General features: G+C 64.3%; 50 protein-coding genes and 2 tRNA genes (1 of these 52 cut by a window edge). 32 read left to right on the top strand and 20 right to left on the bottom strand.

Annotated elements, in window-relative coordinates; translation table 11 throughout:
- Positions 1 to 1,872, top strand: partial view of an ATP-binding protein gene (locus E8F12_RS24315; protein ID WP_280327759.1) — the 3' portion only. Its footprint begins 1,047 nt before the window's first position; the window shows 1,872 of its 2,919 coding nt (coding positions 1,048-2,919); its start codon lies beyond the left edge, outside the window; its stop codon occupies positions 1,870 to 1,872.
- Positions 1,873 to 1,886: 14 nt separating this feature from the next.
- On the opposite strand, the gene E8F12_RS24310 is transcribed toward E8F12_RS24315, so the two are convergent.
- From E8F12_RS24310 to E8F12_RS24290, 5 genes are all read right to left on the bottom strand, one after another.
- Positions 1,887 to 2,132 (bottom strand): hypothetical protein, encoded by a 246-nt coding sequence (locus E8F12_RS24310; protein WP_280327757.1) that lies wholly within the window; start codon positions 2,130 to 2,132, stop codon positions 1,887 to 1,889.
- A 164-nt stretch (positions 2,133 to 2,296) separates the two neighbouring features.
- Positions 2,297 to 2,575: a hypothetical protein gene (locus E8F12_RS24305; protein WP_280327756.1), complete on the bottom strand. Its 279-nt coding sequence runs from the start codon at positions 2,573 to 2,575 to the stop codon at positions 2,297 to 2,299.
- Between the two features lie 263 nt (positions 2,576 to 2,838).
- Positions 2,839 to 5,652: an FAD-binding and (Fe-S)-binding domain-containing protein gene (locus E8F12_RS24300; protein ID WP_280327755.1), complete on the bottom strand. Its 2,814-nt coding sequence runs from the start codon at positions 5,650 to 5,652 to the stop codon at positions 2,839 to 2,841.
- 58 nt (positions 5,653 to 5,710) lie between these two features.
- A complete protein-coding gene (gene lldD, locus E8F12_RS24295; protein WP_280327753.1) occupies positions 5,711 to 6,856 on the bottom strand; it encodes an FMN-dependent L-lactate dehydrogenase LldD in 1,146 nt (381 codons plus the stop codon).
- 75 nt (positions 6,857 to 6,931) lie between these two features.
- Positions 6,932 to 8,617 (bottom strand): lactate permease LctP family transporter, encoded by a 1,686-nt coding sequence (locus E8F12_RS24290; protein ID WP_280327752.1) that lies wholly within the window; start codon positions 8,615 to 8,617, stop codon positions 6,932 to 6,934.
- A gap of 323 nt (positions 8,618 to 8,940) precedes the next feature.
- On the opposite strand from E8F12_RS24290, the gene E8F12_RS24285 reads away from it, so the two are divergent.
- Positions 8,941 to 9,708 (top strand): FCD domain-containing protein, encoded by a 768-nt coding sequence (locus E8F12_RS24285; RefSeq protein WP_280327751.1) that lies wholly within the window; start codon positions 8,941 to 8,943, stop codon positions 9,706 to 9,708.
- A 40-nt stretch (positions 9,709 to 9,748) separates the two neighbouring features.
- Here the strand turns inward: E8F12_RS24285 and smpB are convergent, their stop codons facing one another.
- The gene (smpB, locus tag E8F12_RS24280) at positions 9,749 to 10,228 is read right to left on the bottom strand and encodes an SsrA-binding protein SmpB (protein WP_280288761.1); all 480 of its coding nucleotides are present in this window, start codon (positions 10,226 to 10,228) and stop codon (positions 9,749 to 9,751) included.
- 153 nt (positions 10,229 to 10,381) lie between these two features.
- Between smpB and E8F12_RS24275 the strand changes: the two genes are divergently transcribed.
- Positions 10,382 to 10,816, top strand: coding sequence for a type II toxin-antitoxin system RatA family toxin (locus E8F12_RS24275; RefSeq protein ID WP_280327750.1), 435 nt, complete (start codon positions 10,382 to 10,384; stop codon positions 10,814 to 10,816).
- On the top strand, positions 10,809 to 11,129 hold the full coding sequence (locus E8F12_RS24270; RefSeq protein ID WP_280327749.1) for an RnfH family protein: 321 nt from the start codon (positions 10,809 to 10,811) through the stop codon (positions 11,127 to 11,129). Before E8F12_RS24275 ends, E8F12_RS24270 begins: the two co-directional genes overlap by 8 nt.
- A 54-nt stretch (positions 11,130 to 11,183) precedes the next feature.
- Here the strand turns inward: E8F12_RS24270 and E8F12_RS24265 are convergent, their stop codons facing one another.
- Entirely contained in the window at positions 11,184 to 11,711 is a 528-nt protein-coding gene (locus tag E8F12_RS24265; RefSeq protein ID WP_280327748.1) for an outer membrane protein assembly factor BamE, read from the bottom strand.
- Between the two features lie 98 nt (positions 11,712 to 11,809).
- On the opposite strand from E8F12_RS24265, the gene fur reads away from it, so the two are divergent.
- The gene (gene fur, locus E8F12_RS24260; RefSeq protein WP_028629993.1) at positions 11,810 to 12,214 is read left to right on the top strand and encodes a ferric iron uptake transcriptional regulator; all 405 of its coding nucleotides are present in this window, start codon (positions 11,810 to 11,812) and stop codon (positions 12,212 to 12,214) included.
- Positions 12,215 to 12,272: 58 nt separating this feature from the next.
- Here fur and recN read toward each other — a convergent pair whose 3' ends face one another.
- A complete protein-coding gene (gene recN, locus E8F12_RS24255; RefSeq protein ID WP_280327747.1) occupies positions 12,273 to 13,946 on the bottom strand; it encodes a DNA repair protein RecN in 1,674 nt (557 codons plus the stop codon).
- Between the two features lie 155 nt (positions 13,947 to 14,101).
- On the opposite strand from recN, the gene grpE reads away from it, so the two are divergent.
- The 8 genes from grpE (at position 14,102) to E8F12_RS24215 (ending at position 24,306) form a co-directional block, all read left to right on the top strand.
- Entirely contained in the window at positions 14,102 to 14,671 is a 570-nt protein-coding gene (gene grpE, locus E8F12_RS24250; RefSeq protein WP_280327746.1) for a nucleotide exchange factor GrpE, read from the top strand.
- Positions 14,672 to 14,771: 100 nt separating this feature from the next.
- Positions 14,772 to 16,685, top strand: coding sequence for a molecular chaperone DnaK (gene dnaK, locus E8F12_RS24245; RefSeq protein WP_280327744.1), 1,914 nt, complete (start codon positions 14,772 to 14,774; stop codon positions 16,683 to 16,685).
- 123 nt (positions 16,686 to 16,808) lie between these two features.
- The gene (gene dnaJ, locus E8F12_RS24240; protein ID WP_280327742.1) at positions 16,809 to 17,936 is read left to right on the top strand and encodes a molecular chaperone DnaJ; all 1,128 of its coding nucleotides are present in this window, start codon (positions 16,809 to 16,811) and stop codon (positions 17,934 to 17,936) included.
- Between the two features lie 87 nt (positions 17,937 to 18,023).
- Positions 18,024 to 18,827, top strand: a complete 804-nt coding sequence (gene dapB / locus E8F12_RS24235) for a 4-hydroxy-tetrahydrodipicolinate reductase (protein ID WP_280327741.1) — start codon at positions 18,024 to 18,026, stop codon at positions 18,825 to 18,827.
- Positions 18,828 to 19,010: 183 nt separating this feature from the next.
- A complete protein-coding gene (carA, locus tag E8F12_RS24230) occupies positions 19,011 to 20,147 on the top strand; it encodes a glutamine-hydrolyzing carbamoyl-phosphate synthase small subunit (RefSeq protein ID WP_280327739.1) in 1,137 nt (378 codons plus the stop codon).
- A 40-nt stretch (positions 20,148 to 20,187) separates the two neighbouring features.
- Positions 20,188 to 23,409 (top strand): carbamoyl-phosphate synthase large subunit, encoded by a 3,222-nt coding sequence (carB, locus tag E8F12_RS24225; protein WP_280327738.1) that lies wholly within the window; start codon positions 20,188 to 20,190, stop codon positions 23,407 to 23,409.
- Positions 23,406 to 23,882, top strand: coding sequence for a transcription elongation factor GreA (greA, locus tag E8F12_RS24220; RefSeq protein WP_280327736.1), 477 nt, complete (start codon positions 23,406 to 23,408; stop codon positions 23,880 to 23,882). Before carB ends, greA begins: the two co-directional genes overlap by 4 nt.
- Positions 23,860 to 24,306 carry a DUF4149 domain-containing protein gene (locus E8F12_RS24215; protein ID WP_280327735.1) on the top strand — a complete coding sequence of 149 codons (447 nt, stop codon included), beginning with the start codon at positions 23,860 to 23,862 and terminating at the stop codon, positions 24,304 to 24,306. The genes greA and E8F12_RS24215 overlap by 23 nt, the downstream gene beginning before the upstream one ends.
- A 22-nt stretch (positions 24,307 to 24,328) precedes the next feature.
- Here E8F12_RS24215 and E8F12_RS24210 read toward each other — a convergent pair whose 3' ends face one another.
- A complete protein-coding gene (locus tag E8F12_RS24210; RefSeq protein WP_280288748.1) occupies positions 24,329 to 24,643 on the bottom strand; it encodes a YhbY family RNA-binding protein in 315 nt (104 codons plus the stop codon).
- A gap of 76 nt (positions 24,644 to 24,719) precedes the next feature.
- On the opposite strand from E8F12_RS24210, the gene rlmE reads away from it, so the two are divergent.
- The 18 genes from rlmE (at position 24,720) to E8F12_RS24120 (ending at position 42,224) form a co-directional block, all read left to right on the top strand.
- Positions 24,720 to 25,343, top strand: coding sequence for a 23S rRNA (uridine(2552)-2'-O)-methyltransferase RlmE (gene rlmE, locus E8F12_RS24205; protein WP_280327734.1), 624 nt, complete (start codon positions 24,720 to 24,722; stop codon positions 25,341 to 25,343).
- Positions 25,344 to 25,542: 199 nt separating this feature from the next.
- Positions 25,543 to 27,456, top strand: coding sequence for an ATP-dependent zinc metalloprotease FtsH (gene ftsH / locus E8F12_RS24200; RefSeq protein ID WP_280327733.1), 1,914 nt, complete (start codon positions 25,543 to 25,545; stop codon positions 27,454 to 27,456).
- 9 nt (positions 27,457 to 27,465) lie between these two features.
- Positions 27,466 to 28,317: a dihydropteroate synthase gene (gene folP, locus E8F12_RS24195; RefSeq protein WP_280327732.1), complete on the top strand. Its 852-nt coding sequence runs from the start codon at positions 27,466 to 27,468 to the stop codon at positions 28,315 to 28,317.
- A 19-nt stretch (positions 28,318 to 28,336) separates the two neighbouring features.
- Positions 28,337 to 29,677, top strand: a complete 1,341-nt coding sequence (gene glmM, locus E8F12_RS24190) for a phosphoglucosamine mutase (protein ID WP_280327731.1) — start codon at positions 28,337 to 28,339, stop codon at positions 29,675 to 29,677.
- Between the two features lie 65 nt (positions 29,678 to 29,742).
- Positions 29,743 to 30,498 (top strand): triose-phosphate isomerase, encoded by a 756-nt coding sequence (gene tpiA, locus E8F12_RS24185; protein ID WP_280327730.1) that lies wholly within the window; start codon positions 29,743 to 29,745, stop codon positions 30,496 to 30,498.
- Positions 30,499 to 30,502: 4 nt separating this feature from the next.
- Positions 30,503 to 30,886: a preprotein translocase subunit SecG gene (gene secG / locus E8F12_RS24180; RefSeq protein ID WP_280327729.1), complete on the top strand. Its 384-nt coding sequence runs from the start codon at positions 30,503 to 30,505 to the stop codon at positions 30,884 to 30,886.
- Positions 30,887 to 30,896: 10 nt separating this feature from the next.
- Positions 30,897 to 30,982 (top strand) — tRNA-Leu (locus E8F12_RS24175).
- A 98-nt stretch (positions 30,983 to 31,080) separates the two neighbouring features.
- Positions 31,081 to 31,157 (top strand) — tRNA-Met (locus E8F12_RS24170).
- A gap of 131 nt (positions 31,158 to 31,288) precedes the next feature.
- On the top strand, positions 31,289 to 31,747 hold the full coding sequence (rimP, locus tag E8F12_RS24165; protein ID WP_280288741.1) for a ribosome maturation factor RimP: 459 nt from the start codon (positions 31,289 to 31,291) through the stop codon (positions 31,745 to 31,747).
- Positions 31,748 to 31,794: 47 nt separating this feature from the next.
- A complete protein-coding gene (nusA, locus tag E8F12_RS24160; RefSeq protein ID WP_280327728.1) occupies positions 31,795 to 33,276 on the top strand; it encodes a transcription termination factor NusA in 1,482 nt (493 codons plus the stop codon).
- A gap of 26 nt (positions 33,277 to 33,302) precedes the next feature.
- Positions 33,303 to 35,849, top strand: coding sequence for a translation initiation factor IF-2 (gene infB / locus E8F12_RS24155; RefSeq protein ID WP_280327727.1), 2,547 nt, complete (start codon positions 33,303 to 33,305; stop codon positions 35,847 to 35,849).
- Between the two features lie 93 nt (positions 35,850 to 35,942).
- On the top strand, positions 35,943 to 36,332 hold the full coding sequence (gene rbfA, locus E8F12_RS24150) for a 30S ribosome-binding factor RbfA (protein ID WP_280327726.1): 390 nt from the start codon (positions 35,943 to 35,945) through the stop codon (positions 36,330 to 36,332).
- Positions 36,333 to 36,336: 4 nt separating this feature from the next.
- On the top strand, positions 36,337 to 37,254 hold the full coding sequence (gene truB, locus E8F12_RS24145) for a tRNA pseudouridine(55) synthase TruB (RefSeq protein WP_280327725.1): 918 nt from the start codon (positions 36,337 to 36,339) through the stop codon (positions 37,252 to 37,254).
- Positions 37,255 to 37,347: 93 nt separating this feature from the next.
- Entirely contained in the window at positions 37,348 to 37,617 is a 270-nt protein-coding gene (gene rpsO / locus E8F12_RS24140; RefSeq protein ID WP_044874075.1) for a 30S ribosomal protein S15, read from the top strand.
- Positions 37,618 to 37,769: 152 nt separating this feature from the next.
- The gene (gene pnp, locus E8F12_RS24135) at positions 37,770 to 39,878 is read left to right on the top strand and encodes a polyribonucleotide nucleotidyltransferase (RefSeq protein WP_280327724.1); all 2,109 of its coding nucleotides are present in this window, start codon (positions 37,770 to 37,772) and stop codon (positions 39,876 to 39,878) included.
- A gap of 103 nt (positions 39,879 to 39,981) precedes the next feature.
- Positions 39,982 to 41,400, top strand: coding sequence for a hypothetical protein (locus E8F12_RS24130; RefSeq protein WP_280327723.1), 1,419 nt, complete (start codon positions 39,982 to 39,984; stop codon positions 41,398 to 41,400).
- 206 nt (positions 41,401 to 41,606) lie between these two features.
- Entirely contained in the window at positions 41,607 to 41,966 is a 360-nt protein-coding gene (locus E8F12_RS24125; RefSeq protein WP_280328093.1) for a BON domain-containing protein, read from the top strand.
- A 60-nt stretch (positions 41,967 to 42,026) separates the two neighbouring features.
- On the top strand, positions 42,027 to 42,224 hold the full coding sequence (locus E8F12_RS24120) for a CsbD family protein (RefSeq protein WP_280327722.1): 198 nt from the start codon (positions 42,027 to 42,029) through the stop codon (positions 42,222 to 42,224).
- A gap of 45 nt (positions 42,225 to 42,269) precedes the next feature.
- Here the strand turns inward: E8F12_RS24120 and E8F12_RS24115 are convergent, their stop codons facing one another.
- The 10 genes from E8F12_RS24115 to E8F12_RS24070 form a co-directional block, all read right to left on the bottom strand.
- Entirely contained in the window at positions 42,270 to 43,724 is a 1,455-nt protein-coding gene (locus E8F12_RS24115) for a rhomboid family intramembrane serine protease (RefSeq protein WP_280327721.1), read from the bottom strand.
- A 10-nt stretch (positions 43,725 to 43,734) separates the two neighbouring features.
- The gene (locus E8F12_RS24110; RefSeq protein ID WP_280327720.1) at positions 43,735 to 43,935 is read right to left on the bottom strand and encodes a DUF2845 domain-containing protein; all 201 of its coding nucleotides are present in this window, start codon (positions 43,933 to 43,935) and stop codon (positions 43,735 to 43,737) included.
- Between the two features lie 66 nt (positions 43,936 to 44,001).
- A complete protein-coding gene (locus E8F12_RS24105; protein WP_280327719.1) occupies positions 44,002 to 44,307 on the bottom strand; it encodes a DUF2845 domain-containing protein in 306 nt (101 codons plus the stop codon).
- Positions 44,308 to 44,362: 55 nt separating this feature from the next.
- A complete protein-coding gene (locus tag E8F12_RS24100; protein ID WP_280327718.1) occupies positions 44,363 to 44,653 on the bottom strand; it encodes a DUF2845 domain-containing protein in 291 nt (96 codons plus the stop codon).
- A gap of 8 nt (positions 44,654 to 44,661) precedes the next feature.
- Positions 44,662 to 47,592 carry a DUF748 domain-containing protein gene (locus tag E8F12_RS24095; RefSeq protein ID WP_280327717.1) on the bottom strand — a complete coding sequence of 977 codons (2,931 nt, stop codon included), beginning with the start codon at positions 47,590 to 47,592 and terminating at the stop codon, positions 44,662 to 44,664.
- Between the two features lie 90 nt (positions 47,593 to 47,682).
- Positions 47,683 to 48,702 carry a class I SAM-dependent methyltransferase gene (locus E8F12_RS24090; protein ID WP_280327716.1) on the bottom strand — a complete coding sequence of 340 codons (1,020 nt, stop codon included), beginning with the start codon at positions 48,700 to 48,702 and terminating at the stop codon, positions 47,683 to 47,685.
- Between the two features lie 185 nt (positions 48,703 to 48,887).
- On the bottom strand, positions 48,888 to 50,066 hold the full coding sequence (locus E8F12_RS24085; protein ID WP_280327715.1) for an acetyl-CoA C-acetyltransferase: 1,179 nt from the start codon (positions 50,064 to 50,066) through the stop codon (positions 48,888 to 48,890).
- Positions 50,067 to 50,153: 87 nt separating this feature from the next.
- The gene (locus E8F12_RS24080) at positions 50,154 to 51,029 is read right to left on the bottom strand and encodes an oxygenase MpaB family protein (RefSeq protein WP_280327714.1); all 876 of its coding nucleotides are present in this window, start codon (positions 51,027 to 51,029) and stop codon (positions 50,154 to 50,156) included.
- 67 nt (positions 51,030 to 51,096) lie between these two features.
- Positions 51,097 to 53,034: an acetate--CoA ligase gene (gene acs / locus E8F12_RS24075; protein ID WP_280327713.1), complete on the bottom strand. Its 1,938-nt coding sequence runs from the start codon at positions 53,032 to 53,034 to the stop codon at positions 51,097 to 51,099.
- A gap of 110 nt (positions 53,035 to 53,144) precedes the next feature.
- Positions 53,145 to 54,218: a DJ-1/PfpI family protein gene (locus E8F12_RS24070; RefSeq protein ID WP_280327712.1), complete on the bottom strand. Its 1,074-nt coding sequence runs from the start codon at positions 54,216 to 54,218 to the stop codon at positions 53,145 to 53,147.
- Between the two features lie 105 nt (positions 54,219 to 54,323).
- On the opposite strand from E8F12_RS24070, the gene E8F12_RS24065 reads away from it, so the two are divergent.
- Entirely contained in the window at positions 54,324 to 55,298 is a 975-nt protein-coding gene (locus E8F12_RS24065) for a GlxA family transcriptional regulator (RefSeq protein WP_280327711.1), read from the top strand.
- A 191-nt stretch (positions 55,299 to 55,489) separates the two neighbouring features.
- On the opposite strand, the gene pgi is transcribed toward E8F12_RS24065, so the two are convergent.
- The coding region (pgi, locus tag E8F12_RS24060; protein WP_280327710.1) for a glucose-6-phosphate isomerase at positions 55,490 to 57,070 on the bottom strand (1,581 nt) is incomplete at its 5' end.

Genomic DNA, 57,070 nt, shown 5'->3' with positions numbered 1-57,070 from the left:
ATCCCGCAGACCGGCTGGCGGCTGATGATGGTGGTGGACGAGGCCAATATCTTCAAGGAAACCAACCGTCTCGCCTCGCGCTACCAGCAGATCGGTTATCTGCTGATCGCTGGTCTGGGCTTCTTCTATGCACTGTTCTTCGCCTGGATGTGGTCCCGCTCGCGGCGTCTCAGCGGCGAGCTGGCCACGCCCATGGCCGGCATCATGGGCATGATGAAACGCATCGGCCAGGGCGACTTCCGCCCGCCGGCACCGAGCAGCCGCATCGCCGAACTCCAGGCCCTGGCCGAGGCGGTGCAGCTCAGCGGCGCGCAATTGCAGGCCAGTGAGGAAGAGCGCCTGGAAGCCCGGCGCAATCTCGACCTGGTGCTGGAAAGCACCACGGAAAGCCTCTGGGAAGTCGATGCCATCACCCTGTCGATCAAGATGAGCGGGCGCTTCGTCAAACGCTTCGGGCTGCGCAGCGACAACATCACCTTCTCCGAATTCATCGAGCGCGTGCACCCGGACGACGTGGAGCGCGTGCGCCGCCTGCGCATGCTGTTCTCGGTCAGCGACCAGGACAATTTCGACGCCGAGTATCGCTTCGCCGATGTCGAAGGTCGTTACGCCTGGCTGCTCAGCCGCGGCAAGGTGCTGGAGCGCGACTCCGACGGGCGCGCCCTGCGGGTGGCCGGTACCCATGTGGATATCACCCGGCTCAAGCAGGTGGAAGAAGAGCTGCGCGTCGCCAGCCGCGAGGCCCAGGCAGCGAGCCAGGCCAAGAGCCGCTTCCTCTCCAGCATGAGCCACGAACTGCGCACGCCGCTCAACGCGATCAACGGCTTCGCCCAGCTGATCGCCCTGGAGGCTGAAGGGCAGGAAGAGCGCAAGGTGGAGGGCGATTACGCCCAGGAGATCGTCAACGCCAGCCGCCACCTTACCTCGCTGGTGGACGACATCCTCGACCTGTCGAGCATCGAGAACCGCCGTCAGAAGTTGCAGCTCAAGCCTGTGGATATCGGCCCGCTGCTGGCCAGCTGCGGTGAACTGATCCAGCCGGAACTGCAGGCGCGCCAATTGCAGCTGCAGCAGATGCCGCCACCGTCGCCGCCGTTGCTGGTGATGGCCGACGCCCGACGCCTGCGCCAGGTGGTCCTGAACCTTCTGTCCAACGCGGTGAAGTACAACAGTCCGCAAGGCATGGTCAGCATGGGGTACGAGGTGCGGCCTGCCGCGGTGCGGCTCTGGGTGGCCGATAGCGGCCCGGGCCTCAGTCGGGAGCAGCAGGCCATGCTGTTCCAGCCCTTCCAGCGCCTGGGCCGGGAGAATTCCACCATTCCCGGCACCGGTATCGGCCTGGTGCTATGCCGCGAACTGGCGGAACTGATGGGCGGCGAGATGGGCTTCAGCAGTGCGCCGGATATCGGTAGCCGCTTCTGGATCGACTTGCCCAGCGTCACCGTGTCCGAGGACTTCGAGCCGCCCAAGCCGGTCAAACCCGAGACGGAGGAGCCGCCGGCATTGCCCAAGGTGCTCTGCGTGGAGGATCACCCGGCCTGCCTGAAGGTCCTGCAGGAAGGTCTGCGCGAAATGGCCGAGGTGCGGGGTGCTGGGTCGGTGGGGAAGGCGCTGGGACTGCTGGCGGACATCACCCCCGCGCTGCTGTTGCTGGATCTTGACCTGCCTGACGGCGACGGCCTGGATGTGCTCGATTTCGTGCGCTCCAGCCCGCGCCTGGCGATGATGCCAGTGCTGGTGGTGAGCGCCGCGGTGGACGAAAAACTCCTCGCCGAGGCGCGTCGGCGCGGGGCCGACGCTTGCCTGAGCAAACCGGTGGACCTCAAACAGGTCCGCCGGATGGCACTCTCATTGCTCGGCCAGGAAGCCTGACCAGGTCCAGGGAATTACTCGCTGGACTGCAGCAGGCCCAGGGCTTCGCCCAGCACTTTCTCGGACTCGGCATGGTCACCCGAATTGTGAAGCTCCTCGCCTTCGGCGCGGAGTTTCTTCACCTGCTCGAGTACGGCGGGGTCGGCGGGTGGATCGGTCTTCAGGATCTGGTCGATCTTCGCCATGTCCGCTGGACAGTGCGAGGCGAGAAGCGGAGCGCTGAGCAGGGCGGCGGCTAGGAAAACGGCAATTCGGCGCATGTGAGACCTCCTTTTCGGATTGACCGTTGAGCAGTATAGGAAAGCTACAGCCTTGTGCCGGATTGGACGGGACCCGGGGAACGGGGCCGCGTCGCGGCCCTTCGCGAATGAGTTCGCTCCCACAGGTACTTCCCCGGGATTGGTCGGTCAGCGGGCGAGGTGCATCAGGTGGATTCGCCGCTACCGCCTTCGGTACCGGGTTGTTGCAGGCGCTGCAGGGCCAGCGAGCTGGCGTTGATGCAGCCTTCGGTGTCGCCAGCCTGCTGGGCCTGTTCGGCTTTCATGCGCAGGTCCTGGACTTCTTGCTTGATCGGGTCACTGATGGTGGTGTTAGTGGCCAAGGCATCGTTGAGTTTCTGCAGGTTGACCGTGCACAGGTCGTCGGCAGCGAACACGGGCGAGGCCAGCAGGGCGGCGGTGAACAACAGCGCAGTACGTTTCATGAGGGTGTCTCCTCTCGATTTCTTCGGCACTCGGGGCCTTTGCGTCCGAGACGGATAAGCCAGGGCCTTTGGCCGGGCTTATGGGGGTGGACTGCCCTGTCGAGAGGGGGGTTCAGGTTTTTTGCCCAGTGGTGGCAAGTGCCTGTGGGGGTGAATTCATTCGCGAAGGGGCGCGCAGCGCCCCCGTTGGACTCTTCGGCCGGACCTGTCGGTCCGGTCAGCGAATGAATTCGCCCCCACAATGCTGTGCCCCAGACTGTGGGCTAGATCCCGGCCCTGGGCCGGGTGACGCGGTCCACCAGGTAGACCAGCCCGTGATAGTCGATGCCGCCGTGCTGGGAAAGGCCGATCTCGCAGGTTCGGCTGGTGGAGACGCCTTCCTCGCAATATTGCACCGCGTCCTTCAGCGAGCGCAGCGAGTGGGCGTTCAGCTCCGGAGTGGTGAAACCCTTGTCGCCGGCGAAGCCGCAGCAGTGGATGCCTTCCGGGATCACCACCTCGCGGGTGCAGCGCCGGACTATATCGATCAGCCCCTGGGCTTCGCCCAGGTGCTGGGTGCTGCAGGTGACATGGATGGCCACGGCTTTGTCCTGGGGCGTGAACTCCAGGCGTTCCAGCAGGTGGCTGCGGATGAAGCGCACCGGGTCGAACAATTGCAGGCGCTCATCCAGTCCGTCCTGCACCAGGCGCAGGGTACAGGGGCTGGTGTCGCAGTAGATGGGGTCGAGGCCGCCGCGGCTGGCGGCAAGCAGGGCACCCACCAATTCCCGCCGCTTGCTTTCGGCCTGCTCGGCATAGCCCTTGGAGGCGAATGGCTGGCCGCAGCAGAGACTGTCCAGCTTCTCCGGAAACACTACCTGGTAACCGGCCTTTTCCAGCAGCATGCGGGTCTTGTCGATCAGCGGCACCTGCTCGCGGTCACCCGCGGCCGGGCCCATGGCGCGGGACACGCAGGCGGCGAGGTAGACCACGCGCGGACGGTTGTCGTCGGTCGGCGGAATGAAGTGGATGGGCGCCACGGCCTGGGGTAGGGCGGGCGTCCATTGCGGCAGGCGATTGCCGGAGAGCTGGCGCAGGGCGCCGGAGGTTTTCGCCAGCAATGGCGCGCCTAGCAAGCGCCGCGCACCGTTGGCGACTTTCAGGGTTAGGCGCGCGCCCTTGAGGGCTGTGGCGAAGTGGCCGGCCAGCCAGTCGGCTCTGCCGGCGTGGTGGGCGTCCTTCGCTCGCAGCTTGCGCACCAGGTCGCCGGTGTTGATGCCCACCGGGCAGCGCTGGGCGCACAGGCCGGTGGCGGCGCAGGTGTCGATGCCCTGGTACTGGTAGGCCTGCTCCAGGTCAGTGGTGTCGATTCCGGCCCTTTGCTTGGCCTGGATATCGCGCCAGATCACGATGCGCTGGCGCGGACTCAGGGTCAGGCCCTTGGAGGGACAGACCGGCTCGCAGAAACCACACTCGATGCACTTGTCGACTATCTCGTCGGCGGCGGGAAGTGGCTTGAGGTGCTTGAGGTGGATGTCGCGGTCTTCGCTGAGGATCACGTCGGGGTTGAGGATGCCGCGCGGGTCCAGCAGGCGCTTGATCCGCCACATCAGCTGGTAGGCGTCGGTGCCCCATTCCAGCTCGACGAAGGGCGCCATATTGCGCCCAGTGCCGTGCTCGGCCTTGAGCGAGCCGCCGAATTCCACCGCCACCAGCTGCGCCACGTCCTGCATGAAGGCGTCGTAGCGGGCCACCTGGTCGGGGCTGTCGAAGCCCTGGGTGAAGACGAAGTGCAGATTGCCCTCGAGGGCATGGCCGAAAATGATCGCCTCGTCGTACTGGTGTTTGTCGAACAGTGCCAGCAGGCGGTTGACGCCCTCGGCCAGCTGCTCGATGGGGAAGGTGACGTCTTCGATGATCACGGTGGTGCCGGTCTGGCGCACGGCGCCGACGGCGGGGAAGGTGTCCTTGCGGATCTTCCACAGGAGGTTGTAGACGACCGGGTCTTCGCTGAAGTCGACCTTCTGCTCCAGGGGGAAGTGGGCGATGGACGCCATGATCTGCCCCAACTGTTCGTGCAGCAGGCCCTGGCTGGCGGCGCGGGATTCGATCAGCAGGGCGCAGGCGTTGGCCGACAGGCCTTTCACCCATTCGGGCATGCCGGGCTTGTTCTCCACCGAGCGCAGGCTGCGGCGGTCCAGCAGTTCCACCGCCGATACCGGCTGGCTCTTCAGCAGGGTGACGGCCTTGCAGCAGCTTTCCACATCGTGGAAGACGATCAGCGCGCTGGCCTTGTGCGGGTGGTCCGGAACCGTGTCATAGGTCACCGCGCCGATGAAACCCAGGGTGCCTTCTGAGCCAACCAGCAGGTGGCTGAGGATATCCAGCGGCTCGTCGTAGTCCACCAGGGCGTTGAGGGACAGTCCGGTGGTGTTCTTCAGGCGGTACTTGTGGCGGATTCTCGCAGCCAGCTCGGTATTGGCGCGCGTCTGCCGGCCCAGTTCGGCCAGTTCTGCCAACAGGGCGCCGTGGCTGTGGCGGAAGGCGGCGACGCTGGCCGGGTCCTCGGTGTCCAGCAGCGTGCCGTCGGCCAGCACCAGGCGCAGGCCGGCGAGTGTGTGGTAGCTGTTCTGTGCGGTGCCGCAGCACATGCCGCTGGCGTTGTTGGCGACTATGCCGCCGATCTTGCAGGCGTTGATCGAGGCCGGGTCGGGGCCGATCTTGCGGCCGAAGGGGGCCAGCCAGGCATTGGCCTGGGCGCCGATCACACCGGGCTGCAGGCGGATCTGGGCGCCGCCCTGGCGGATGTCGCGGCCGTTCCAGTTGTCACCCAGGACCAGCAGCACCGAGTCGCTGATGGCCTGGCCGGAGAGGCTGGTGCCGGCGGCGCGGAAGGTCACCGGCACCAGTTCGGCGTGGGCGGCTTTCAGCAGGGCGATGACTTCGGCTTCGCTCTCCACGCGGATCACCAGCTTTGGAATCAGTCGGTAGAAACTGGCATCGGTGCCGAAGGCCAGGGTGGACAGCGGATCGTCGAAGCGCCGCTCGCGGGGAATGAGGCTCTCGACGGTGTTGAGGAAAGGAATCGGCAGGCTCATGTGGTGTCCCGTCTGTTGTCGCGGGTCGCGGGCGGCCCGCCGGGGTTAGGGCGGCCGGTCAGCGGCCGAGTTCGCGTACCAGCGAGTCGGCGCTGATATCGCCGATGGACTTGGCGCCGGTGAGCACCATGGCCACGCGCATCTCCTTATCGATCAAGTCCAGCAGATTGCTCACACCGGCGCCACCGGCAGCGGCCAGGGCATAGACGAAGGCGCGGCCGAGCATCACGGTGTCGGCGCCGAGGGCGAGCATGCGCACCACATCAAGGCCGGTACGAATGCCGGAGTCGGCGAGAATCTTCAGTTCGCCCTTCACTGCATCGGCGATGGCCGGCAGGGCGCGGGCGCTGGAGAGCACGCCGTCGAGCTGGCGGCCGCCATGGTTGGAGACGACGATGCCGTCGGCGCCGAATTTCACCGCGTCCTTCGCATCTTCCGGATCAAGGATGCCCTTGATCACCATGGGGCCGTCCCAGAAATCGCGGATCCACTCCAGGTCCTTCCACGAAATCGACGGGTCGAAGTTGGCGCCCAGCCAGCCGATGTAGTCCGCCAAGCCCGTGGGGTTGCCGCGGTAGGTGGAGATGTTGCCGAGGTCGTGGGGCTTGCCGAGCAGGCCGACGTCCCAGGCCCAGGTCGGGTGGGTCATGGCCTGCAACATGCGGCGCAGCGGCGCGTTGGGGCCGCTCATGCCGGAGTGGGCGTCGCGGTAGCGGGCGCCGGGTACCGGCATGTCGACGGTGAAGACCAGGGTGGTCACGCCCGCGGCCTTGGCACGTTCCAGGGCGTTCTTCATGAAGCCGCGGTCTTTCAGCACGTAGAGCTGGAACCACATGGGCCGGTTGATGGCCGGCGCCACTTCCTCGATCGGGCAGACCGAGACGGTGGACAGCGTGAAGGGAATGCCCTTGGCCGCCGCCGCCTTGGCCGCCTGCACTTCACCGCGCCGGGCGTACATGCCGGTCAGGCCGACCGGGGCCAGCGCCACGGGCATGGACAGGGTCTCGTCGAACAGCTTGGTCTCCAGGCTCAGCTCGGACATGTTCCTGAGCACGCGCTGGCGCAGGGCAATGCCGGCCAGGTCGTCGATGTTGCGGCGCAGGGTGTACTCGGCATAGGCGCCGCCGTCGATGTAATGGAACAGGAAGGGCGGCAGCTTGCGCTGGGCGGCGGCGCGGTAGTCGGTGGAGGCAGAGATGATCATGGATTCGAACCGTTTCAGGGCTTGAGGGCGGCGAAAAGGGGCCGTGCTGCGCCAGCGCGCAGCACGGAGGGACCGTCAGTGCACCAGCATGCCGGTGAACACGTAGGCCTGGGCCAGGGTGATCAGGCCGACCATGGCGGCGAAGATCAGGCTGTGCTTCAGGGTGAAGCGGAACAGGTCGGACTCCTTGCCGACCATGCCGGTGGCGGCGCAGGCGACTGCGATGGACTGCGGCGAGATCATCTTGCCGGTCACGCCACCACTGGTGTTGGCCGCGACCAGCAGGGTGTCGTTGACACCGATCTGGTGTGCGGTGGTGGCCTGCAGCGAGCCGAACAGGGCGTTGGAGGAGGTATCCGAGCCGGTCAGGAACACGCCCAGCCAGCCGAGGAAGGGCGAGAAGAACGGGAACGCCGCGCCGGTGCCGGCCAGGACCAGGGCCAGGGTGGTGGACATGCCAGAGAAGTTGGTGACGAAGGCGAAGGCCAGCACCATGCCGATGGAGAGGATCGGCCACTTCAACTCGACGAAGGTCTCCTTGAGAGTGGTCAGACCTTTTTTGATGTGGATCCCGAGGATGGCCATGGAGATCAGCGCCGAGAAGAAGATCGCGGTGCCAGTGGCCGATACCGGGTCGAACTTGTACACGGCCGGGATGGCGGTGGCGGCGGCGACGATCGGCGCGCCTTTCATCACCAGTTGGTCCAGGTGCGGGATGGCGAACAAAAAGACGAACTGCTCCAGTGCGCCGCCCGGGGCGAACATCGCCTTGAAGGGCTTCAGGGTCCAGATGGTCACCAGCACGGTGAGGACCAGGAAGGGCGACCAGGCCTTGAGGATCTCGCCGAAGCCGTAGGGCGAGGGGGTGGTGCTGCGCGGGCCGCCGAAGCCACCCATCACCGCTGCGCCGCCGGATACGCCGACCACTTGGGCGTCTTCGGCGCGCTTGGGATGCCAGACCTTGAGGAACAGGGTCAGGGACACCAGGCTCACCAGGGCGGAGGTGATGTCGGGCAGTTCCGGGCCGATGAAGTTGGAGGTGAAGTACTGGGTCACGGCAAAGCTGGCGCCGGCCACCAGGGCTGCCGGCCAGGTTTCCTTGATGCCGCGCCAGCCGTCCATCATGGCCACCAGCCAGAAGGGCACGATGATCGACAAAAACGGCAGCTGGCGGCCGGTCATGGCGCCGATCTTGAAGGCGTCGATGCCGGTCACCTGGCCGGCGACGATGATCGGGATGCCCAGGGCGCCGAAGGCCACCGGCGCGGTGTTGGCGATCAGGCACAGGCCTGCGGCGTAGAGCGGGTTGAAGCCGAGGCCGACGAGCAGGGCGGCGGTAATGGCCACGGGTGCGCCGAAGCCGGCCGCGCCCTCGAGGAAGGCACCGAAGGAGAAGCCGATCAGCAGCACCTGCAGGCGCTGGTCGTCAGTAATCGACAGCACCGAGCTGCGGATCACCTCGAACTGGCCGCTCTTGACCGTGAGTTTGTAGAGGAACACCGCCGCCACGATGATCCAGGCGATTGGCCAGAGACCATAGGCGAAGCCGTAGCCGGCGGCGGCGAAAGCCATGTCGGCGGGCATCTGGAAGGCGAAGATGGCGACTGCGATCGACAGCGCCAGGGTGATGGTGCCGGCGATGTGGCCTTTCATGCGGAACACCGCCAGTGCCAGGAAGAAAAACACGATGGGGATCAGTGCGACGAGCGCCGACAGTCCGAGGCTGCCGAGGGGGGTGTAGAGCTGCTGCCAGGTTTGCATCTTGGGGTGGCTCCTAATTGTTTTTGGAGTGCCGGATTAGCCGGATCGGGCAAAACCGCAGCGCTCGTGGCGTGGCGGCAGGCGAAGACCGAGTCGGCGATGCTTGTCGATAAGATTGGTAAGACCAATTTACAAAAGCGACGGCTCAGGGTAAAAGCCGGAGTATCCTTGTGTCAATTTGCCGCGTTGCGACTTTGGTCGAGCGGCAGACGGAAGGCGTGCTTCTTGTGTGCGGCTGGCGCGCTGGTTAGGCTGCCGCGTCGCGCGCCGCAGGCGCCGTGTCAGAAGGCCGCCCGGGGTGGCGTGAGAGGGTGGGTAGAGCTATGGGATTCGGTCAGGTACGTCAGCGCCGTTTGTCGGACGATATCGTCAGCCAGCTGGAGTCAATGATTCTCGAGGGCACCTTGAAGGCGGGTGAACGGCTGCCAGCCGAGCGTGCACTCGCCGAGCAGTTCGGCGTGTCGCGGCCATCCTTGCGCGAGGCAATCCAGAAGCTGGTGGCCAAGGGGCTGCTGGTCAGTCGCCAGGGCGGCGGCAACTATGTGGCCGCCGAGCTGGGTGCCACCTTCAGCGACCCGCTGTTGCAGCTGCTGGAAAGCAATCCCGAGGCCCAGCGCGACCTGCTGGAGTTTCGCCATACCCTGGAAGGCTCCTGCGCTTACTACGCGGCGCAGCGGGCGACCGAGGTGGACCATGAGCGCCTGACCGAGGCCTTCGAGGCCCTGCGGGCCTGCTACGCGCCGGGCAGCAAGGCGAGCCGGGCAGAGGAGGGCGCGGCGGATGCGCGCTTCCATCTGGCCATTGCCGAAGCCAGCCATAACGCCGTGCTGCTGCACACCATTCGCGGCCTCTTCGACCTGCTCAGGCATAACGTGGTGACCAATATCGGTGGCATGTACCTGCAGCGCAGTGAAACGCGCGACATGCTGAACCAGCAGCATCGGGCGTTGTACGAGGCGATCATCGAGCGGCGGGCGGAGGAGGCCCGGGAGATTTCCCACCGGCATATCCAGTACGTCCAGGAAGTGCTGGAAGAGTCGCAGCTGGAAGCCCAGCGGTTAGCGCGCTCACAACGGCGCCAGGGGCTCTGACGAAAACGCCGGGCAGTGCCCGGCGTTTTTCTGGGTGGGCCTATTCCTTGCCCTTGGTGCGCATGGCGCGCGCGATCTCGCGGTCGGAGTCGCGCTCCTTCTCCGTGGCACGCTTGTCGAATTCCTTCTTGCCCTTGGCCAGGGCGATCTCGCATTTGATCAGGTGCTTCTTCCAGTAGACCGACAGCGCCACGCAGGCGTAGCCCTTCTGCTGGACCGCACCGAACAGCTTGCCCAGCTCGCGCTTGTGCAGCAGCAGCTTGCGGGTGCGCACCGGATCGGCAATCACGTGGGTGCTGGCCGTCTTCAGTGGGGTGATGTGGCTGCCCAGCAGCCAGGCTTCGCCGTCCTTGAGCAGCACGTAACTGTCCACCAGTTGTGCCTTGCCGGCGCGCAGACTCTTCACTTCCCAGCCGGCGAGGGCCAGCCCGGCTTCGAACTTCTGTTCAATGGAATAGTCGTGCAACGCCTTCTTGTTGAGGGCGATGGTGCCTTGGGGATGTTTCTTTTGCTTAGCCATAGGCGGCGCATTATAGGGAGTCGCAGACGGCGCGGCTACGGCGGCGTAGGCTTGAGCGACGTCGATGAATCCTCGACAATGCGGCACTTTTTTGACCAGTCCGACCCCGAGCATGCCCGAGCGGCGCGGATCGGATCCCCGTTCGAGGCCAAGATGACCACGCATATCCAGCGCTCCGCCCTGTTGCCATTCCCCGCGCAGGCGCTCTACGACCTGGTCAACGATGTGGCGCGCTATCCGGAATTCCTGCCCTGGTGCTCGGCGGCCACGGTGATGGAGGAGAGCGAGAGCTACATGCTCGCCAGTCTCGAATTGGCCAAGGGCAGCATCAGCCAGCGCTTTGTCACCCGCAACAAGCTGGACCATGGCAAGACCATCGAGATGAACCTGGAAGAGGGGCCGTTCACCCAGTTGCATGGTATCTGGCACTTCAAGTCGCTGGGCGACAAGGCCTGCAAGATCAGTTTGGACCTGCGCTTCGACTACGCGGGCCCGATCATCAAGGCGACCCTGGGGCCGCTGTTCAACCAGGCGGCCAATACCCTGGTGGACGCCTTCTGCAAGCGGGCGAAGCAGCTCTATGGCTGAGGACGTGATCCAGGTCGAGGTGGTCTACGCCCAGGCCGACAGCCAACAGCTCCTGCGCCTGACCCTGCCCAGCGGGATAGATGCCCGTGAAGCGGTATTGCGCTCCGGCCTGGAGGCGCAGTTCCCGGAGCTGGACCTGGCCAACTGTCCGCTCGGCATCTTCGGCAAGGCGCTGGCCAAGCCTGAGGAACGACTGCTGGAGGAGGGCGATCGCGTGGAGATCTACCGGCCGCTGATTGCCGACCCCAAGGAAGTGCGCAAACTGCGCGCGGCGAGGGCGGCACAGGCGCGCGCCGGAGAACGGGATACCTGAACGTCGCCCATGAAAAAGCCCGGGACCAGCCCGGGCTTTTTTGTTGCAGCGTATTTACTGCGGCGAGGTTTCCAGCGGTTCCGGAGTCGGTACCGGCACGGTCTCCACTTCGTCCACTTCCTTCTGGATTTTCTCCAGGAGCGAACCCGGTGCCGGCGGCTCTTCGGTCTTGGGTTGTTCTTTAGGCTGGTCCGGCTTGGCCTCTGTGGTGCTGCCTTCGCTGCCCAGGATCGCCTCGTCACGGCTCACGCCGGGCATGAAGTCACCGGCCAAGCCGATCAGTTGGTCGTTGCTGTCGAACATCAGGCTGACACGTTCCTGCAGGCGTTGACCGCCGCCCGGCTGGATGCTGTAGAGGTAATCCCAGCGGTTGGCGTGGAAGGTGTCGGTGACCAGCGGATTGCCCATGATAAACCGCACTTGACGTCGGGTCATTCCGGGCTTCAACTGGTCTATCATGTCCTGCGTGACGACGTTGCCCTGCTGGATGTCGATCTTGTAGACCCCGGGAAACGAGCAACCGGCGAGTGCGAGCAAGCCTGCGAAAGTGAGGCTGGTCAGCAGGAGCTTGGTGTTTTGCATCGGTGGGAGACTTCCACTATCTTGGCTGGGCATTAAAAGCCCGATCATACCTGCATTAAGGGAAGCTGCGAAAGCCGCATTCCTCGAGAAAGCTGACCATGGTTGAAAACAACGAACTGCGTAAAGCCGGCCTGAAGGTGACCTTGCCTCGGGTCAAGATCCTGCAGATGCTCGACTCCACCGAGCAACGCCACATGAGCGCGGAGGACGTTTACAAGGCGCTGATGGAAGCCGGCGAGGATGTCGGCTTGGCTACCGTCTACCGGGTCCTCACCCAGTTCGAGGCGGCTGGCCTGGTGGTGCGCCACAACTTCGACGGCGGCCATGCCGTGTTCGAGCTGGCTGACAGCGGCCACCACGATCACATGGTGTGCGTGGATTCCGGTGAGGTGATCGAGTTCTTCGATCCGGAAATCGAAAAGCGCCAGAAGGAGATCGTCAAGGAGCGTGGCTTCGAGCTGGTCGACCACAATCTGGTGCTGTACGTACGCAAGAAGAAGTAAATTCCGCTTGCATGAAAAAGGCGACCCTCGAGGTCGCCTTTTTCGTTCCTGGCTTGGATCAGCCCTGTGCGCTGGTCACCATCTTCCGCGCATGCGCCAGGGACTCCTCGGTGAGGTCGACGCCGCCGAGCATCCGTGCAATCTCCTCGATGCGCGGGGCTTCCAGCAGCTTGGCAACGGCGGTGCGCGTTTCCTGAGTGCCGCGCTCCTTGTGCACGAAAAGGTGGTGGTGGCCCTGGGCAGCTACCTGCGGCAGGTGGGTGACGGTGAGGACCTGGCCACGCTCGCCGAGGCGACGCAGCAGCTGGCCCACCACTTCGGCGGTGGGTCCGCCGATGCCCACGTCCACTTCGTCGAACACCAGGGTGGGCACCCGCGAGGTTTGTGCGGTGATCACCTGGATGGCCAGGCTGATGCGTGACAACTCGCCGCCCGAAGCGACCTTGGCCAGTGTCTTGAGAGGTTGGCCCGGGTTGGCGCTGACCAGGAATTCCAACTGTTCCAGGCCGTAATGCTGAGGCTCTTCCGCCTGGCTCGGGTGCAGCTGGATGCTGAAGCGTCCGCCGGGCATGCCCAGGCGCTGCATCTCGCTCTCCACGGCGCTGGCCAGGCGACCGGCCGCTTCGCTGCGCAGCCTGCTCAGCTCGGCGGCCTTTTCCTGATAATGGCGCGCATAGGCGGCGAGCTCCTCGGCCAGGCGTTCGGCGGCTTCGTCGTCGGCATTGAGGGCTTCCAGCTCGTCGAGCAGGCGCTGCTGCAGTTCGGCCAGCTCGCCCGGCTGCACCCTGTGCTTGCGCGCCAGGGTGTAGATGGAGTCGAGGCGCTCTTCCAGTTGCTGCTGGCGCGCCGGGTCGGCATCGAAATGGTCGAGGAAGCGGTTCAGTTCGCCCATGGCTTCCTCGACCTGGATCTGTGCGCTGGACAGCAGGTTGACCGCCTCGGCCAGGGCGCCGGGCTGCGCGTGGAAGGCGGTGAGCCGGTTGAGGCTGGCGGTCAGGGCGCTGAGCACGTTGCTGCCATCGCTCTCGCTGCAAATGTCCAGCACCTGGCGGCAGGTGGCCAGCAGGCTTTCGGCGTTGGCGAGGTTCTTGTGCTCGAGTTCCAGCTGCTCCAGCTCGTTCTCGCCGAGGGCGAGGTTCTCCAGTTCATCCAGCTGGTAGCTCAGCAACTGGTGGCGGGCGCGCTGTTCGTCGCCCGTGCGGGAGATGCGTTCCAGCTCCTGGCGGGTCTGTCGCCAACGCTGCGCGGCGAGTTGCACCTGGCGGGCGAGTTCGCTGGCGCCGGCGTATTCGTCCAGCAGTCGGCGGTGGGTGTCCGCCTTGAGCAGCGACTGGTGCTCGTGCTGGCTGTGGATGTCGATCAGCAGCTCGCCCAGGGTCTTGAGGTCGACCTGGGGGCAGGGGCTGCCGTTGATGTAGGCGCGGGAGCGGCCTTCAGCGGTGATGACGCGGCGCAGGATGCAGGGGCCGTCGTTATCCAGGTCGCGTTCGACCAGCCAGGCGCGGGCTTCGGGGATGCCGGCGAGGTCGAAGCTGGCGAGTATGTCCGCCTTGTCGGCACCGGGGCGCACCACGCCGCTGTCGGCTCGGTCGCCGAGGGTCAGGCCGAGGGCGTCGAGCATGATCGACTTGCCGGCGCCGGTTTCGCCGGTGATCACGGACATGCCGCCTTCGAGTTCCAGGTCCAGGTGTTCGACAATGGCGTAGTTGTGGATCGACAGGTGTACCAGCATGGTGCGACTCCCGCGCTGCGATGGCTGGCTATTTATACAGTAGTTGTTTTCTGGCTGACAATTGTCTTCCCCCTTGAAGCGACAAATTGCGACCCCATATAGGCGGACATATCAGCGGGTCTTTGCCCGCAGCTGTCTTGTATGAGGAGGAAGGCATGGCCGACGAACAGACCCTGGATACCCAGACCCCCGAAGCGAATCCCGCTGCCGAAGCCGCGTCGGGCGACGACCTCGCCGCCCGTGTGCAGGTGCTGGAAGAGCAACTGGCCGCGGCCCAGGATCAGTCGCTGCGTGTTGCCGCCGAGCTGCAGAACGTGCGCCGCCGCGCCGAGCAGGATGTGGAGAAGGCGCACAAGTTCGCCCTGGAGAAATTCGCCAACGACTTGCTGCCGATCGTCGACAGCCTGGAGCGTGGCCTGGAGCTGAGCAACGCCGACGATGAGACGATCAAGCCGGTTCGCGAGGGCATGGAGCTGACCCTCAAGCTGTTCCACGACACCCTCAAGCGCCACCAGTTGGAAGCCGTGGATCCGCACGGTGCGCCGTTCAATCCGGAGCACCACCAGGCCATGGCCATGCAGGAAAGCACCCACGTGGAGCCGGGCAGCGTGCTCAAGGTGTTCCAGAAGGGCTACTTGCTCAATGGCCGCCTGCTGCGCCCCGCCATGGTGGTGGTCAGCAAGGCGCCGAGCGAAGCGCCGCCGTCGATCGACGAGCAGGCTTGAATTTCGCCTTCGGGCCCCCATTTGTTAGTTCAAGCGTTTATGTGCTGCCGCGGCCCGTGAGACTGGGCCGCGGAGAATCCAAAGTTTCGGGAGAGAGAATATGGGCAAAATCATCGGTATCGACCTGGGGACCACCAACTCCTGCGTGGCCATCCTGGAAAACGGCAACGTCAAGGTGATCGAGAACGCCGAAGGCGCTCGCACCACGCCGTCCATCATCGCCTACACCAACGACGGCGAGACCCTGGTGGGCCAGTCCGCCAAGCGTCAGGCGGTGACCAACCCGCAGAACACCCTGTACGCCGTCAAGCGCCTGATCGGCCGCCGCTTCGAAGAAGAAGTGGTGCAGAAAGACATCAAGATGGTTCCCTACAAGATCGCCAAGGCCGACAACGGTGACGCCTGGGTGGAAGTGAAGGGCCAGAAGATGGCGCCGCCGCAGATCTCCGCGGAAGTGCTGAAGAAGATGAAGAAGACCGCCGAAGACTACCTCGGCGAGCCGGTCACCGAAGCGGTGATCACCGTGCCGGCCTATTTCAACGACAGCCAGCGCCAGGCCACCAAGGACGCCGGCCGCATCGCCGGTCTGGACGTCAAGCGCATCATCAACGAGCCGACCGCGGCTGCGCTGGCCTATGGCATGGACAAGTCCAAGGGCGACCACACCGTGATCGTCTATGACCTGGGTGGCGGTACCTTCGACGTGTCGGTGATCGAGATTGCCGAAGTCGACGGTGAACACCAGTTCGAGGTTCTGGCCACCAACGGTGACACCTTCCTCGGTGGTGAGGACTTCGACCTGCGCCTGATCGACTACCTCGTAGACGAATTCAAGAAAGAATCCGGCATGGACCTCAAGGGTGACCCCCTGGCCATGCAGCGCCTGAAGGAAGCCGCCGAGAAGGCCAAGATCGAGCTGTCCTCCAGCCAGCAGACCGACGTCAACCTGCCGTACATCACCGCAGACCAGACCGGTCCGAAGCACCTGAACGTGAAGATTTCCCGCGCCAAGCTGGAGGCCCTGGTCGAAGACCTGGTCGCCCGTACCATCGAGCCTTGCCGCATCGCTCTGAAAGATGCCGGCCTGGACGTATCCGATATCCAGGAAGTCATCCTGGTCGGCGGCCAGACCCGTATGCCGCTGGTGCAGAAGCAGGTGGCCGACTTCTTTGGCAAGGAGCCGCGCAAGGACGTCAACCCGGACGAAGCCGTGGCCATCGGTGCCGCCATCCAGGGCGCCGTGCTGGCCGGTGATGTCAAGGACGTGCTGCTGCTCGACGTATCCCCGCTGACCCTGGGTATCGAAACCCTGGGTGGCGTGATGACTGCGCTGATCGAGAAAAACACCACCATCCCGACCAAGAAGTCGCAGGTGTTCTCCACCGCTGATGACAACCAGTCCGCCGTGACCATCCACGTGCTGCAGGGCGAGCGCAAGCAAGCCGCGCAGAACAAGTCGCTCGGCAAGTTCGACCTGGCCGAGATTCCGCCGGCTCCGCGTGGCGTTCCGCAGATCGAAGTGACCTTCGACATCGACGCCAACGGCATCCTGCACGTCGGCGCGAAGGACAAGGCCACCGGCAAGCAGCAGTCCATCGTGATCAAGGCTAACTCCGGCCTGTCCGAGGAAGAAATCCAGCAGATGGTGCGCGACGCCGAGGCCAACGCCGAGGAAGATCGCAAGTTCGAGGAGCTGGCTGCGGCCCGCAACCAGGGCGACGCGCTGGTCCACGCCACTCGCAAGATGATCACCGAGGCTGGCGACAAGGCCACTGCCGAGGAGAAGGCGGCTATCGAGAAGGCGCTGGGCGAGCTGGAAGTGGCGGTCAAGGGTGACGACAAGGCTGAGATCGAAGCCAAGATGAACGCCCTGTCCCAGGCTTCCACCCCGCTGGCGCAGAAGATGTACGCCGACCAGGCGCAGGCTGGTGAGCAGCCGCAGGGCGCCACCGCGGACAAGGCTTCCGACGATGCCGTCGACGCCGAGTTCGAAGAGGTCAAGGAAAACAAGTAAGTGTCACGCTTGCTTCCGCCCCAGCGTGCGGGGTTGAACGCCCCGTACGCCTGATCCGCCACGCGGGAGCTTGCTCCCGCGTTGGCGTGTCTGGGGCTGGTGAATTCGAGAGTGCAGGAAACTATGGCTAAGCGTGACTTTTACGAAATTCTTGGTGTCGAGCGAGGCGCCAGCGAGGCCGAGCTTAAGAAGGCCTATCGCCGTCTGGCGATGAAACACCACCCGGACCGCAACCCGGGGGACAAGGAGTCCGAGGATAAATTCAAAGAGGCCAACGAGGCCTACGAAGTGTTGTCCGACGCCAGCAAGCGCGCGGCCTACGACCAGTACGGCCACGCCGGTGTCGACCCGCAGATGGGTGGCGGTGCTGGTGCAGGCTTTGGCGGCGCCAGCTTCTCCGACATCTTCGGTGACGTGTTCAGCGACTTCTTCGGTGGTCAGCGTGGTGGCCAGCGCGGCGGCCCGCAGCGCGGCAGCGACCTGCGCTACACCCTGGAGCTGGACCTGGAAGAGGCCGTGCGCGGCACCACGGTCACCATTCGTGTGCCGACCCTGGTCAACTGCAAGACCTGCGATGGCTCGGGCGCGAAGAAAGGCACCAGCCCGGTCACTTGCACCACCTGCGGCGGTATTGGCCAGGTGCGCATGCAGCAGGGCTTCTTCTCGGTGCAGCAGACCTGCCCGCGTTGCCACGGCAGCGGCAAGATGATCAGTGACCCCTGTGGCAGCTGCCATGGCCAGGGCCGTGTGGAAGAGCACAAGACCCTGTCGGTGAAGGTGCCGGCGGGCGTCGATACCGGCGACCGCATCCGCCTCTCCGGCGAAGGCGAGGTCGGCGCCCTGGGTGGCCCGCCCGGCGACCTCTATGTGGTGGTCAATGTGCGTGAGCACCCGATCTTCCAGCGCGATGGCAAGCACCTCTACTGCGAAGTGCCGATCAGCTTCGCTGACGCGGCACTGGGCGGCGAACTGGAAGTGCCGACCCTGGATGGCCGGGTCAAGCTGAAGATCCCGGAAGCGACCCAGACCGGCAAGCTGTTCCGCCTGCGCGGCAAGGGCGTGGCCCCGGTTCGCGGCGGCGGTGCCGGCGACTTGATGTGTCGGGTGGTGGTGGAAACGCCGGTCAACCTGGACAAGCGCCAGCGCGAACTGCTCGACGAGTTCCGCAAGACGCTGCAGAGCGACGGCTCCCATTCGCCCAAGGCCAGCAGCTGGTTCGAGGGCATGAAGCGTTTCTTTGGCGATCTTTGACCGCAGCTGCAAGCTGCAAGTGGCAAGCTGCAAGTCGGCGCCGCCTGTAGCTTGCAGTTTTAAGCTTGAGGCTTGGAGCTGACTTTTATGCGACGTATAGCTGTGACTGGCGCCGCCGGGCGCATGGGCAAGAACCTGATCGAGGCGGTGCAGCAGGCGCAGGGCGCCGGGCTTACCGCCGCCATTGATCGTCCGGACAGCACCCTGGTTGGCGCCGATGCCGGCGAACTGGCTGCTCTGGGCCGTATTGGCGTGCCGCTGTCGGGCGACCTTGCCAAGGTGGTGGATGAGTTCGACGTGCTGATCGACTTCACCCATCCTTCGGTGACCCTGAAGAATCTGGAAATCTGTCGCCAGGCCGGCAAGGCCATGGTGATCGGTACCACCGGCTTCTCCGCCGAGGAAAAAGCCCTGCTGGCGAATGCGGCCAAGGACATCCCGATCGTCTTCGCCGCCAACTTCAGCGTAGGTGTGAACCTCTGTCTCAAGCTGCTGGATACCGCCGCCCGCGTGCTGGGCGATGAGGTGGACATCGAGATCATCGAGGCGCACCACCGTCACAAGGTGGATGCCCCGTCCGGTACCGCGCTGCGCATGGGCGAGGTAGTGGCCGACGCACTGGGTCGCGATCTGTCCAAGGTCGCCGTGTATGGTCGCGAAGGCCAGACCGGTGCGCGTTCTCGCGAGACCATCGGCTTCGCCACCGTGCGTGCAGGTGACGTGGTGGGCGATCACACCGTCTTGTTTGCTGCAGATGGCGAGCGCGTGGAAATCACCCACAAGGCTTCCAGCCGCATGACCTTCGCTCGAGGCGCCGTACGTGCGGCTCTTTGGTTGGAAGGCCAGGAATCCGGCCTGTACGATATGCAGGATGTGCTCGGTCTTCGCTGACTCGCTGATCGGGATGTCTTTCGGGTGGACCGAAATGACGCATTCCTGTAAACTGCAGCTTTAGTGTGTCCACTAAAAGTTACGCAGAAATGGCTCAGATAAAAAAGCGGGGTGACGGTATCAACGTCATCCCGCTTTTTTACAACCTGCGTTTGCTTCAGCCTTGATCTACGGGAGGTCTTCTTGACTAAGCCAGCCATACTCGCGCTTGCCGACGGCAGCATTTTTCGCGGCGAAGCCATTGGGGCCGATGGCCATACCATCGGCGAGGTAGTGTTCAACACTGCCATGACCGGCTATCAGGAAATTCTTACCGATCCTTCCTATGCCCAGCAAATCGTAACCCTGACCTACCCGCATATCGGCAACACCGGCACCACGCCGGAAGACGCCGAAGCCAACCGCGTGTGGGCTGCCGGCCTGATCATCCGCGACTTGCCGCTGCTGGCCAGCAACTGGCGTAACAAGCAGTCGCTGCCGGATTACCTGAAAGAACACGGTACCGTCGCCATCGCCGGCATCGATACTCGCCGCCTGACCCGCATCCTGCGCGAGAAGGGCTCCCAGAACGGCTGCATCCTCGCCGGCGACGACGCCACCGAGGAAAAGGCGCTGGAACTGGCGCGCAGCTTCCCGGGCCTGAAGGGCATGGACCTGGCCAAGGTCGTTTCGTGCACCGAGGGTTATGAATGGCGCTCCAGCGTGTGGAACCTGGAGAGCGACAGCCACCCGGAAATCGCCGCCAGCGACCTGCCGTACCACGTTGTGGCCTACGATTTCGGCGTCAAGCTGAACATCTTGCGCATGCTGGTTGCCCGCGGCTGCCGCCTGACCGTGGTGCCGGCCCAGACGCCGGCCAGTGAAGTGCTGGCGCTGAACCCGGACGGCATCTTCCTTTCCAACGGCCCCGGTGACCCCGAGCCTTGCGACTATGCCATTCAGGCCATCCGCGAGTTCCTCGACACCGAGATCCCGGTCTTCGGCATCTGCCTCGGCCACCAGCTGCTGGCCCTGGCCTCCGGCGCCAAGACCGTGAAGATGGGCCACGGCCACCACGGTGCCAACCACCCGGTCCAGGACCTCGACTCCAGCGTGGTGATGATCACCAGCCAGAACCACGGTTTCGCCGTGGATGAGTCGACCCTGCCGGCCAACGTGCGCGCCACCCACAAGTCGCTGTTCGACGGCACCCTGCAGGGCATCGAGCGCACCGACAAGGTGGCCTTCAGCTTCCAGGGCCACCCCGAGGCCAGCCCCGGTCCGCATGACGTCGCCCCGCTGTTCGACCGCTTCATCGAAGCCATGGCCAAGCGCCGCTAAGCACGCCTGACGACTGACCTACGGATTCGAGTGAGTAAAAATGCCTAAACGTACAGACATCAAAAGCATCCTGATCCTCGGTGCCGGTCCCATCGTGATCGGCCAGGCCTGCGAGTTCGACTACTCCGGTGCCCAGGCGTGTAAAGCGCTCAAGGAGGAAGGCTTCCGCGTCATCCTGGTGAACTCCAACCCGGCCACCATCATGACCGACCCGGCCATGGCCGACGCCACCTACATCGAGCCGATCAAGTGGGCGACCGTCGCCAAGATCATCGAGAAGGAGCGCCCCGACGCGCTGCTGCCCACCATGGGCGGCCAGACCGCGCTGAACTGCGCCCTGGACCTGGAGCGCCATGGCGTGCTGGCCAAGTTCGGCGTGGAGATGATCGGCGCCAACGCTGACACCATCGACAAGGCCGAAGACCGCTCGCGCTTCGACAGGGCGATGAAGGACATCGGCCTGGCCTGCCCGCGCTCGGGTATCGCCCACAGCATGGAAGAAGCCTACGGTGTGCTGGAGAAGGTCGGCTTCCCCTGCATCATCCGTCCGTCCTTCACCATGGGCGGCACCGGTGGTGGCATCGCCTACAACCGTGAAGAGTTCGAAGAGATCTGCGCCCGCGGCCTGGACCTGTCGCCGACCAACGAGCTGTTGATCGACGAGTCGCTGATCGGCTGGAAGGAATACGAGATGGAGGTGGTCCGCGACAAGAAGGACAACTGCATCATCGTCTGCTCCATCGAGAACTTCGACCCCATGGGCGTGCACACCGGCGACTCCATCACCGTCGCCCCGGCCCAGACCCTGACCGACAAGGAATACCAGATCCTGCGCAACGCCTCCCTGGCGGTGCTGCGTGAGATCGGCGTCGAGACCGGCGGTTCCAACGTGCAGTTCGGCATCTGCCCGGACACCGGCCGCATGGTCGTGATCGAGATGAACCCGCGCGTGTCGCGCTCCTCGGCCCTGGCCTCCAAGGCCACCGGCTTCCCGATCGCCAAGATCGCCGCCAAGCTCGCTGTCGGCTACACCCTCGACGAGCTGCAGAACGACATCACCGGCGGCCGCACCCCGGCGTCGTTCGAGCCGGCCATCGACTATGTGGTGACCAAAGTTCCGCGCTTCGCCTTCGAGAAATTCCCGAAAGCCGACGCCCGCCTGACCACCCAGATGAAATCCGTGGGCGAAGTCATGGCCATCGGCCGTACCTTCCAGGAATCCGTGCAGAAAGCCCTGCGTGGCCTGGAAGTGGGCGTTGCCGGCTTTGATCCCAAGCTGGACCTGAACGACCCCGAAGCAGAAGGCATCCTCAAGCGCGAGCTGACCGTGCCGGGCGCCGAGCGTATCTGGTACGTGGCTGACGCCTTCCGCGCCGGCAAGACCATCGAAGAAGTCTTCGACCTGACCCGTATCGACGAGTGGTTCCTGGTGCAGATCGAAGACCTGGTCAAGGACGAGGAGCGCATCAAGACCCTCGGCCTGTCCGGCATCGACGCCGACCTGATGCGCAAGCTCAAGCGCAAGGGGTTCTCCGACGCGCGCCTGGCCAAGCTGCTCGGCGTGACCGAGAAGAACCTGCGCAGCCACCGCCACAAGCTGAAGGTGCTGCCGGTCTTCAAGCGCGTGGACACCTGCGCCGCCGAATTCGCCACCGACACGGCCTACATGTACTCGACCTACGAGGAAGAGTGCGAGGCCAACCCGTCCGGTCGCGACAAGATCATGATCCTCGGCGGCGGTCCGAACCGTATCGGCCAGGGCATCGAGTTCGACTACTGCTGCGTACACGCTGCGCTGGCGATGCGTGAAGACGGTTACGAGACCATCATGGTCAACTGCAACCCGGAAACCGTCTCCACCGACTACGACACGTCCGACCGCCTCTACTTCGAGCCGGTGACCCTGGAAGACGTGCTGGAAATCGTCCGCGTCGAGCAGCCCAAGGGCGTGATCGTGCAGTACGGCGGCCAGACTCCGCTGAAGCTTTGCCGCGCTCTGGAAGAGGCCGGCGTACCGATCATCGGCACCAGCCCCGACGCCATCGACCGCGCCGAGGACCGTGAGCGCTTCCAGCAGATGGTGCAGCGCCTGAACCTGCGCCAGCCGGCCAACGCCACCGCGCGCAGCGAAGACGAAGCCCTGGCCCTGTCGAAGAACATCGGCTACCCGATGGTGGTGCGCCCGTCCTACGTGCTGGGCGGCCGTGCAATGGAAATCGTCTACCAGGAAGAAGAGCTCAAGCGCTACATGCGCGAGGCCGTGAAGGTCTCCAACGACAGCCCGGTGCTGCTGGACCGCTTCCTCAACTGCGCCATCGAAGTCGACATCGACGCGGTGTGCGACGGCGAGACCGTGGTGATCGGCGCGATCATGCAGCACATCGAACAGGCCGGCGTGCACTCCGGTGACTCTGCCTGCTCGCTGCCGCCGTACTCGCTGCCGCAGCACATCCAGGACGAGATCCGTGAACAGGTCAAGAAAATGGCCCTGGAGCTCGGCGTGGTCGGCTTGATGAACGTGCAGATGGCGGTGCAGGGCGAAGACATCTACGTCATCGAAGTGAACCCGCGCGCCTCCCGTACCGTGCCCTTCGTCTCCAAGTGCATCGGCGAGTCCTTGGCCAAGGTCGCTGCCCGTGTGATGGCTGGCAAGAGCCTCAAGGAAATCGGCTTCACCAAGGAAATCATCCCGCCGTTCTTCAGCGTCAAGGAAGCGGTGTTCCCCTTCGCCAAGTTCCCGGGCGTCGACCCGATTCTCGGCCCGGAAATGAAGTCCACCGGCGAAGTGATGGGGGTGGGCGACACCTTCGGCGAAGCCTTCTCAAAGGCCCAACTGGGCGCCAGCGAGATCCTGCCGAACTCGGGCACCGTGTTCATCAGCGTGCGCGAGGATGACAAACCCATGGTCACCCAGGTCGCCCGCGACCTGATCGAGCTGGGCTTCGAAGTGGTCGCCACCTCCGGTACCGCCAAGGTGATCGAAGCTGCCGGCCTGCCGGTTCGCCGCGTGAACAAGGTGACCGAAGGCCGCCCCCATGTCGTTGACATGATCAAGAACGATGAGGTTACCCTCATCATCAACACCACTGAGGGGCGTCAGTCCATTGCTGACTCCTACTCGATCCGTCGTAACGCCCTGCAGCACAAGATCTACTGCACCACCACCATTGCGGCTGGTCAGGCGATCTGTGAGGCGCTCAAGTTCGGTCCCGAGAAGACCGTGCGTCGCTTGCAGGATCTCCATGCAGGAATCAAGGCATGACAAAATTTCCGATGACCGTCCAGGGCGCTCGCGCCCTGGAAGATGAACTCAAGCACCTGAAAACCGTGATGCGTCCACAGATCACCCAGGCCATCGCCGAAGCGCGCGAATTGGGCGACCTGAAGGAAAACGCCGAATACCATGCCGCCCGCGAACAGCAGGGCATGGTCGAGGCGCGTATCCGGGATATCGAAGGGCGTCTGCAGAACGCCCAGGTCATCGATGTGGCGTCGCTTCCCCATACCGGCAAGGTGATCTTCGGTGTGACCGTCGATATCGCCAACGTCGATACCGATGAGACGGTGAGCTACCAGATCGTCGGCGACGACGAAGCGGACATCAAGCAGGGCAAGCTGTCGGTCAGCTCCCCCATCGCCCGCGCCCTGGTGGGCAAGGAAGAAGGGGACGTGGTGACCGTCAGGACCCCGAGCGGCGTCGTCGAGTACGAGATTGTCGAAGTCCGCCACGTCTAAGTCATCCTCCTTCAGGGCCGGTACCATCGCCTGGCAACTGGCCCAGACATTCTGGGTCGGCGGCCTCTGGCTGCTGCACTTCGTGATGTTGCCGGTGCTCGAACGCATAGGCCTGGCGCCAATGCTGGTGGAGGAGGTGGCCGCCACCCTGCGGCCGCTGCTGGTAGCCTTCGCCGGCTTCTGTGCGTTGCTCCAGGCCCTGCTGCTGATCCAGCACGCAGGGCTCGAGCGCCTCTGGCTCGATACGCGCGCGCAGCTGCTGGCCTCGGTGCTGGCCCTGGTGATGGTGTTCCTGCTGGTGCGCTTCTGGTTGCCGGAAGCCTTGTACTGGCTGAACTTCAGCTACTTGCTGCTGGCCTTCTGCGGCCTGCTGCTGGTGGTCCAGCCCTTGCCGGCGAAGCGGGTGGAGGGCCGGGCGCGCTGAGCGCGCGCCTTTGGCTGGAGGCTTAGAGGCCGCTGAAGCGGCTGATGTTGGAAAGGTTGCGGTTCGGCTTGGGGTTGCGGCGATAGACCAGCGCCATCTTGCCGATGACCTGTACCAGCTCGCAGTTGCCAGTCGCGCAAAGTTCATCGATCAGGGCGCGGCGGTCGTCGCGCTCGGTGATGCGGAACTGGACCTTGATCAGTTCGTGATCGTTCAGCGCGCGCTCCAGTTCGGCCAGCACACCTTCGGTAAGGCCGTTTTCGGCCACCGTCAATACCGGTTTCAAGTGATGACCGATAGATTTGTATTGCTTCTTGTGCTCCGGTGAGAGCGCCATAATCAGACCCCTGCGAAAAAAGGCTGGTAGTTTACCCGAGTGATTCCGGGGCGCACAGCCGAACACGAGGTATCCCGTGGCCCGTTCCAAGAGTAGCCAGCGTTGGCTGCAAAGACATATCGACGACCCGTACGTCAAAATGGCGCAGAAGGACGGTTACCGTTCCCGCGCCAGCTACAAGCTCCTGGAAATTCAGGAGAAGGACCGCATCCTGCGGCCCGGTATGTTGGTGGTCGACCTTGGCGCTGCGCCGGGCGGCTGGTCCCAAGTCACCAGCCGGGTGATCGGCGACCGTGGCCGGCTGATCGCCTCCGATATCCTGGAAATGGATAGCATTCCCGACGTGACCTTCATTCAGGGCGATTTCACCGAGGATGCGGTATTCGCCCAGATTCTCGAGGCGATCGGTGACAACCCGGTGGACCTTGTGATTTCCGATATGGCCCCCAATATGAGTGGGGTAAGGGCCTCCGACCAGCCGCGCGCCATGTTCCTCTGCGAACTGGCGCTGGACTTGGCCGGGCGCGTATTGGGTCCGGGGGGGGATTTTCTGATCAAGATTTTCCAGGGCGAAGGTTTCGACCTCTACCACAAGCAGGTGCGCGCGATGTTCGACAAGGTGCAGATGCGCAAGCCGCTTTCGTCGCGTGACCGCTCCCGGGAGCAATACCTGCTCGCACGCGGCTTCCGTGGGGAATAGACTGCAACGGGAACTGACTCATGGGTTCCTTTCTGCAGCGACTGGATACTGCAGCGAGACTGCGAGGTCTCATAAAGGGTTACAGACGGCGCCTGCCAGGGGTAGGGGTTGTGTAGTAAGTTAGGCCGGTTAATCACCAGCGTCATGCGGGGTGTGCTCCAGGAAGGGGCCCGTTCCAGAGGGTAGCTAATTGAACGATATGGCAAAAAATCTGATCCTGTGGCTGATCATCGCCGCTGTGCTTGTCACGGTGATGAACAATTTCTCCAGCCCGAGCGAGCCGCAGACTCTTAACTACTCGGAATTCATCGAGCAGGTTAAAGAAGGCAAGGTCGAGCGTGTGACCGTGGATGGCTTCGTCATTACCGGCAAGCGCAATGACGGCGAGCCCTTCAAGACCGTTCGTCCGGCCATCCAGGACGGTGGCCTGATCGGTGACCTGATCGACAACAACGTCATCATCGAAGGCAAGCAGCCCGAGCAACAGAGCATCTGGACCCAGTTGCTGGTGGCCAGCTTCCCGATTCTGGTGATCATTGCCGTCTTCATGTTCTTCATGCGCCAGATGCAGGGCGGTGGCGGTGGACGCGGCGGCCCGATGAGCTTCGGCAAGAGCAAGGCGCGCCTGCTCTCGGAAGACCAGGTCAAGACCACCTTCGCCGACGTCGCCGGTTGCGACGAGGCCAAGGAAGAGGTCAGCGAACTGGTGGAGTTCCTCCGCGATCCGGGCAAATTCCAGCGCTTGGGTGGCCGTATCCCTCGTGGCGTGCTGATGGTCGGCCCGCCCGGCACCGGCAAGACCCTGTTGGCCAAGGCCATCGCAGGCGAAGCCAAGGTACCCTTCTTCACCATTTCCGGCTCCGATTTCGTCGAAATGTTCGTCGGTGTGGGTGCGTCCCGCGTCCGTGACATGTTCGACCAGGCCAAGAAACACGCGCCCTGCATCATCTTCATTGACGAGATCGATGCCGTGGGTCGCCATCGTGGCGCCGGCCTGGGCGGTGGGCACGACGAACGTGAGCAGACCCTCAACCAGTTGCTGGTGGAGATGGACGGTTTCGAAATGAACGACGGCATCATCGTGATCGCTGCGACCAACCGTCCGGATGTGCTCGATCCCGCGCTGCTGCGCCCGGGCCGTTTCGACCGCCAGGTGGTGGTAGGCCTGCCCGATATCCGTGGCCGTGAGCAGATCCTCAAGGTGCATATGCGCAAGGTGCCGATGGGCGAAGACGTCGAGCCGGCGGTCATCGCGCGCGGTACGCCGGGCTTCTCCGGTGCCGACCTGGCCAACCTGGTCAACGAAGCCTCGCTCTTCGCCGCCCGCGTCAACAAGCGCCTGGTGGAGATGAAGGAATTCGAACTGGCCAAGGACAAGATCATGATGGGCGCCGAGCGCAAATCCATGGTCATGTCCGAGAAGGAGAAGCTCAACACCGCGTTCCACGAGGCCGGTCACGCCATCGTCGGCCGCCTGGTGCCCGAGCATGATCCGGTCTACAAGGTGTCGATCATTCCCCGTGGCCGCGCCCTGGGCGTGACCATGTTCCTCCCGGAGGAGGACCGCTACAGCCTGTCCAAGCGTGCGCTGATCAGCCAGATCTGCTCGCTGTTCGGTGGCCGTATCGCCGAGGAAATGACCCTGGGCTTCGATGGTGTCACCACCGGCGCCTCCAACGACATCATGCGGGCGACCCAGATCGCCCGGAACATGGTGACCAAATGGGGCTTGTCCGAGAAGCTCGGCCCGCTGATGTACGCGGAAGAGGAGGGCGAAGTGTTCCTCGGCCGCAGCGCCGGCGCCCAGCACGCCAATCTCTCTGGTGAGACGGCGAAGATGATCGACCAGGAAGTCCGTCGCATCATCGACGAGTGCTACACCACGGCGAAGCAACTGCTGGTGGAAAACCGCGACAAGCTGGACGCGATGGCCGAAGCCCTGATGAAGTACGAGACCATCGACTCCGAGCAGATCGACGACATCATGTCCGGTCGCACCGCTCGTGAACCCAAGGACTGGCAGGGTGGTTCCGGCACCTCCGGCACTCCCGCCCCGCGCGAAGAGGCCAAGCGCCCTGAAACCCCCATCGGTGGGCCAGCTGGCGAACACTAAGGCCTGTTGATGAAGTCATTGCAGTACCCGACCCGGTTGCCTTTCGGCAGCCGGGTTCTTGATTTGGCCCAGCCGCAAGTCATGGGCATCCTCAATGTCACGCCCGACTCCTTCTCAGACGGCGGCCGCTTCAGCGGTCGTGACGCCGCATTGCGTCATGCCGCTGAAATGGTCGCGGCGGGCGCGACCCTGATCGATGTCGGCGGGGAGTCGACCCGCCCCGGTGCGCGCGCGGTCTCCCCGGCCGAGGAGCTGGAACGTGTGGCGCCGGTGGTCGAGGCTATCGCCCGTGAGCTGGACGTGGTGATTTCACTGGATACCTCGACACCTGCGGTGATGCGTGAAGGCGCGCGCCTGGGGGCGGGGATGATCAACGACGTGCGCGCCCTGCGTCGCGATGGCGCCCTCGATGCGGCCGCGGATAGCGGCCTGCCGGTCTGCCTGATGCACATGCTCGGCGAGCCGGGCAACATGCAGCAGGATCCGCGCTATGGGAATGTCGTGCGGGAGGTGCGGGACTTTCTCGCCGAACGCATGCAGGCCTGCGAGACGGCGGGTATTCCAGCCGAACGGGTCATCCTGGATCCGGGGTTCGGTTTCGCCAAGACCCTGGCGCACAACCTCAGTCTGTTCAAGCACATGGAGGCGCTGCATGAGTTGGGGCGCCCCTTGCTGGTCGGGGTTTCGCGTAAAAGCATGATTGGCCAGGCGCTGGGACGGGAAGTCCATCAGCGCCTGTACGGCAGTCTCGCCCTGGCCGCCCTGGCGGTGGCAAAGGGTGCCTGCATCCTGCGCGTGCATGATGTCGCGGAAACCGTCGACACGGTACGCATGGTCGCTGCAGTTCAAGCGGCGGAATAAGAAAACACGGAGCATATTCATGAGCAGAAAGTACTTTGGCACCGACGGTATTCGCGGGCACGTAGGGCAATTCCCGATTACTCCGGATTTCATGCTCAAGCTTGGCTGGGCCGCTGGCATGGCGTTCCGCAAGCAAGGCAAGTGCCGCATCCTGATCGGCAAGGACACGCGGATTTCCGGATACATGTTCGAGTCCGCCCTCGAGGCCGGCCTGGTTGCCGCCGGTGCCGACGTGATGCTGCTCGGCCCGATGCCGACCCCGGCCATCGCCTACCTGACCCGTACCTTCCTGGCCGATGCGGGCATCGTTATCAGCGCGTCCCACAATCCCCATGAAGACAACGGCATCAAATTCTTCTCCGGCAAGGGCGCCAAGCTCTCCGACGAGGTGGAATTGATGATCGAGGAGCTGCTGGACCAGCCGATGACGGTGGTCGACTCGGCACAGCTCGGCAAGGTTTCCCGGATCAACGACGCTGCCGGTCGCTACATCGAGTTCTGTAAGAGCACCACCCCGGTCAGCACCGATTTCGCCGGTCTCAAGCTGCTGGTGGATTGCGCCCATGGCGCCACCTACAAGGTCGCGCCCAGCGTGTTCCGTGAGCTGGGCGCCCAGGTGAGCGTGTTCGCGGCGCAGCCGAACGGCCTCAACATCAACGACCGTTGCGGCTCCACCCATATGGCTAGTCTGCAGGCTGCAGTCATCGACCAGCATGCGGACATCGGTATTGCCTTCGATGGCGACGGTGACCGGGTGCTGATGGTCGACCACACCGGGGCCGTGGTGGACGGTGATGAGCTGATCTACCTGATTGCCCGGGATCTCCATGGTCGCGGCAAGTTGAGCGGCGGCGTGGTGGGCACGCTGATGAGCAACCTCGGTCTGGAACTGGCGCTCAAGGACCTCGAGGTTCCCTTCGTTCGCGCCAAGGTCGGCGACCGCTACGTGATGAGCGAGCTCCAGGCCAATGACTGGACGCTGGGCGGTGAAAATTCCGGCCATATCGTCTGCAGCCATTTCACCACCACCGGTGACGCCATCGTCGCCGCATTGCAGGTGTTGATGGCGCTGCAGCGCAGTGGCCAGTCCCTGGCCGAAGCGCGCCAGGGCATGCGTAAGTGCCCGCAGGTGTTGATCAACGTGCGCTATGCCGGTGGTGATGTCGATCCGGTCAGCCATCCGGCCGTGCAGAATGCATCTGCCCGCGTCACCGAGGAGATGGCGGGGCGCGGCCGCGTGCTGCTGCGCAAGTCCGGGACCGAGCCGCTTGTGCGGGTAATGGTCGAAGGCGACGATGAAACGCTGGTGCGCGGCTATGCCGAAGAGCTGGCGAAGGTCGTTACAGAGGTATGTGCTTGATTTGTCTTGCTAGTTGCAAATCACTTGGGTAATATCTGCGCCCACTTTGATCGACGAGATAAAGCATGCGCCGACCTTTGGTAGCCGGTAACTGGAAAATGCACGGTACCCGCGCCAGTGTCGCAGAGCTGATCGAAGGCTTGCGCCAATTGGTCTTGCCTGCTGGAGTCGAAGTTGCGGTCATGCCGCCCTGTCTGTACATCAATCAGGTCCTTCAGGGCCTGGGCGACAAGTCAATTGTCGTAGGTGCGCAGGATTGTGCGGTCGAGCCGGTGCAGGGAGCCCTCACTGGAGAGATTGCAGCGAGCCAGTTGGTGGATGTAGGTTGCAAGCTGGTCTTGGTTGGTCATTCGGAGCGTCGCCTGATTCTGGGTGAAAGCGACGAAATCGTGAGTCGCAAGTTCGCTGCTGCTCAATCCTGTGGTCTGGTACCGGTGCTCTGTGTCGGTGAGACCCAAGAGCAGCGCGAAGCCGGCAAGACGCTCGAAGTTGTGGGGCGTCAGCTGGGTAGCGTGATCGAGGAGCTTGGCGTAGGTGCGTTTGCGCAGGCGGTAATCGCTTATGAGCCGGTTTGGGCCATAGGTACGGGGCTGACAGCCTCGCCGCAGCAGGCGCAGGAAGTGCACGCCGCTATCCGGTCGCGGCTCTCGGCGGAGAATGCTGAAGTCGCTCGCGGTGTACGGATTCTGTACGGCGGCAGTGTGAAGGCGGCCAGTGCGGCCGACTTGTTCGGCATGCCGGATATCGATGGGGGGCTCGTTGGTGGTGCTTCCCTGAATGCGGATGAGTTCGGTGCGATCTGTCGCGCCGCAGGAAGCTGACGAGATGCTGGAAACTGTCATTGTTGTAGTGCACTTGCTGGTTGCCCTGGGCGTGGTAGGCCTGGTGCTGGTCCAGCAGGGCAAGGGTGCGGATGCTGGTGCGTCCTTCGGTTCCGGTGCTTCGGCAACCGTGTTCGGAAGCCAAGGTTCCGCTACCTTTTTGAGTAGAGTTACTGCTATACTCGCCGCGGTTTTTTTCATTACCAGCCTGGGCTTAGCGTTCTTCGCTAATGAAAAGGCTGATGCGCTGAGCAACGTAGGCCTGCCGGATCCGGCGGCTCTCGAAGTCCAGCCAAGCAAGCCGGCAGCTGATGATGTGCCGGTGCTCGAAGAGCAAAAGCCAGCAGGCAATGCGGCTGACGTACCTCAGGCTCCAGAGCAGAAGTAAGGCAAGTTTTGCCGAGGTGGTGGAATTGGTAGACACGCTACCTTGAGGTGGTAGTGGCCATAGGCTGTAGGGGTTCGAGTCCCCTCCTCGGTACCATACAAAAGGAACGCCCGCAGCAATGCGGGCTTTCTTCTTAGTGGGATGTGCGGTTGACCATGCAAGGTGCTGGCCGTATACTCTCGCACCAGCTTTGACGCGGGGTGGAGCAGTCTGGTAGCTCGTCGGGCTCATAACCCGAAGGTCGTTGGTTCAAATCCAGCCCCCGCAACCAGTAGTCGCGAAGCCCCTTTTTAGGGGCTTTTTGCTAGCTGGACAGTTGGCCTCCGATCACAGATCAGGCGGTTTTGAAGGGATGGGCGTTTCGCCCATTTTTTATTTGCACAGCATGCGAGAGGCAATCAGGTGTCGAGCAAGCTAGAACAGTTGCAGGCCTTGTTGGCCCCGGTAGTCGAAGCGCTCGGTTATCAGTGCTGGGGCATCGAGTTCCTGTCTCAAGGGCGGCATTCGCTGCTGCGAGTCTATATCGATCACGAAAACGGCATCCTGGTCGACGACTGCGAGAAAGTGAGTCGGCAGATCAGTGGCGTGCTCGACGTCGAGGACCCGATCAGCAGTGAGTACACCCTCGAAGTATCGTCGCCGGGTATGGATCGTCCGCTGTTCACCCTTGAACAGTTCGCGGCCCACGCCGGCGAGTTGGTCAAGATCAAGCTGCGGTCGCCTTTCGAAGGGCGGCGCAATTTCCAGGGGCTCCTCCGCGGGGTGGAGGAGCAGGACGTGGTGGTTCTCATTGAAGACCGCGAGTTCCTCCTTCCGATCGAGTCGATCGACAAGGCCAACATCATTCCCCGTTTTGACTGAGACGCGGATCCCGCGGATCCAATGGATTGCGAAAGGCGAGGCGTACGATGAGCAAAGAAGTACTGCTGGTTGTTGAGTCGGTATCCAACGAAAAGGGTGTACCGGCTGGCGTGATTTTCGAGGCACTGGAGCTGGCCCTGGCCACTGCTACCAAGAAGCGTTTTGAGGACGAAGTCGACCTGCGTGTGGAGATCAATCGCCACAACGGCAACTACGACACGTTCCGTCGCTGGGCCGTGGTCGATGAAGAAGAGCTGGAGAACCCGGCCGCCGAGCTGACCCTCGAGCAGGCCCGCGAGAAGGACGAAAGCGCCAAGCTGGGCGACGTGGTCGAAGAGAAGATCGAGTCCATCGAGTTCGGCCGTATCGCTGCCCAGACCGCCAAGCAGGTCATCGTGCAGAAGGTTCGCGAGGCCGAGCGTGCGCAAGTGGTAGAGGCGTACCGCGAGAAGCTGGGCGACATCATTTCCGGCACCGTGAAGAAGGTAACCCGCGATAACGTCATCGTCGACCTGGGCAACAATGCCGAGGCGCTGCTGGCCCGCGAAGACATCATCCCCCGCGAGACCTTCCGCGTCGGCGCCCGCGTGCGTGCCCTGCTGAAGGAAATCCGCACCGAGAACCGCGGTCCGCAGCTGATCCTGTCGCGCACCGCGCCGCAGATGCTGATCGAGCTGTTCCGCATCGAAGTGCCGGAAATCGCCGAAGAGCTCATCGAAGTGATGGCCGCGTCCCGTGACTCGGGTTCCCGCGCCAAGATCGCCGTCCGCTCCAAGGACAAGCGGATCGACCCGCAGGGTGCCTGCATCGGCATGCGCGGTTCCCGCGTCCAGGCCGTATCCGGCGAATTGGGCGGTGAGCGTGTCGATATTGTCCTGTGGGACGACAACCCCGCACAGTTCGTGATCAACGCCATGGCCCCGGCCGAAGTGGTGGCGATCATCGTCGACGAGGATGCCCATGCCATGGACATCGCCGTTGCCGAGGACAACCTGGCCCAGGCCATTGGCCGTGGTGGTCAGAACGTTCGCCTGGCCAGCCAGCTCACCGGCTGGACCCTGAACGTGATGACCGAAGCGGACATCCAGGCCAAGCAGCAAGCCGAGACCGGCGGCATCCTGCGCGCCTTCGTAGATGAACTGGAGGTGGATGAGGAGCTGGCCCAGGTACTGGTCGAAGAAGGCTTCACCAGCCTGGAAGAAATCGCCTACGTGCCGATGGAAGAGATGCTCAGCATCGAAGGCTTCGACGAAGAGATCGTCAACGAGCTGCGTGCGCGTGCGAAAGACCGTCTGCTGACCAAGGCCATCGCGACCGAAGAGAAGCTGGCGGACGCCCAGCCTGCCGAAGACCTGCTTTCCCTGGAAGGCATGAACAAGGACCTGGCTGTGGAACTCGCCGTACGTGGCGTTATTAACCGCGAAGATCTGGCCGAGCAATCGATCGACGACCTGCTCGACATCGACGGCATGGACGAAGAGCGTGCCGGCAAGCTGATCATGGCCGCCCGAGCCCACTGGTTCGAGTAAGTATCGCGGCCTGAGGAGAGAAGTGCATGACGCAAGTCACGGTGAAAGAACTGGCCCAAGTGGTCGATACACCGGTGGAGCGCCTGCTGCTGCAGATGCGCGAGGCGGGATTGCCGCACACCAGCGCCGAGCAAGTTGTGACCGACAATGAGAAGCAGGCCCTGCTGGCTCATCTCAAGAGCAGCCACGGCGAGCGAGTCGAAGAGCCGCGCAAGATCACCTTGCAGCGCAAGACCACTACCACGCTGAGGGTCGCCGGTAGCAAGACCATCAACGTTGAAGTACGTAAGAAGAAGACGTACGTCAAACGCAGCCCCGACGAGATCGAGGCCGAACGCCAGCGCGAGCTCGAAGAGCAGCGCGCTGCGGAAGAAGCTGCTCGCCTGAAGGCCGAGGAAGAAGCTCGCCGGCGCGCCGAAGAGGCCGCCCGCCGCGAGGCTGACGCCCGTGCCAAGGATGCTGTGGTCCGGGCCGCTCCGGCCGAGGCACAGACTGCTGCCGCGGCCGCAGAACCGGTTGCCGCCGTCGCCCCTGTGGCTGCCGTGGCAGGCGCTGCTGCACCGGCTCCGGGTGCGGCCGTCGAACGCAAGAAGGAAGAAGTTCGTCGTCCCGAGCGTGCTCGTGACGAGGACGAGCGCCGCGATCGCAAGCATGCGCAGCACCGTCCTTCGATCAAGGAGAAGGAAAAGGCTCCGGCTCCCCGAGTCGCGCCGCGCAGCACGGAGGAAGAGAGTGATTCCTTCCGTCGCGGCGGCCGAGGCGGCAAGTCCAAGCTGAAGAAGCGTAACCAACATGGGTTCCAGAGCCCAACAGGACCCATCGTGCGTGAAGTCAGCATTGGCGAGACCATCACAGTGGCCGAACTGGCTGCGCAGATGACCGTCAAGGGCGCGGAAGTCGTCAAGTTCATGTTCAAGATGGGCACCCCGGTGACCATCAACCAGGTGCTCGACCGGGAAACCGGCCAGCTGATCGCCGAAGAATTCGGCCACAAGGTCAAGCTGGTCAACGAGAACGCCCTGGAGGAGCAACTGGCGGAGTCCCTGCGGTTCGAGGGCGAGGCCCTGACTCGTGCGCCGGTAGTGACCGTGATGGGTCACGTCGACCATGGCAAGACCTCTCTGCTCGACTACATCCGCCGTACCAAGGTGGCCAGTGGCGAGGCGGGTGGCATCACCCAGCACATCGGCGCCTACCACGTGGAAACCGACCGCGGCATGGTGACCTTCCTCGACACCCCGGGCCACGCAGCGTTTACCGCCATGCGTGCCCGTGGCGCCAAGGCCACCGACATTGTCATCCTGGTGGTGGCGGCCGACGACGGCGTGATGCCGCAGACCGAAGAAGCCGTACAGCACGCGAAAGCGGCTGGCGTGCCGATCGTGGTCGCGGTGAACAAGATCGACAAGCCGGAAGCCGACCTGGACCGGATCAAGAATGATCTGGCCGGCCGTGACGTGATCCCGGAAGAGTGGGGTGGCGACACCCAGTTCGTGCCTGTATCGGCCAAGGTCGGTACCGGCGTTGACGAACTGCTGGAAGCAGTACTGCTGCAGGCCGAGGTACTGGAACTCACCGCGACCCCGTCGGCCCCGGGCCGTGGCGTGGTGGTCGAGTCCCGTCTGGACAAGGGCCGTGGCCCAGTGGCTACCGTGCTGGTCCAGGACGGTACCCTGCGTCAGGGCGACATGGTCCTCTGTGGCGTCAACTACGGTCGCGTCCGTGCCATGCTCGACGAGAACGGCAAGCCGGTGAAAGAAGCTGGCCCGTCCATTCCGGTCGAGATCCTCGGCTTGGACGGCACCCCGGACGCCGGTGACGACCTGACCGTAGTTGCCGACGAGAAGAAGGCCCGCGAAGTCGCCCTGTTCCGTCAAGGTAAGTTCCGCGAGGTCAAGCTGGCTCGTCAGCAGTCTTCCAAGCTGGAGAACATCTTCGAAAGCATGGGCCAGGACGAGAAGAAGACCCTCAACATCGTGCTCAAGTCCGATGTGCGTGGTTCTCTCGAGGCCCTGCAGGGCGCCCTGGCCGACCTCGGCAACGAGGAAGTGCAGGTGCGTGTGGTCGGCGGCGGTGTCGGTGGTATCACCGAGAGCGACGCAAACCTGGCGCTGGCGTCCAACGCCGTACTGTTCGGCTTCAACGTGCGTGCTGATGCCGGCGCACGCAAGATCGTCGAGCAGGAAGGCCTGGACCTGCGCTACTACAACATCATCTACGACATCATCGAAGACGTTAAGAAAGCACTGTCCGGCATGCTCGGCAGCGAAGTCCGGGAGAACATCCTGGGTATCGCCGAAGTGCGCGACGTGTTCCGTTCGCCGAAGTTCGGCGCGATTGCCGGCTGCATGGTTACCGAGGGTCTGGTACACCGCAACCGTCCGATCCGCGTACTGCGCGACGACGTGGTGATCTTCGAGGGCGAACTGGAGTCCCTGCGCCGCTTCAAGGACGACGTTGCCGAAGTCCGTGCCGGCATGGAGTGCGGTATCGGCGTGAAGAGCTACAACGACGTCAAGGTCGGCGACAAGATCGAAGTCTTCGAGAAGGTCCAGGTGGCGCGCACGCTGTAAGTGCCGCGCTTGCCACAAGTCGGGAGCCAGGAGCTGGAAGCCAACGCTTTCCACTCCTGGCTTTCGACTTTTAGCGTTCATGAGTGAAACGAAATGGCTAAAGACTACAGCCGTACCCAACGCATCGGCGACCAGATGCAGCGTGAGCTGGCGCTGCTGATCCAACGCGAGATCAAGGATCCGCGTCTGGGTCTGGTGACCATCACCGCGGTCGACGTGAGCCGCGACCTGTCCCACTCCAAGGTGTTCATCACCGTCATGGGGCAGGACGACAATGCCGAGAAGGTCAAGCTCAACCTGGATATCCTCCAGGACGCCGCAGGCTTCCTGCGCATGCAACTGGGCAAGGCCATGAAACTGCGCAGCGTGCCGCAACTGCACTTCCACTACGACGCCAGCATCCGCCGCGGGGCCGAGCTGTCCGCGCTGATCGAACGCGCTGTAGCAGAAGACCGCAAGCACCCGGGCAACGACGAGGAGTGATCGCGTGGCCCAGGTGAAACGTATCCGCCGTAACGTCAGCGGCGTGCTGATCCTCGACAAGCCACGTGGCATGAGTTCCAACGCCGCGTTGCAGAAGGTCCGCTGGCTGCTCAACGCCGAGAAGGCCGGGCATACCGGCAGCCTCGATCCCCTGGCCACCGGCGTGCTGCCGCTGTGCTTTGGCGAGGCGACCAAGTTCTCCCAGTACCTGCTGGATGCCGACAAGGGTTACGAGACCCTGGCCCAGCTGGGCGTCACCACCACCACCGGCGATGCCGAAGGCGAAGTGGTCGAGCGTCGGGAGGTGACCGTCGGTCGCCCGGAAATCGAGGCATTGCTGCCGCGTTTTCGCGGTGAAATCAAACAGATACCGCCGATGTACTCGGCCCTGAAGAAGGACGGCCAACCCCTCTACAAGCTGGCGCGAGCCGGTGAAGTAGTGGAGCGCGAGGCGCGTTCTGTTACTATTGCGCGCTTGGACTTGCTGGCCTGTGAAAACAGCCAGGCAAGACTGGCCGTAGCCTGCAGCAAGGGCACCTATATCCGCACCCTGGTCGAGGATCTCGGCCAGGTACTGGGATGCGGGGCCCATGTGGCGGAGCTGCGCAGGACCCAGGCGGGCCCCTTCGCACTGGCCCAAGCGATCAGCCTGGAGACCCTGGAGAAGGCCCACGCCGAAGGCGGCAACGAGGCACTGGACCAGTTCCTCCTGCCCGTCGACAGTGGCCTGGAACATTGGCCGCTGATCCAGTTGACCGAGCACAGCGCCTACTACTGGCTACATGGCCAGCCGGTGCGGGCTCCGGAAGCGCCGAAGTTCGGCATGATGCGAGTACAGGATCATACCGGTCGCTTCATCGGTATCGGTGAAGTGAGCGATGACGGGCGCGTAGCGCCGCGTCGACTGATTCGGTCGGAATGACCGATTCGAGGATGGCTGTTAATAGGCACGGTCACTCCTCTTTTTTGAACACGGGGCGCAGGTCCCGGCCTATTACCTCAGAGGAAGCCCATCATGGCACTGAGCGTTGCAGAAAAAGCCCAGATCGTTAACGAGTACAAGCAAGCTGAAGGCGATACCGGTTCTCCGGAAGTGCAGGTTGCCCTGCTGACCGCCAACATCAACAAGCTGCAGGACCACTTCAAGGCCAACGGCAAAGACCACCACTCCCGTCGTGGCCTGATCCGTATGGTTAACCAGCGTCGCAAGCTGCTGGACTACCTGAAGGGTAAGGACACCTCTCGTTACAGCGCCCTGATCGGTCGTCTGGGTCTGCGTCGCTAAGCGACACAGACGCGTTTGAAGCTGGAAGCCGGAAGCTGGACATCGTTCCAGCTTTCGGCTTTCCAGCTTCAAGCATTTTCAGGGATTGCCTCGGGTCCGACTCCCGCCACTCCCCCGATTTCCCCCAAGGCAACACAGAGAAGGAAAACACCGTGAACCCGGTAATCAAGAAATTCCAGTTCGGTCAATCGACCGTAACCCTCGAGACTGGCCGTATCGCCCGTCAAGCCTCCGGTGCAGTTCTGGTCACCGTCGATGAAGACGTCACCGTGCTGGTGACCGTGGTCGGCGCCAAGCAGGCCGATCCGGGCAAGGGCTTCTTCCCGCTGTCCGTGCACTACCAGGAAAAAACCTACGCTGCCGGCCGCATCCCCGGTGGTTTCTTCAAGCGTGAAGGCCGTCCTTCCGAGAAGGAAACCCTGACCTCGCGCCTGATCGACCGTCCGATCCGCCCGCTGTTCCCGGAAGGCTTCCTCAACGAAGTGCAGGTCATCTGCACCGTGGTCTCCACCAACAAGAAGACCGATCCGGACATCGCCTCCATGATCGGTACTTCCGCTGCCCTGGCCATCTCCGGCATTCCCTTCGCCGGCCCGATCGGCGCCGCTCGCGTGGCCTACCACGAAGAGACCGGCTACCTGCTGAACCCCAACTACGAACAGCTCAAGGCTTCGAGCCTGGACATGGTGGTTGCCGGTACTCAGGACGCGGTGCTGATGGTTGAGTCCGAAGCCCAGGAGCTGACCGAGGACCAGATGCTGGGCGCCGTGCTCTTCGCCCACCAGGAATTCCAGGCCGTGATCAACGCCGTCAAGGAATTCGCCGCCGAAGCCGGCAAGCCGACCTGGAACTGGTCCGCCCCGGCCGAGAACACCGCCCTGCTCAGCGCCATCAAGGCCGAGTTCGGCGAGGCCATCTCCCAGGCCTACACCATCACCATCAAGCAGGACCGCTACAACCGTCTGGACGAGCTGCGTGATCAGGTCATCGCCCGCTTCGCTGGCGAGGAAGCCGGCCAGTTCCCGGCTGGTGAAGTGAAGGACGCCTTCGGTCTGCTCGAATACCGCACCGTTCGCGAGAACATCGTCAACGGCAAGCCGCGTATCGACGGCCGTGACACCCGCACCGTGCGTCCGCTGAAAGTCGAAGTCGGCGTGCTCGGCAAGACCCACGGTTCCGCCCTGTTCACCCGTGGCGAAACCCAGGCCCTGGTGGTTGCCACCCTCGGCACCGCCCGCGATGCCCAGCTGCTGGACACCCTGGAAGGCGAGCGCAAGGATGCCTTCATGCTGCACTACAACTTCCCGCCCTTCTCGGTCGGTGAGTGCGGTCGTATGGGCAGTGCCGGTCGCCGCGAGATCGGCCACGGCCGCCTGGCCCGTCGTGGCGTTTCCGCCATGCTGCCGAAAGGCGACGAGTTCCCCTACACCATCCGCGTAGTGTCCGAGATCACCGAATCCAATGGTTCCAGCTCCATGGCTTCCGTCTGCGGCGCCTCCCTGGCCCTGATGGACGCTGGCGTGCCGATGAAGGCGCCGGTTGCCGGTATCGCCATGGGTCTGGTGAAGGAAGGTGACAAGTTCGCCGTCCTGACCGACATCCTGGGTGACGAAGACCACCTGGGCGACATGGACTTCAAGGTTGCCGGTACTGCCAAGGGCGTCACCGCCCTGCAGATGGACATCAAGATCAACGGCATCACCGAAGAGATCATGGAAATCGCCCTGGAGCAGGCGCTGGAAGCGCGCCTGAACATCCTCGGCCAGATGAACCAGGTGATCTCCCAGTCCCGCAGCGAGCTGTCGGCCAACGCACCGACCATGATCGCGATGAAGATCGACACCGACAAGATCCGCGACGTCATCGGCAAGGGCGGCGCGACCATCCGTTCGATCTGCGAAGAAACCAAGGCTTCCATCGACATCGAAGACGATGGCAGCGTGAAGATCTTCGGCGAAACCAAGGAAGCGGCCGAGGCCGCGCGTCAGCGCGTTCTGGGTATCACCGCTGAAGCCGAAATCGGCAAGGTGTACGTGGGCAAGGTCGAGCGCATCGTCGACTTCGGCGCCTTCGTCAACATCCTGCCGGGCAAGGACGGCCTGGTGCACATCTCGCAGATCAGCGACAAGCGCATCGACAAGGTCACCGACGTGCTGCAGGAAGGCCAGGAAGTCAAAGTCCTGGTTCTGGACGTCGACAACCGCGGCCGCATCAAGCTGTCGATGAAAGACGTGGAAGCTGCCGAAGCTTCGGGCGTCTGATCGCGGCGATTGCCAAGCGATAGAAGAGAGGGCCCCTTGCGGGCCCTCTTTTTTTGCCTGGAAAATGGCGAACCGCCACTATCGCGCGCAAGGACCCCGAGTCATGGACAAGACGCTCTGCCAGTATCACCCCGCCCAGCCCGCGACCTGGCACTGCGTGCCATGCCAGCGCCATTTCGGCGACTGCTGCATCCCGCTAAACGCCGATGCCCCCGATGACAGCCCGAACTGCCCGCTGTGCCGCACCCAGCTGACCTTCCTCGGCGCCGCCAACACCGCGCAACCCTTCTGGGAACGGCTGCCGCAGTTCTTCGCCTACGGCCTGCAGTCCAGCCCGCTCGCCTTCAGCGCCCTGCTGGCCCTTGCCGGCCTGTTCATGCCGCGCTCGCTGATCCTCTGGATCGCCCTGCTAAGCGTCGCCACCAAGTACTTCCACAGCGTGATCGAGGCCTGCAGCGAGGGCCAGCGCGAGGCGCCGAGCCTGGTCAGCGCCTTTGCCGGCGAGGGCTTCTCCCTGTTCATCAAGCAGATGCTGGTGTTCCTGCTCGCCTTGGGCGCGCTCTGGCTGGCGGCCGACTTCAATAGCGAAGTCATCTTCTGGTTGGTAAACATCGCCATCGTCCTGCTGCTGCCTGCCAGCATCATCCGCTTGGCCCTGAGCAAGGAACTGGGCGCGGCCCTGAGCCCCGACCAGGTGGGCGAGGTGATCAAGGCCATGGGCTGGCGCTACCTGATTCTCTGCGCCTTTCTCTTCATCCTCTGGCAGTCCCCCGGTTACGTTGCCTGGATGCTCTCCAGCGGCCTGCCCAAAGTGGTGCTGATGCCGGTGGCGACCTTCCTCTTCGGTTACTTCGGCGTGGTCATGTGCAGCATGATGGGCTACGCCGTGTTCCAGTACCAAGGTGCCCTGGGTTTCGCCGTTGCCGAGGAGGGCGCCCAGCAGGGCCTGCCCGAAACGGAGTGGCGTAGCCGTCGGGCCCTGGCCGAGGCCGAGGTACGCCTGAAGGAAGGGCAGAGCGATGGCGCGCTGGAAACTCTCGGCAACGCACTGCAGCGCGATCCTGACGACCTGCGCCTGAACGAGCGCTTCCACCAGTTGCTCTTTGGCCTCGGTGTCCGCGAGCGCTGCCTGCGACATCTGGAGCACTACCTGCCGCTGGCCGCCCGGCAGAACCCGGCCCTGGCCGCGACCGCACTGCTCAATGCGCGCCAGTTCAAATCAGACTTCCTGCCCACCGACGCGCTGGTTTGCGAACTGGTGGCCGCGGCCCTGCTGGACCGCCACAAGGTGCGCGAAGGGTTGAGCCTGCTGCGCAATCTGCACCAGCGTTTCCCCGACTATCCCCACATCCCTCGCGCCTACCTGCTGGCCGCCCGTGGATTCGCCGAAGGCCTGGGCCAGCTGGAGCCCGCGCAGAAGTTGCTGGCCTTTGTCCGCACCCGCTATCCGGCGTCGCCATTGCTGGATCAGGTCAGCGCTCTCGAGGGTACCCTCGCCAGGCTGAATGACGTCGGTCGTTGAGCCGGTTTCGTCGTGCAGTCTGCATGCCTGCCCTGGGGCGAACTTGCAGACTGCACGCAGGCGGCTTTGTCGACTGCCTCTCATGTCGTTGATTTCATTGCCTTAGTTGCTCGGCAAAAAGCTGGCACAGGCCTTGCGATATTCTGCCTGACCCTGCAGTCAGGAGCCTGCTGCAGATGTTCTGGAGAGAAGAGGAGATCTACCTCATGAAACAGTCTTTCACTAAGTGGACCTTTGCCGCTGTCACTGCCGCCGCCCTGAGCCTGCCGTTCGCTACCGGCGTCTATGCAGAGACCAGCGGACAAACCATGCTGGCAGCCAGCGACACCGTTCAGAAGGCCGAAGAGGCTGTTTCTGATACCTGGATCACCAGCAAGGTCAAATCCAGCTTCCTGGCTGACAAGAACCTCAACGGCATGGATATCAAGGTGGAGACCAAAAAAGGCGTGGTCGCCCTGTCCGGCATGGTGAAAACCGATGCCGAGCGTGAGCTTGCCATCGACACCGCCAAGAACATCAAGGGTGTCACTGCCGTTTCCGCCGATGCCCTGAAATCTGCCGAGTAACCCCCTGAGCGGCCGGTTCGTCCACTGCCAGGCGACCGGCCGCCGCGAGAAGAGCACCCGATGAATACCGATATCATCCAAGGCGAATGGAAGCAGCTCAGCGGTTGCATCAAGGAAAAATGGGGCGACCTGACCGATGACGATATCGACGTGGCCGAAGGTCATAGCGAGTACCTGGTCGGTAAGCTGCAGGAGCGCTATGGCTGGAGCAAGGATCGGGCGGAGAAGGAAGTTCGCGACTTCAGGAGCCGGCTTTGACGCCGGCCGATGGCAAAGGCCCCGCAATCGCGGGGCTTCTTCGTTTCAGCGCGCCAGGTGCTGCTGGTAGAGCGCCAACTGGCGGGTCTGCTCGGCGTCGGGGAAGGTCCGGCGCAGGTACTGGCTGAGCTCACCCACGCCGCGTAGATCCTGGCGCTGGCCCAGTAGCTTGGCCAGCTGCAGCGTCAGCCCGGGCAACTGGGCCGGAGCCGGGTTCGCCTGGCTGAGGCGGCGCCAGGGCGCCAGGGCGCGGCTGCTCTCGCCGGCCTTGAGCAGGCGTTGCAGCAGGTGTAACAGAACCGCTGGGTGTTGCAGCAGGCGTTGCCGGGGGTCGGCCACGTCATCGGCCAGCTTCTGCAGCAAGGGCAGGGCGGCCGGCTGTTCCGCAAGGTTGAACAACTGTTTCAGCACCGCACCCAGCAGGGCTTTGTCCTGACGGCTCTTGGCCAGCGGATAGAGTCGCTCCAGCAGGGCCAGCCGGCCGGGATAGCGTTGCAGCAGGTCCAGCCCACGGGGTGCGGCCAGGTCGAGGGCGAAGCGGCCGATCAGTTGGTCGAGGGCGGCCAGTTCGCGCTTGAACGGGGCGTCCGGGTCCTCCTTGTTCAGGTAGGCTTCGTCCACTTTGATGAAGCCCGTCCAGCGCAGCAGCCACGTGGCGAGGAAGCCGAAGGCCAGGCCGCCGAGGTGGGCGTAGTAGTTCACGTGGTCGTTGGCCAGCAGTACGCCGTACAGCTCCTTGCCGAGCCAGGCGGGGAATATCCACAGGGCTGGCGCCTTGAAGTAGCCGATCAGCGGGCCGAGCCAGTAGAAGAACTTGATCTTGCGCAGGCCATAGACGCCGATGGTCATGCCCATCAGCCCCGAGACCGCGCCCGAGGCGCCGATACCCGCCACCCAGACCGGGTCAAGGGCCCACCAGAGCAGGTGCGAGGCCAGGCCGCTCGCAAGATAGAGACCGAGGTAGACCCAGCGGCCCAGCGCCGCTTCCAGGGCGAAGCCGCAAATGAACAGGAAGATCATGTTGCCCAGCAGGTGGTCGAAGCTGCCATGCAGGAACATGGCGCCGAACAGCCCCGGGACACTGAACTTGTTGGGGATGAAGCCGAAGCGCTGGCTGCTGATCCGGTCCCGCGCCGCCTCCGTATTCTGGCGCGCCTGCTGCCAGGCGGAATCGGCCTGGTAGGCCGGCGAGCGGTGCAGGCGTTCCTCGAATTCCAGGTCACGCAGGATGATCGCCGCCAGATCCTGGCGGCGCATGGCGTCGACGGTACGGCGCTGGTCGGCGTCGAATTTCTCGCGCTCCACCAGGTGGTCGATGAACTGGGCGCGCTCGCGATTGAGCAGGCCGCCGTCCAGATAGAGTCTCTGGGCTTCTTCGGCCCGCTGCTGGTCGCCGCTCTGGTAACCGATGTAGATCAGAGTGTTGAGCAGGATCAGCAACAGGGTGATGACTGGCGGCCGCCGCCAGTCCAGTGGCTGCTCGGCGGGGAGGATGATCATGGCGTGCCGCTCAGTTGCGCTGGCTGTCCACGTTGCTCAGCCGGCAGCTGCTGGTTTCCGAGTAGCCGATGAAACTGCGCGAGGCCGGCTCGCCGCACATGTGCAGCACCTCGACGCTATGGTCTCCCAGGCTGACCAGATTGCTCTCGCAGGCGCCAGCCACGGGGGCCAGGAGGAGGGTGGCTGCGAAAAGGCAGGCGAGGGCTTTCATGGGGTTGGCATCCTGTCCAAAGGTCGAGTGGAAGGTAATGAGCCTAGCATTCCGCCCGAGCGGCTGTCAGTTGCCGCGCTTGCTCTCGATCTTGCGCAGGCGATTGCCTTCGAAACGGAGGAACTGGTACATGCCGTTGCGCGGGCCGTAGATCCATTCCTCGACCAGCACTTCATTGCGTTGGTGATACTGGTCGACCACCTCCCGGTAGCCGAGATCATTTCGGCTGACCGGTTCGCCGCACTTGGCGAGCACCTCGTTGGCGGTGTCGTCGAGGCTGACCAGGTTGCTGTTGCAACGCAGGGTCGAAGTGGCCTGCGCGGTGCCCAGCGCGAGCAGCAGGGACAGGCCGAAGAGGACGCGAAGTTTCACGGGGCTATCCGGGTGACGGTCGGTCCTACAGCCTACACCCGGGGCCCCTGACGCGTCAGCGGTTGCGCCGGGTTTCGATGCGCACCAGGCGGTTGCCCTCGAAGGTGAGGATGCTGAGCATGCCGTTGTTGGGGCCGTAGACCCATTCCTCGGCCGTGAACTCGCGCCGGTCGTAGGAGCCCAGGGTGTAGCCGACCAGGTCGCGATGCACCGGCTCGCCGCATTTCTGCAGGACTTCGAAGGTGCGGTCGCCGAGGCTGACCAGCTTGCTGCCGCAGCGCATGGTGTCGGCCCCGGCCGGGGTGGCCAGGGCGAGCGCCAGCAGGGCTGACGGCATCATGCGCATGGGAACTCCTACTCGCTGTCGAGGTGCAGCGGGGTGATCACCTCACCGGCCTGGTTGGGGTCGACCAGGCTGACGTCCAGCAGGAAAATGCGTTCGTCGGCGAGGCCTCCGCGCTCCACCAGGTAGTCCTTGATGCTGGCAGCGCGGGACTGGCCCAGCTGGCGCAGCAGCAGGTCGCTCTGTGCCCAGGAGGCCAACACTGCCTCCCGTAGCTTGGCGGCGCGCGGTTCGCTCTCCAGCTCGGCCCAATCGGCCGGGGGTTGCTGCTTCAGGCGAGTGCGGTAGATGCCTTCCAGCATAGGCCCTTTCTCGTCGTCCGGAACCTCCATCTGGCTGGCCTCTGCCGGCACCTTGTCGCCCCGGCGCTGGGCGATCTTGTAGTAGGTGCTCTGGTATTCGCGCTCCAGGCGCTGCTCGGCGAGCAGTGGGCCGTCGGCGGCCTTGGCGCTGGCGCCTTCCACTTCCAGGCGCAGGGCCGGACGCTGCTTGAGGGCTTCGGCCAGGGTGTCCAGGGACTTCTGCGCCTCCGCATCCAGGTCACTGCTACCGGCCTTGAAGGGGACCTGGCCGAGGTCTTCGCTGCTGCCGCCCACCAGGCCGGCGACGAAGTTGAAGGGCGCCTGCACCGCGCGCAAAACCAGGTTGCGCAGGGTCTGCCAGACAATGGGGGCGACGCTGAACTGCGGGTCGTTGAGGTTGCCGGCCACTGGCAGCTGGATGTCGATCTTGCCCTCGGTGTCCTTGAGCAGGGCGACCGCCAGCCGCACCGGCAGGTCCACGGCATTGGGGCTGGAAACCTGCTCGCCAAGCTGCAACTGCTCCAGCACCAGGTGGTTCTCCGCCTTCAGTTGGCCCTTCTCGATCTGGTAGTGCAGGTCCAGGTTCAGTCGGCCCTTGCGGATGCGGTAACCGGCGAACTTGCCGGAGTAGGGGGTCAGGGTGGTCAGCTCGACGCGCTTGAAGCTGGTGGCGATATCCAGGCTGTCCAGGGGGTCGAAGGGGTTCAGGCTGCCCTTGATGGTCACTGGCGCGTAACGGTCGACCTTGCCGTTCACCGCCACCTTGGCCGGCTTGGGATTGCGGTTGTCCAGGGTGCCGATCTCGCCATTGAGCTGCTGGATGGCGGTGGCGAAGTTCGGCGTCAGGCTGAAGTCGGCGAAATTCGCCGAGCCGTCCTTGATCTCGATGCCGCCGATGCGGATGCCCAGCGGCTTGCTGGCCGGCTCGGGCTTGGCGGCGGATTGGGCATTGGCAGCGGGTTGCGCGTTGGCATCGGCCGGTTGCTTGATCACCAGGTCGCTGGCGTTGGTCGTCAGGTCTTCGTTGATGATGAAGCGCGCATAGGGTTGGCTCAGGCTCACCTTGTCGATGTTCAGGCTGTCGCCGTGCTGGTAGTTGAGGCCTTCCACCAGCAACTGCTGCCATTTGACGAAGTCGCGCTCCTTGAGGGTATCCAGGGTGTGCATCTGATTGACCAGGGCGCGCCCGGTGACGCCCAGGGCAAGGGGCTCGGTGCTTTTCAGCTCGACGTCGAGGTCGCTGTCGAGCAGGCCGCTGCGCAGCTCCAGGCGCACGAAGGGGCTGAGGTAGGCCTGGGCCACACGCAGGTCGATGTCGCGGGTCTGCACCTGCAGTTTGGCGGTGGTGGGCTTGAGTTGGACCTGGCCCACTGCCTGCAGCTTGCCCTGATTGCCGAGGCCGGTGTCGACACTGAGGTTGAATGGCGAATCGCCCCGGCTGTCGAAGTCCTTGAGATCCAGGTTCAGCGGGCCCAGCTCCAGTTGCACCGGCTCCTTGGGCACTCGGTCGGCCAGGTGGACCTTGTAGCTACGTAGTTGGGCCTCACGCAGCCGCACCACCCAGGGCTTGGCGGGCTCGGCCTTGGCGTCGGCCGGCGCGGCGGCGGGCTTCTCTTCGGCCTTGGCCGCCGGTTTGGCCTCGCTGGCGAAGAGCTTCTGCCAGTCCAGCTGACCGTCGGCTTCGCGGGCGGCCCAGGTTTCCAGGTTCTGGCTGTGGATCTTGCCGACCACCACTTGCTGCTTCACCAGATCCAGGGAGCTGTCGCTGATTTCCAGCAGATCGAGATTGACCAGTGGGCGCTTGTCCGGCGCCTTGATGGCGAAGGGGGCGACCTTGATCCAGATCTTGTCCAGGTTGAGCTGGGTGCCCTTGGCCAGGCTCAGCTTGTAGTCGGTGGACAGGCTCACCACACCTTTCTCCAGCACCAGGGGCACGGCATCCCGGACGTAGGGCCAGATGCCCTTCAATTGGCCGTCGGTGAGCTTCAGTTTGCCGCTGGAGCTGATCGGCACCAGGCTGATCTGGCCTTCCCAGTCGATGCGCCCGCCGTAGGGGCCCGTGGCCACCAGGGACATCTCGGCATGGTCATCGGGCAGGGTGCTGAGGTTGTGCAGTTCCAGGTTGAGGGAGTCGTAGACGAACTCGATGGGTTCGCTGGGGCGCAGGTCCCGGAAGTGCAGGCCGCCCTCGATCAGCTCGATGCGATCGATGCGCAGGGGAAAGGGCTCGCCAGCCGGCTCTTCCGGCTTGGACTCGCTGGGCGGGAGCTTGAACAGCTGGGTCAGGTTGAGCTTGCCGTCCTTGGCGAACAGCACCTCGGTGGTCGACTTGTCCAACTCGACGTCCGCCAGGTGCAGGGCGCCGGACCAGAGGCTGTCCACCTGCAGGTTGGCATAGAGCCGCTCGAAGCCGGCCTGCTCGGACTTGTCGTCGCCAATGTGCAGGCCCCAGAGGGTCAGCTCCAGGCTGAAGGGGTTCAGCTGGATACGCTCCAGATGCGCGGGCACTGTGGCGTACTGGGCCAGCTGCTGGTTGGCCACCCGCAGGGCTATCCCCGGGATGATCAGAAAGCCAAGCAGGCTGTAGAGCGCGAAGACGATCAGCAGGGCGCAGGCGGCCCGTTTCAATCCTTTGTACATGAGGCGTCAACTATCCCGGCAAAGATGCGTTGGATTATGGCACGGCCTCAGGGTTCCGACTGATGGTTGGCTCGCGTTGTCGGGAGCGCCTCAGAGCTGCAGGACCAGGGTCTTCAGCGGCGGACGCGCGTCAATGGACGGGAAGTCGCCGGCGGGAGGCAACTGCTGACAGTCGCGCACCGGCCGGCCCAGCTTGCTCGCGCAACGCAGTACCTGTTCGCGCCAGTCGTCCATGTCGACCTTGGCCAGGTTGTTGTTGCAGACCAAGGTGCCGCCTTCGGCCGTGGCCAGCAGGGCGGGCTTGAGCAGGCTCTGATAGTCGCGCAGGAGGTCCACTGTGCCGAAGGCGCTCTTGGCCCAGGCGGGCGGGTCGAGGAACACCAGGTCGAACTGGCGCTGCTCGAGGCGCGTGTAGCTGGGCAGGCGCTGGCCGTGACGGCGGGCGATGGGCAGGCCGGCGAGCTGGCGGATGGCCGGGAAATAGTCGGACTGCACGAAGCGCATCGGCGCCAGCTCTGGGTTCAGCGCAGCGTTTTCGCGGCCCACCGCCAGGTTGCCCTCGGCGAAGTCGAGGTTCCATACCTCCGCAGCCCCGCCTGCTGCCGCGCAGAGGCCGATACCGCAGGTGTAGGCGAAGAGATTGAGCACCGACTTGCCGGCGCTGTTCTCCTTCACCCAGCCGCGGGTATTGCGCAGGTCGAGGAACAGCAGCGGGTCCTGGCCGGAATGGCGACCGCGTACCCGGTAGTTGAGCCCCCACTCGTGGCCGACCAAGTCTTCCAGCGCGGCGGCTTCGGCCTGGTAGACCGGATCGCGGCGATCGATGCGGGAATTGCCCTGGGAACGGTCGTTGTAGACCAGCAGCAACTTCTCGCCAAGGTGTTCATCGATGGCGGCGGCCAGCGCCAACAGCGACTCGCGCTCCAGCGGCTGGTGGAAACTCTGTACGAGCAACTGCGGGCCGTAGCGATCCGCCGTCAGGCCGGGTGCGCCTTCCTGGCTGCCATGGAACAGCCGGTAGCAATCGGTGCCCTGGGCATGCAGTTCGGCCAGCAGCGTCTGGCGGGAATCGAGGGCGGCGCGCAGCGCCTGGAGGAGAGCAGGGGACATGCGCGGCGTCTCATAGAAGGGGCGCGCAGTTTAGCAAAGGGGGCCGCGCAGAAGTGAGCGCCTGGGCGCCGCGGGGTGGAAACCGCGGCGGGATGCCACCACCACAGGAACGACCCCGCGTTTCGGGTCAATTCCGTAGGGGGACAGAAGAGCGCTGTCCACCCTGCGGACGCGGGTCCGACCGATCAGCGTTCGATGGCCAGGGCTACGCCCTGGCCACCGCCGATGCACAGGGTCGCCAGGCCCTTCTTTGCATCGCGCTTGATCATCTCGTGCAGCAGGGTCACCAGCACGCGGCAGCCGGAGGCGCCGATGGGGTGGCCAAGGGCGATGGCGCCGCCATTGACGTTGACCTTGCTCGCATCCCAACCCAGCTCCTTGCCCACCGACAGCGACTGCGCGGCGAAGGCTTCGTTGGCTTCGATCAGGTCCAGGTCGGCCAGGTTCCAGCCGGCTTTCTCCAGGCAGCGGCGGGTGGCCGAGACCGGGCCGATGCCCATGATCGCCGGGTCGACGCCAGCGTTGGCGTAGCCGGCGATCCGCGCCAACACCGGCAGGCCCAGGGCTTCGGCCTTGGCTGCGCTCATCAGCACCACGGCTGCGGCGCCGTCGTTGAGGCTGGAGGCGTTGCCGGCGGTGACGCTGCCGTCCTTCTTGAAGGCCGGCTTCAACTTGGCCAGGGACTCGGCGGTGGTGCCGGCGCGCGGACCTTCGTCGGTGTCGAAGGCGACGGGGTCACCCTTGCGCTGCGAAATCAGGATCGGGGTGATCTCATCCTTGAAGCGCCCGCCCTCGATGGCGGCGCAGGCCTTCTGCTGCGAGGCGGCGGCGAAGGCGTCCTGGGCCTCGCGGCTGATGCCGTACTTCTCCACCAGGTTCTCGGCGGTGATGCCCATGTGATAGTCGTTGAAGGCATCCCACAGGCCATCCTGGATCATGCTGTCGACCAGCTTGGCGTGGCCCATGCGCAGGCCGGTGCGCGCGGCGGGCATGACGTAGGGGGCCAGGCTCATGTTCTCCTGGCCACCGGCGATGATCACTTCGGCATCACCGCAACGGATCGCCTGGGTCGCCAGGTGCAGGGCCTTGAGGCCGGAGCCGCAGACCTTGTTCAGGGTCATGGCCGGCACCGCATGGGGCAGGCCAGCGAGGACGGCGGCCTGGCGTGCCGGGTTCTGCCCGGAGCCTGCGGTGAGCACCTGGCCGAGGATGACTTCGTCCACCTCGGCGCCGTCGAGGCCGGTTTGCGCCAGCAGTTGGCGGATCACCGCGGCGCCCAGTTCCGGGGCGGGAATGTTGGCCAGGGCGCCCTGGAAGCTGCCGATGGCGGTGCGGGTGGCGGCGACGATAACGACGTCTTGCATGGATCTGTCCTCACGGCTGCGGATCTGGTCAGGCAGTGACCGAACAAGCCGCAATGGTCGCACAGGGCGGCCGACCCGGCCAGACGCTCAGCGCGGCGGCAGGCCCATGCGCCGGCGCGCACGATGAACGGCCCCATTGCGCATGGCCCAGCGCAGAATCGGGGCGATCCGCCAGACGCCGGCCCGCACCAGCCGGCGCTGCCAGGCGGACTGATGGAGACCGAGCATGGCGCTGGCCCAGTCGGGCAGCAAATCGATGCCGGCTTGCGTCATGAGCAGGCCGAAGGGCTTGGCCGCTACGCTGGGCGCTGGGGCGCCGAAGAGAACTCGCACCACCTCCAGGCTGCGCTCGTCGCAGAGCAGCTGTGGGCGCATGGCCTCCAGGTACTCCGCTATTTCGCGCCGCGATTTCGGCACGTCGCGTGCGCCCAGGCGCTCGGCCACCAGGGCGATCTCGGCGTAGTAGCGGTCCTGGTCCTCGCCGCCGAGATCGGGATTGAGGTAGCGCAGGTGAGCCTTGAGGAAGCTGCTGACTTCGGCCACATGGATCCAGGTCAGCAGGTCGGGATCGCTGGCGGCATAGGGGCGGCCGTCGGGTGCGGTGCCGACCACCTGCAGATGGATGTTGCGCACCTTGTCGATCAGCCAGTCGGCGTCCTTGCGGGTGCCGAATGTGGTGCCGGAGATGAACTGGCCGGTACGACGCAGGCGGCCGAGCATGTCCGTGCGGAAGTTCGAGTGGTCCCAGACGCCGGCCAGGGCCAGGGGATGCAGCATCTGCAGGAGCAGGGCGCTGATGCCGCCGATCATCATCGAGGTGAAGTCGCCGTGGACCCTCCAGGTGACCGAGTCCGGTCCGAACAGGCCGGGATCGCCCTTGGGGTTCTCGAAATCGAGCTGGCCAAGGGCAAGGCCGGTGAGCCCGATGATCTGGGTTTCTATACGGCGGCGAATGAATTCCATGGGACAGGCGCTTCCAAGCGAAAGGCGCCAGCCCCGGGAAGACCGGGGGCTGGCACCATGGTGGGGCTTACTGGTTGAGGCGTTTATCGATCAGGTTCTGCACTACCGAAGGGTCGGCCAAGGTCGAGGTATCGCCCAGGTTGTCCAGCTCGTTGCAGGCGATCTTGCGCAGGATCCGCCGCATGATCTTGCCCGAACGGGTCTTGGGCAGGGCCGGGGCCCACTGGATCAGCTCCGGTTTGGCGAAGCTGCCGATCTCCTTGCTGACCAGGGCGAGCAGCTCCTTCTTCAGCTCCTCGGTGGGCTCCAGACCCTTCATCGGCGTGACGAAGGCGTAGATGCCCTGGCCCTTGAGGTCGTGGGGGTAGCCCACAACGGCGGCTTCGGCGACGGCGTCGTGCAGCACCAGGGCGCTTTCCACTTCGGCGGTGCCGATGCGGTGGCCGGAGACGTTGATCACGTCGTCGACGCGGCCGGTGATCCAGTAGTAGCCATCCTCGTCACGGCGCGCACCATCACCGGTGAAGTAGTAACCGGGGTAGGCGGAGAAGTAGGTGTCGATCATCCGTTTGTGGTCGCCGTAGACGCTGCGGATCTGGCTTGGCCAACTGGCCTTGATCGCCAGCACGCCCGAGCCTGGGCCGTCGATTTCCTTGCCCTTTTCGTCCAGCAGCGCCGGCTGTACGCCGAAGAAGGGACGTGTCGCCGAGCCGGGCTTGAGGGAGGTGGCGCCGGGAAGCGGGGTGATGAGGATGCTGCCGGTCTCGGTCTGCCACCAGGTGTCGACGATCGGGCAGCGCTTGTCGCCCACCACGTTGTAGTACCACTCCCAGGCTTCCGGATTGATCGGTTCGCCGACGCTGCCGAGCAGGCGCAGGCTGGTGCGGGAGGTTTTCTTCACCGGGTCCTCACCTTCGCGCATCAGGGCACGGATGGCGGTGGGCGCGGTGTAGAAGATGTTCACCTGGTGCTTGTCGATCACCTGCCAGAAGCGCGAGGCGTCCGGGTAGTTGGGCACGCCTTCGAACATCAGGGTGGTGGCGGCGTTGGCCAAGGGGCCATAGACGATGTAGCTGTGGCCGGTGACCCAGCCCACATCCGCGGTGCACCAGTAGATATCGCCTTCGTGGTAGTCGAAGACGTACTTGTGGGTCATGGCCGCGCCCAGCAGGTAGCCGCCGGTGGTGTGCAGCACGCCCTTGGGTTTGCCGGTGGAGCCGGAGGTGTAGAGGATGAACAGCGGATCCTCGGCATCCACCCACTCCGGCGGGCAGTCTTCGCTGGCGCCGTGCAGGGCCTCGTGGTACCAGATGTCGCGGCCCTCGACCCAGGCGATCTCGCCTTGGGTGCGCTCGACCACCACCACCGAGGATACATTGGGGCAATCCTTCAGCGCCTTGTCGACGTTCTGTTTCAGCGGGACGTACTTGCCGCCGCGCACGCCTTCGTCGGCGGTGATCACGGTGCGGCAGTCGGCGTCGAGTATGCGGTCGCGCAGGGCATCGGGGGAGAAGCCACCGAACACCACCGAGTGCACGGCACCGATGCGCGCGCAGGCGAGCATGGCGTAGGCCGCCTCGGGGATCATCGGCATATAGATGCAGACCCGGTCGCCTTTGTTCACGCCGCGACTTTTCAGCACGTTGGCCAGGCGATTCACATGGCTGTGCAGCTTGCGGTAGGTGATCTGGGCGGATTCGGCGGGGTTGTCGCCTTCCCAGATGATGGCGATCTGGTCGCCGCGCTGTTCCAGATGACGGTCGATGCAGTTGTAGGCGACGTTCAGCTTGCCGCCCTTGAACCACTCGGCCTCGCCCTTCTTCAGGTCGCTGCGGTGCACCTGGTCCCAAGGTTTGAACCAGGTGAGGAAGCTGGTCGCCTGCTCGCCCCAGAACAGCTCTGGCTGCTCGATGGACTGCTGGTACAGGCGCTGGTAGGCATCGTTGTCGATCAGGGCGTGCTTGCGCACGGCATCTGGTACGGGGTGAAGGCTGATCTCGTACATGGCAAGGTCCTTGTTGTTGTTTAGCCGAGATGGCGACAAGGGTGCATCCAAGCCATTGCCCGGTTCAAGGGTTGTCCATGGAGTTTTGAACGCCTGGCCCGCCGGATCGTTCAGTGCCGTCGGTACTCCAGCTGGGCGGCGACGAAGGCCGCGGTGGTAACGCCGTAGCGCTCGGCGATGGCTTCCAGCGCTTCGTCCAGTGCCAGGCCAGGCGGCACGGCCTTGCCTGGAACGGGCTGGAGCCCGGGTTCGGGGGCGTCGGGAAGTAGCTCCAGGCCGTGGCGGGTGAGCAGTGGCGACCACCCCGTTGCCAGCACCTTGGTGCGGAAGCTGCGCGCCCAGGCATCGGCGCGCAGGGCCAGGGCCACTTCGTCCACGCCCGGTTCCACGGGAATGGCCATGGTCTCATGGCGCCAGAAGGCCAGGTAGTTGGCCGCCGCCGTCAGGTAGCCCGCGGGTCCGACGGCGAAAGCCTGGCTGTCGTGGACTGGCGACCAGTCCTTCAGGCCGATCTCCCGTGCCAGGGAGGCAGCTTTGGTCGGCCCGGCCATCGCTTCCACCAGGGCCAGGGACACCGGCAGGGCGGCGCTGACGCCGGAGGTGGTCACCAGATGGTCATCCACGACATAGCGGCTACCTGACTGCCAGCGGGCGTCGGGGAAGTCCGCCTCGCGTTGTTTCCTCGAATACCAGTGGCCGGTGGCCCGGCGACCATTGAGCAGGCCAGCATGGCCCAGGACTAGCACGCCATCGCAGATGCCGACCACTGTGGCCCCCTTGGCCGCCTGGGCGGCGACGAAGCCGGTGAGGGTCGAGTCGTCGCTGTAGTGCACGGCTGGAACGATCAGGTAATCGGCACCCTGTGGATAACGCTGGTCGAATTCGGCGATGGTCGCCTGGGCGCGGACCTTGAGCGCCGGCATCAGCTGCAGCGGGCCTTCACGAGTGGACAGGGCCAGTACCTCGGCCACCCCGGAACGGCCGAGCAGGCCGAAAGGCACCAGGAAATCCACCAGTTCGGTCATGTGGTTTTCGCCGACCACGGCCACCAGGGGCTTGTCCCGTCCGAAACGCGGCTGGTAGGGCTGGAGTTCCTCGGTGGTCTCCGTGGAGGCGGCGTTGGCGCCGGAGACGTGCCCCTGCAGAGAGAAAAGGAGCGTCAGGAGCAGAAGGGATTTGCGCATTGGCGTTCTCCAGTTGCGGACGTCAGCGAGTCTGGCGCGCAGGCGAATGTCAGGAGTGACAGCTATCAGTGAATATCTGCCAATCCAGGTTTCGAGTGCGTCCCCATGGCCGAACCCCATCGCGTAGTGTTGCTGGTCTTTCCCGGTTTCCAGCTGCTGGATGCCACCGGGCCGGCGGAGGTCTTCGCCGCCGTGGGAGAACATCTGCCCAGGGATGCTGGTGCTGCCTACGTTCTCCAGAGTATTTCCGTCGACGGCGGTCTGGTGCGCTCCAGTGCTGGCCTGGAGTTGCAGTCGCAGGCCCTGCCGGAGCCGGCCAGCCTGTCCGACTGTACCCTGCTGGTGGCGGGAGGCTACGGGGTGCAGCAAGCCATGGGGCAGGGCGCCCTGGTCTGTTGGTTGAAGGACGCCGCGCCCCACGTACTGCGTTGCGGCTCGGTCTGCACCGGGGCCTTCCTGCTGGCCCAGGCCGGGCTGCTGGACGGCCGTCCGGTAGTGACCCATTGGCGCTACACCGCGTTGCTGCAGCGGCTGTTTCCACGTCTGCAGGTCATGGAGGACGCGCTCTTCGTCCGTGATGGCAACCTCTACAGTTCGGCCGGGGTGACCGCAGGCATGGACCTCTGCCTCAGCCTGGTGGAAGAGGACCACGGTCGGGCGATATCGCTGCAGGTGGCCAAGGGGCTGGTGATGTACCTGCGTCGCCCCGGTGGGCAGCGGCAGTTCAGCGCCGAGCTGCTGGCCCAGCAGGCGTCCTCAGGCAGCATGCTGGAAATGCTGGCCAATTGGTTGCGCAGTCATCTGCACGAAGCGCTGGGTATTGACGCCATGGCTGCGCACCTGGCGGTTTCGCCGCGCACCCTGCACCGGCATTGCCAGGCGGAGCTGGGCGTGACGCCGGCGAAGCTGTTGTTCCATCTGCGCCTGGAAGAGGCCTGCCGGCTGCTGGAGGCTGGCTCGGCCTCGCTCAAGCGCACGGCGGAGAAGACCGGTTTCGGCAGCGAGTACAACCTGCGACGGGCGTTCGTGCAGGCACTGGGGGTAACACCCAGCGAGTATCGGCAGCGGTTCTGCCGTTAGTGATGTCAACGAGAGAGAGGCCGGATAGGGTGGACCGCGCGTCACCACGCCACCGGCTCTTGGCGCAGATCGGCGATGAGTTCGCCGAACCCGCGTGGAAATCCGCTTCGTGGATTTCCACCCTACACAGCTTCGAGGCTTCGCTCCCGGCTCTTGTGGGGGCGAATTCATTTGCGATGAGCGGGGCTAGCTCAACCGCGGTGCCGCGCGCGGAAGAAGTCGATCAGGCCCTGGGTCGAACCATCCTCGGCCGTGCTTTCCTCCTGGCCGGTCAGGCGCGAATAGACGCCCTTGCCCAGCTCCTTGCCCAGTTCCACGCCCCACTGGTCGAAGGCGTTGATGCCCCAGAGCACGCTCTGCACATAGACCTTGTGCTCGTACATGGCGATCAGCGCGCCCAGGCGGCGCGGGCTGATGCGTTCCATCACCAGGGTGTTGCTCGGGCGGTTGCCCGGCACCACCTTGTGCGGCGCCAGGCGCTGCACCTCGGCCTCCGCCAGGCCCTGGGCGCGCAGTTCGGCCTCGGCTTCGGCGCGGGACTTGCCGAGCATCAGCGCCTGGCTCTGCGACAGGCAGTTGGCGAACAGCCACTGGTGGTGGTCGGCCACCGGGTTGTAGCTGGACACCGGCACGATGAAGTCGGCGGGGATCAGCTGGGTGCCCTGGTGCAGCAACTGGTGGTAGGCGTGCTGGCCGTTGCAGCCGACGCCGCCCCAGATCACCGGGCCGGTGCCGGCGCTGACCGGTGTGCCGTCCTGGCGCACGCTCTTGCCGTTGGACTCCATGTCCAGTTGCTGCAGGTGGTCGGTGAAGTTCCGCAGGTAGTAGTCGTAGGGCAGGATCGCGTGGCTGCGCGCGCCCCAGAAGTCGCCGTACCAGACGCCGAGCAGGCCGAGGATCACCGGGATGTTGCGCTCGAACGGCGTGTCCTGGAAATGCTGGTCCATGCTGTAGGCGCCGGACAGCAGCTCCTTGAAGTTGGAGATGCCGATGGACATGGCGATCGGCAGGCCGATGGCCGACCACAGTGAGTAGCGGCCGCCGACCCAGTCCCACATGGGGAAGATGTTCTCTTCGCGGATGCCGAAGGCCACCGCCGCTTCGCGGTTCGAGGAGACGGCGATGAAGTGGCGGTACAGCTCTTCCTCGCTGCCGCCCTGGGCCAGGTACCAGGCGCGCGCGGCCTGGGCGTTCTTCAGGGTTTCCAGGGTGCCGAAGGACTTGCTGGAGACGATGAACAGGGTGGTCTCGGCATTCAGCCGGCAGGCCAGCTCGCGGAACTCGCTGCCGTCGATATTGGCCAGGTAGTGGCAGCGCACGCCCTTCTGGGCGAACGGCAGCAGGGCTTCGGAAACCAGCTGCGGGCCGAGGAAGGAGCCGCCGATGCCGATATTGACCACGTCGGTGATCGGCCGCTCGGTGTAGCCGCGCCACAGACCGTTGTGCACATGGCCCACCAGCTCGGTCATCCGGTGCAGCACACGGTGCACCTCGGGCATCACGTCGACGCCTTCGACCTGGACCTTGTCGCCGATCGGCCGGCGCAGGGCGGTGTGCAGCACCGGGCGGCGCTCGGACGTGTTGATCACCTCGCCGCGGAACATCGCCTTGATGGCATCGTCCAGCCGCGCTTCCTCGGCCAGCCTGACCAACAGGGCCAGGCTGTCGGCGCGGATCAGGTTCTTCGAGAAGTCCAGCAGCAGGCCGCAGGCGTTGAGGCTGAAGTGCTGGAAGCGCTCGGGGTCGTCGGCGAAGGCCTGGCGCAGGCTGAA

The organism is Pseudomonas sp. BN102 (assembly GCF_029871245.1).
GTDB lineage: Bacteria > Pseudomonadota > Gammaproteobacteria > Pseudomonadales > Pseudomonadaceae > Metapseudomonas.
Note: the sequence above shows the minus strand (reverse complement) of the source record. Positions and strands in the feature narration are given on the sequence as shown.

Excerpts from the sequence above, each read along its gene's own strand:
- E8F12_RS24310 (WP_280327757.1), bottom strand. The coding sequence starts at position 2,132 with ATGCGCCGAATTGCCGTTTTCCTAGCCGCCGCCCTGCTCAGCGCTCCG.
- E8F12_RS24305 (WP_280327756.1), bottom strand. The coding sequence starts at position 2,575 with ATGAAACGTACTGCGCTGTTGTTCACCGCCGCCCTGCTGGCCTCGCCC.
- E8F12_RS24300 (WP_280327755.1), bottom strand. The coding sequence starts at position 5,652 with ATGAGCCTGCCGATTCCTTTCCTCAACACCGTCGAGAGCCTCATTCCC.
- lldD (WP_280327753.1), bottom strand. The coding sequence starts at position 6,856 with ATGATCATCTCTGCCTCCACCGACTACCGCGCCGCCGCCCAGCGCAAG.
- E8F12_RS24290 (WP_280327752.1), bottom strand. The coding sequence starts at position 8,617 with ATGCAAACCTGGCAGCAGCTCTACACCCCCCTCGGCAGCCTCGGACTG.
- E8F12_RS24285 (WP_280327751.1), top strand. The coding sequence starts at position 8,941 with ATGGGATTCGGTCAGGTACGTCAGCGCCGTTTGTCGGACGATATCGTC.
- smpB (WP_280288761.1), bottom strand. The coding sequence starts at position 10,228 with ATGGCTAAGCAAAAGAAACATCCCCAAGGCACCATCGCCCTCAACAAG.
- E8F12_RS24275 (WP_280327750.1), top strand. The coding sequence starts at position 10,382 with ATGACCACGCATATCCAGCGCTCCGCCCTGTTGCCATTCCCCGCGCAG.
- E8F12_RS24270 (WP_280327749.1), top strand. The coding sequence starts at position 10,809 with ATGGCTGAGGACGTGATCCAGGTCGAGGTGGTCTACGCCCAGGCCGAC.
- E8F12_RS24265 (WP_280327748.1), bottom strand. The coding sequence starts at position 11,711 with ATGCAAAACACCAAGCTCCTGCTGACCAGCCTCACTTTCGCAGGCTTG.
- fur (WP_028629993.1), top strand. The coding sequence starts at position 11,810 with ATGGTTGAAAACAACGAACTGCGTAAAGCCGGCCTGAAGGTGACCTTG.
- recN (WP_280327747.1), bottom strand. The coding sequence starts at position 13,946 with ATGCTGGTACACCTGTCGATCCACAACTACGCCATTGTCGAACACCTG.
- grpE (WP_280327746.1), top strand. The coding sequence starts at position 14,102 with ATGGCCGACGAACAGACCCTGGATACCCAGACCCCCGAAGCGAATCCC.
- dnaK (WP_280327744.1), top strand. The coding sequence starts at position 14,772 with ATGGGCAAAATCATCGGTATCGACCTGGGGACCACCAACTCCTGCGTG.
- dnaJ (WP_280327742.1), top strand. The coding sequence starts at position 16,809 with ATGGCTAAGCGTGACTTTTACGAAATTCTTGGTGTCGAGCGAGGCGCC.
- dapB (WP_280327741.1), top strand. The coding sequence starts at position 18,024 with ATGCGACGTATAGCTGTGACTGGCGCCGCCGGGCGCATGGGCAAGAAC.
- carB (WP_280327738.1), top strand. The coding sequence starts at position 20,188 with ATGCCTAAACGTACAGACATCAAAAGCATCCTGATCCTCGGTGCCGGT.
- greA (WP_280327736.1), top strand. The coding sequence starts at position 23,406 with ATGACAAAATTTCCGATGACCGTCCAGGGCGCTCGCGCCCTGGAAGAT.
- E8F12_RS24210 (WP_280288748.1), bottom strand. The coding sequence starts at position 24,643 with ATGGCGCTCTCACCGGAGCACAAGAAGCAATACAAATCTATCGGTCAT.
- ftsH (WP_280327733.1), top strand. The coding sequence starts at position 25,543 with ATGGCAAAAAATCTGATCCTGTGGCTGATCATCGCCGCTGTGCTTGTC.
- folP (WP_280327732.1), top strand. The coding sequence starts at position 27,466 with ATGAAGTCATTGCAGTACCCGACCCGGTTGCCTTTCGGCAGCCGGGTT.
- glmM (WP_280327731.1), top strand. The coding sequence starts at position 28,337 with ATGAGCAGAAAGTACTTTGGCACCGACGGTATTCGCGGGCACGTAGGG.
- tpiA (WP_280327730.1), top strand. The coding sequence starts at position 29,743 with ATGCGCCGACCTTTGGTAGCCGGTAACTGGAAAATGCACGGTACCCGC.
- secG (WP_280327729.1), top strand. The coding sequence starts at position 30,503 with ATGCTGGAAACTGTCATTGTTGTAGTGCACTTGCTGGTTGCCCTGGGC.
- nusA (WP_280327728.1), top strand. The coding sequence starts at position 31,795 with ATGAGCAAAGAAGTACTGCTGGTTGTTGAGTCGGTATCCAACGAAAAG.
- infB (WP_280327727.1), top strand. The coding sequence starts at position 33,303 with ATGACGCAAGTCACGGTGAAAGAACTGGCCCAAGTGGTCGATACACCG.
- rbfA (WP_280327726.1), top strand. The coding sequence starts at position 35,943 with ATGGCTAAAGACTACAGCCGTACCCAACGCATCGGCGACCAGATGCAG.
- rpsO (WP_044874075.1), top strand. The coding sequence starts at position 37,348 with ATGGCACTGAGCGTTGCAGAAAAAGCCCAGATCGTTAACGAGTACAAG.
- E8F12_RS24130 (WP_280327723.1), top strand. The coding sequence starts at position 39,982 with ATGGACAAGACGCTCTGCCAGTATCACCCCGCCCAGCCCGCGACCTGG.
- E8F12_RS24125 (WP_280328093.1), top strand. The coding sequence starts at position 41,607 with ATGAAACAGTCTTTCACTAAGTGGACCTTTGCCGCTGTCACTGCCGCC.
- E8F12_RS24120 (WP_280327722.1), top strand. The coding sequence starts at position 42,027 with ATGAATACCGATATCATCCAAGGCGAATGGAAGCAGCTCAGCGGTTGC.
- E8F12_RS24115 (WP_280327721.1), bottom strand. The coding sequence starts at position 43,724 with ATGATCATCCTCCCCGCCGAGCAGCCACTGGACTGGCGGCGGCCGCCA.
- E8F12_RS24110 (WP_280327720.1), bottom strand. The coding sequence starts at position 43,935 with ATGAAAGCCCTCGCCTGCCTTTTCGCAGCCACCCTCCTCCTGGCCCCC.
- E8F12_RS24100 (WP_280327718.1), bottom strand. The coding sequence starts at position 44,653 with ATGCGCATGATGCCGTCAGCCCTGCTGGCGCTCGCCCTGGCCACCCCG.
- E8F12_RS24095 (WP_280327717.1), bottom strand. The coding sequence starts at position 47,592 with ATGTACAAAGGATTGAAACGGGCCGCCTGCGCCCTGCTGATCGTCTTC.
- E8F12_RS24090 (WP_280327716.1), bottom strand. The coding sequence starts at position 48,702 with ATGTCCCCTGCTCTCCTCCAGGCGCTGCGCGCCGCCCTCGATTCCCGC.
- E8F12_RS24085 (WP_280327715.1), bottom strand. The coding sequence starts at position 50,066 with ATGCAAGACGTCGTTATCGTCGCCGCCACCCGCACCGCCATCGGCAGC.
- E8F12_RS24080 (WP_280327714.1), bottom strand. The coding sequence starts at position 51,029 with ATGGAATTCATTCGCCGCCGTATAGAAACCCAGATCATCGGGCTCACC.
- acs (WP_280327713.1), bottom strand. The coding sequence starts at position 53,034 with ATGTACGAGATCAGCCTTCACCCCGTACCAGATGCCGTGCGCAAGCAC.
- E8F12_RS24070 (WP_280327712.1), bottom strand. The coding sequence starts at position 54,218 with ATGCGCAAATCCCTTCTGCTCCTGACGCTCCTTTTCTCTCTGCAGGGG.
- E8F12_RS24065 (WP_280327711.1), top strand. The coding sequence starts at position 54,324 with ATGGCCGAACCCCATCGCGTAGTGTTGCTGGTCTTTCCCGGTTTCCAG.